45 protein-coding genes, 2 tRNA genes and 2 rRNA genes are annotated in these 49,331 nt (G+C 56.4%); 13 read left to right on the top strand and 36 right to left on the bottom strand.

The window, feature by feature from the left end; genetic code table 11:
• The 4 genes from ACLQMU_RS09485 to ACLQMU_RS09470 form a co-directional block, all read right to left on the bottom strand.
• Window positions 1-2,916: ribosomal RNA gene (locus ACLQMU_RS09485) — 23S ribosomal RNA — on the bottom strand; the annotation flags it as partial.
• A 229-nt stretch (window positions 2,917-3,145) separates the two neighbouring features.
• Window positions 3,146-4,613: ribosomal RNA gene (locus ACLQMU_RS09480) — 16S ribosomal RNA — on the bottom strand.
• A gap of 850 nt (window positions 4,614-5,463) precedes the next feature.
• On the bottom strand, window positions 5,464-5,796 hold the full coding sequence (locus tag ACLQMU_RS09475; RefSeq protein ID WP_424039385.1) for a hypothetical protein: 333 nt from the start codon (window positions 5,794-5,796) through the stop codon (window positions 5,464-5,466).
• Window positions 5,786-6,169 carry an alpha/beta fold hydrolase gene (locus tag ACLQMU_RS09470; protein WP_424039387.1) on the bottom strand — a complete coding sequence of 128 codons (384 nt, stop codon included), beginning with the start codon at window positions 6,167-6,169 and terminating at the stop codon, window positions 5,786-5,788. Before ACLQMU_RS09470 ends, ACLQMU_RS09475 begins: the two co-directional genes overlap by 11 nt.
• Window positions 6,170-6,593: 424 nt before the next feature.
• On the opposite strand from ACLQMU_RS09470, the gene ACLQMU_RS09465 reads away from it, so the two are divergent.
• The 3 genes from ACLQMU_RS09465 (at window position 6,594) to ACLQMU_RS09455 (ending at window position 12,286) form a co-directional block, all read left to right on the top strand.
• Window positions 6,594-7,130, top strand: coding sequence for a hypothetical protein (locus ACLQMU_RS09465; RefSeq protein ID WP_424039388.1), 537 nt, complete (start codon window positions 6,594-6,596; stop codon window positions 7,128-7,130).
• Between the two features lie 138 nt (window positions 7,131-7,268).
• Complete coding sequence (locus ACLQMU_RS09460) at window positions 7,269-8,654, top strand: glycosyl hydrolase family 18 protein (protein ID WP_424039390.1); 1,386 nt, start codon at window positions 7,269-7,271, stop codon at window positions 8,652-8,654.
• Between the two features lie 152 nt (window positions 8,655-8,806).
• Entirely contained in the window at window positions 8,807-12,286 is a 3,480-nt protein-coding gene (locus ACLQMU_RS09455; protein WP_424039391.1) for a PAS domain S-box protein, read from the top strand.
• 140 nt (window positions 12,287-12,426) lie between these two features.
• Here the strand turns inward: ACLQMU_RS09455 and ACLQMU_RS09450 are convergent, their stop codons facing one another.
• The 3 genes from ACLQMU_RS09450 to ACLQMU_RS09440 are packed head-to-tail and all read right to left on the bottom strand — an operon-like array spanning window position 12,427 to window position 17,335.
• Window positions 12,427-13,326 carry a segregation/condensation protein A gene (locus ACLQMU_RS09450; protein ID WP_424039380.1) on the bottom strand — a complete coding sequence of 300 codons (900 nt, stop codon included), beginning with the start codon at window positions 13,324-13,326 and terminating at the stop codon, window positions 12,427-12,429.
• Entirely contained in the window at window positions 13,319-16,759 is a 3,441-nt protein-coding gene (gene smc, locus ACLQMU_RS09445; RefSeq protein ID WP_443673674.1) for a chromosome segregation protein SMC, read from the bottom strand. Before smc ends, ACLQMU_RS09450 begins: the two co-directional genes overlap by 8 nt.
• 21 nt (window positions 16,760-16,780) lie before the next feature.
• Complete coding sequence (locus ACLQMU_RS09440) at window positions 16,781-17,335, bottom strand: DUF7518 family protein (RefSeq protein ID WP_422150509.1); 555 nt, start codon at window positions 17,333-17,335, stop codon at window positions 16,781-16,783.
• Between the two features lie 291 nt (window positions 17,336-17,626).
• On the opposite strand from ACLQMU_RS09440, the gene glyA reads away from it, so the two are divergent.
• From glyA to cofE, 4 genes are read left to right on the top strand one after another with little or no spacing between them, the layout of a single operon-like run.
• On the top strand, window positions 17,627-18,868 hold the full coding sequence (gene glyA, locus ACLQMU_RS09435) for a serine hydroxymethyltransferase (protein ID WP_422150508.1): 1,242 nt from the start codon (window positions 17,627-17,629) through the stop codon (window positions 18,866-18,868).
• A gap of 21 nt (window positions 18,869-18,889) precedes the next feature.
• Window positions 18,890-19,726 carry a bifunctional methylenetetrahydrofolate dehydrogenase/methenyltetrahydrofolate cyclohydrolase FolD gene (gene folD / locus ACLQMU_RS09430; protein WP_424040646.1) on the top strand — a complete coding sequence of 279 codons (837 nt, stop codon included), beginning with the start codon at window positions 18,890-18,892 and terminating at the stop codon, window positions 19,724-19,726.
• Window positions 19,723-20,535 carry a dihydropteroate synthase gene (gene folP / locus ACLQMU_RS09425; RefSeq protein WP_422150506.1) on the top strand — a complete coding sequence of 271 codons (813 nt, stop codon included), beginning with the start codon at window positions 19,723-19,725 and terminating at the stop codon, window positions 20,533-20,535. Before folD ends, folP begins: the two co-directional genes overlap by 4 nt.
• On the top strand, window positions 20,532-21,302 hold the full coding sequence (gene cofE, locus ACLQMU_RS09420; protein ID WP_422150505.1) for a coenzyme F420-0:L-glutamate ligase: 771 nt from the start codon (window positions 20,532-20,534) through the stop codon (window positions 21,300-21,302). Before folP ends, cofE begins: the two co-directional genes overlap by 4 nt.
• Window positions 21,303-21,350: 48 nt before the next feature.
• Here the strand turns inward: cofE and ACLQMU_RS09415 are convergent, their stop codons facing one another.
• Window positions 21,351-21,731: a hypothetical protein gene (locus tag ACLQMU_RS09415; protein WP_424040648.1), complete on the bottom strand. Its 381-nt coding sequence runs from the start codon at window positions 21,729-21,731 to the stop codon at window positions 21,351-21,353.
• A 437-nt stretch (window positions 21,732-22,168) separates the two neighbouring features.
• On the opposite strand from ACLQMU_RS09415, the gene ACLQMU_RS09410 reads away from it, so the two are divergent.
• Together ACLQMU_RS09410 and ACLQMU_RS09405 are read left to right on the top strand one after the other, a co-directional pair.
• Window positions 22,169-22,732 carry a GNAT family N-acetyltransferase gene (locus ACLQMU_RS09410; protein WP_424040650.1) on the top strand — a complete coding sequence of 188 codons (564 nt, stop codon included), beginning with the start codon at window positions 22,169-22,171 and terminating at the stop codon, window positions 22,730-22,732.
• A gap of 45 nt (window positions 22,733-22,777) precedes the next feature.
• The gene (locus ACLQMU_RS09405) at window positions 22,778-23,431 is read left to right on the top strand and encodes a DUF5591 domain-containing protein (protein WP_424040652.1); all 654 of its coding nucleotides are present in this window, start codon (window positions 22,778-22,780) and stop codon (window positions 23,429-23,431) included.
• A gap of 642 nt (window positions 23,432-24,073) precedes the next feature.
• On the opposite strand, the gene ACLQMU_RS09400 is transcribed toward ACLQMU_RS09405, so the two are convergent.
• The 5 genes from ACLQMU_RS09400 to ACLQMU_RS09380 form a co-directional block, all read right to left on the bottom strand.
• Window positions 24,074-24,334, bottom strand: coding sequence for a hypothetical protein (locus tag ACLQMU_RS09400; RefSeq protein ID WP_422150501.1), 261 nt, complete (start codon window positions 24,332-24,334; stop codon window positions 24,074-24,076).
• 164 nt (window positions 24,335-24,498) lie between these two features.
• On the bottom strand, window positions 24,499-24,930 hold the full coding sequence (locus tag ACLQMU_RS09395; RefSeq protein ID WP_422150500.1) for a universal stress protein: 432 nt from the start codon (window positions 24,928-24,930) through the stop codon (window positions 24,499-24,501).
• 38 nt (window positions 24,931-24,968) lie between these two features.
• Window positions 24,969-26,768, bottom strand: coding sequence for an MFS transporter (locus tag ACLQMU_RS09390; RefSeq protein ID WP_424039395.1), 1,800 nt, complete (start codon window positions 26,766-26,768; stop codon window positions 24,969-24,971).
• Between the two features lie 163 nt (window positions 26,769-26,931).
• Window positions 26,932-27,576 carry a 2-phospho-L-lactate guanylyltransferase gene (gene cofC / locus ACLQMU_RS09385; protein ID WP_422150498.1) on the bottom strand — a complete coding sequence of 215 codons (645 nt, stop codon included), beginning with the start codon at window positions 27,574-27,576 and terminating at the stop codon, window positions 26,932-26,934.
• A 99-nt stretch (window positions 27,577-27,675) separates the two neighbouring features.
• Window positions 27,676-28,728: a sensor histidine kinase gene (locus ACLQMU_RS09380; RefSeq protein ID WP_422150497.1), complete on the bottom strand. Its 1,053-nt coding sequence runs from the start codon at window positions 28,726-28,728 to the stop codon at window positions 27,676-27,678.
• 142 nt (window positions 28,729-28,870) lie between these two features.
• Here ACLQMU_RS09380 and cofG point away from each other — a divergent pair, with 142 nt between their 5' ends.
• From cofG to ACLQMU_RS09360, 4 genes are all read left to right on the top strand, one after another.
• Window positions 28,871-29,860 (top strand): 7,8-didemethyl-8-hydroxy-5-deazariboflavin synthase CofG, encoded by a 990-nt coding sequence (gene cofG, locus ACLQMU_RS09375; RefSeq protein WP_422150496.1) that lies wholly within the window; start codon window positions 28,871-28,873, stop codon window positions 29,858-29,860.
• Window positions 29,857-30,627, top strand: coding sequence for a phosphoribosylaminoimidazolesuccinocarboxamide synthase (gene purC, locus ACLQMU_RS09370; protein ID WP_422150495.1), 771 nt, complete (start codon window positions 29,857-29,859; stop codon window positions 30,625-30,627). Before cofG ends, purC begins: the two co-directional genes overlap by 4 nt.
• A gap of 93 nt (window positions 30,628-30,720) precedes the next feature.
• Window positions 30,721-31,005, top strand: coding sequence for a ferredoxin-thioredoxin reductase catalytic domain-containing protein (locus ACLQMU_RS09365; RefSeq protein WP_422150494.1), 285 nt, complete (start codon window positions 30,721-30,723; stop codon window positions 31,003-31,005).
• Window positions 31,006-31,037: 32 nt separating this feature from the next.
• The gene (locus ACLQMU_RS09360; protein WP_422150493.1) at window positions 31,038-31,547 is read left to right on the top strand and encodes a DNA-deoxyinosine glycosylase; all 510 of its coding nucleotides are present in this window, start codon (window positions 31,038-31,040) and stop codon (window positions 31,545-31,547) included.
• A gap of 22 nt (window positions 31,548-31,569) precedes the next feature.
• On the opposite strand, the gene ACLQMU_RS09355 is transcribed toward ACLQMU_RS09360, so the two are convergent.
• The 23 genes from ACLQMU_RS09355 to ACLQMU_RS09245 form a co-directional block, all read right to left on the bottom strand.
• Window positions 31,570-33,225 (bottom strand): ABC1 kinase family protein, encoded by a 1,656-nt coding sequence (locus ACLQMU_RS09355; protein WP_422150492.1) that lies wholly within the window; start codon window positions 33,223-33,225, stop codon window positions 31,570-31,572.
• 121 nt (window positions 33,226-33,346) lie between these two features.
• A complete protein-coding gene (locus tag ACLQMU_RS09350) occupies window positions 33,347-34,603 on the bottom strand; it encodes a DNA methyltransferase (protein WP_422150491.1) in 1,257 nt (418 codons plus the stop codon).
• A 433-nt stretch (window positions 34,604-35,036) separates the two neighbouring features.
• A complete protein-coding gene (locus ACLQMU_RS09345; RefSeq protein ID WP_422150490.1) occupies window positions 35,037-35,573 on the bottom strand; it encodes a GNAT family N-acetyltransferase in 537 nt (178 codons plus the stop codon).
• 177 nt (window positions 35,574-35,750) lie between these two features.
• Entirely contained in the window at window positions 35,751-37,442 is a 1,692-nt protein-coding gene (locus ACLQMU_RS09340) for a glutamate--tRNA ligase (RefSeq protein WP_424039989.1), read from the bottom strand.
• Between the two features lies 1 nt (window position 37,443).
• On the bottom strand, window positions 37,444-38,409 hold the full coding sequence (locus ACLQMU_RS09335; protein ID WP_424039987.1) for a polyprenyl synthetase family protein: 966 nt from the start codon (window positions 38,407-38,409) through the stop codon (window positions 37,444-37,446).
• A gap of 13 nt (window positions 38,410-38,422) precedes the next feature.
• Entirely contained in the window at window positions 38,423-39,760 is a 1,338-nt protein-coding gene (locus ACLQMU_RS09330; RefSeq protein WP_422150487.1) for an RNase J family beta-CASP ribonuclease, read from the bottom strand.
• Between the two features lie 93 nt (window positions 39,761-39,853).
• Window positions 39,854-40,933: a type 2 isopentenyl-diphosphate Delta-isomerase gene (gene fni / locus ACLQMU_RS09325; RefSeq protein WP_424040399.1), complete on the bottom strand. Its 1,080-nt coding sequence runs from the start codon at window positions 40,931-40,933 to the stop codon at window positions 39,854-39,856.
• Window positions 40,934-40,938: 5 nt separating this feature from the next.
• On the bottom strand, window positions 40,939-41,694 hold the full coding sequence (locus tag ACLQMU_RS09320; protein ID WP_422150485.1) for an isopentenyl phosphate kinase: 756 nt from the start codon (window positions 41,692-41,694) through the stop codon (window positions 40,939-40,941).
• Window positions 41,687-42,556 carry a mevalonate kinase gene (mvk, locus tag ACLQMU_RS09315; RefSeq protein WP_422150484.1) on the bottom strand — a complete coding sequence of 290 codons (870 nt, stop codon included), beginning with the start codon at window positions 42,554-42,556 and terminating at the stop codon, window positions 41,687-41,689. The genes ACLQMU_RS09320 and mvk overlap by 8 nt, the downstream gene beginning before the upstream one ends.
• Before the next feature lies 1 nt (window position 42,557).
• Window positions 42,558-43,346: an AmmeMemoRadiSam system protein B gene (gene amrB / locus ACLQMU_RS09310; RefSeq protein WP_422150483.1), complete on the bottom strand. Its 789-nt coding sequence runs from the start codon at window positions 43,344-43,346 to the stop codon at window positions 42,558-42,560.
• A gap of 68 nt (window positions 43,347-43,414) precedes the next feature.
• Window positions 43,415-44,026: a 30S ribosomal protein S2 gene (gene rpsB, locus ACLQMU_RS09305; RefSeq protein WP_422150482.1), complete on the bottom strand. Its 612-nt coding sequence runs from the start codon at window positions 44,024-44,026 to the stop codon at window positions 43,415-43,417.
• Complete coding sequence (gene eno, locus ACLQMU_RS09300) at window positions 44,023-45,210, bottom strand: phosphopyruvate hydratase (RefSeq protein WP_422150481.1); 1,188 nt, start codon at window positions 45,208-45,210, stop codon at window positions 44,023-44,025. The genes rpsB and eno overlap by 4 nt, the downstream gene beginning before the upstream one ends.
• Window positions 45,211-45,222: 12 nt before the next feature.
• Window positions 45,223-45,396 (bottom strand): DNA-directed RNA polymerase subunit K, encoded by a 174-nt coding sequence (locus ACLQMU_RS09295; protein WP_422150480.1) that lies wholly within the window; start codon window positions 45,394-45,396, stop codon window positions 45,223-45,225.
• 41 nt (window positions 45,397-45,437) lie between these two features.
• Window positions 45,438-45,512, bottom strand: a tRNA-Pro gene (locus ACLQMU_RS09290).
• A gap of 9 nt (window positions 45,513-45,521) precedes the next feature.
• Window positions 45,522-45,710 carry a DNA-directed RNA polymerase subunit N gene (locus ACLQMU_RS09285; protein ID WP_422150479.1) on the bottom strand — a complete coding sequence of 63 codons (189 nt, stop codon included), beginning with the start codon at window positions 45,708-45,710 and terminating at the stop codon, window positions 45,522-45,524.
• Between the two features lie 30 nt (window positions 45,711-45,740).
• Window positions 45,741-46,142 carry a 30S ribosomal protein S9 gene (locus tag ACLQMU_RS09280; protein ID WP_422150478.1) on the bottom strand — a complete coding sequence of 134 codons (402 nt, stop codon included), beginning with the start codon at window positions 46,140-46,142 and terminating at the stop codon, window positions 45,741-45,743.
• A gap of 10 nt (window positions 46,143-46,152) precedes the next feature.
• Window positions 46,153-46,581 carry a 50S ribosomal protein L13 gene (locus tag ACLQMU_RS09275; protein WP_422150477.1) on the bottom strand — a complete coding sequence of 143 codons (429 nt, stop codon included), beginning with the start codon at window positions 46,579-46,581 and terminating at the stop codon, window positions 46,153-46,155.
• A 7-nt stretch (window positions 46,582-46,588) separates the two neighbouring features.
• On the bottom strand, window positions 46,589-46,954 hold the full coding sequence (locus ACLQMU_RS09270; protein WP_443673673.1) for a 50S ribosomal protein L18e: 366 nt from the start codon (window positions 46,952-46,954) through the stop codon (window positions 46,589-46,591).
• Window positions 46,951-47,781, bottom strand: coding sequence for a DNA-directed RNA polymerase subunit D (locus tag ACLQMU_RS09265; protein ID WP_422149872.1), 831 nt, complete (start codon window positions 47,779-47,781; stop codon window positions 46,951-46,953). The genes ACLQMU_RS09270 and ACLQMU_RS09265 overlap by 4 nt, the downstream gene beginning before the upstream one ends.
• Complete coding sequence (locus ACLQMU_RS09260; RefSeq protein WP_422149871.1) at window positions 47,781-48,179, bottom strand: 30S ribosomal protein S11; 399 nt, start codon at window positions 48,177-48,179, stop codon at window positions 47,781-47,783. Before ACLQMU_RS09260 ends, ACLQMU_RS09265 begins: the two co-directional genes overlap by 1 nt.
• 1 nt (window position 48,180) lies before the next feature.
• On the bottom strand, window positions 48,181-48,744 hold the full coding sequence (locus ACLQMU_RS09255) for a 30S ribosomal protein S4 (protein ID WP_422149870.1): 564 nt from the start codon (window positions 48,742-48,744) through the stop codon (window positions 48,181-48,183).
• A 3-nt stretch (window positions 48,745-48,747) separates the two neighbouring features.
• Window positions 48,748-49,209 (bottom strand): 30S ribosomal protein S13, encoded by a 462-nt coding sequence (locus tag ACLQMU_RS09250; protein WP_422149869.1) that lies wholly within the window; start codon window positions 49,207-49,209, stop codon window positions 48,748-48,750.
• A 35-nt stretch (window positions 49,210-49,244) separates the two neighbouring features.
• A tRNA-Ser gene (locus tag ACLQMU_RS09245) sits at window positions 49,245-49,329 on the bottom strand.
• Between the last annotated feature and the right edge of the window lie 2 nt (window positions 49,330-49,331).

Raw genomic sequence — 49,331 nt, 5'->3', positions numbered from 1 at the left:
TTGGACGTTAGTACTTCCGGACTGAACACGTCGTTGCCTTCGTGCGTACATCCGAAGCCTATCAAACGGGTCTTTTACCCATGTCCTGTAACGAAGTCTCTTTTTAGGCCGGGTTTCAAGCTTAGATGCTTTCAGCTTTTATCCCTTGGCGCGTGGCTGCTCGGCACTGCCTTGTCAGACAACCGATCGACTAGAGGCGCCGAATGAAAGTTCCTCTCGTACTATTTCATTCTTACCTTCAGACTTCAAACACTCCTGATAGATAGTAACCGACCTGTCTCACGACGGTCTAAACCCAGCTCACGATCCCCTTTAATAGGCGAACAACCTCACCCTTGGCTGCTGCTGCACAGCCAGGATGGAAAGAACCGACATCGAGGTAGCAAGCCGCCGGGTCGATATGTGCTCTTGCCGGCGACGACTCTGTTATCCCCGGGGTAGCTTTTCTGTAGTCAATAAGCCTCACCAAAAGGCTATATTGGTTCGTTAGACCCGAGTTTCCTCTCGCGATTATTTGCTTTGCATAATCGCGTCAGGCCAACTTATGCTCTTGACACTCTTCTGTGAGTTTCTGACTCACATGAGTTGACCTTGGGGCACCCTTGATATTTTTTCGAGGGTGTGGCGCCCCACCCAAACTGCCCACCTACCGGTGTCCTCGTTAGAGTGAGAACTACAACAAAACTAGGATGGTGTCTCATCGTTGGCTCCCCAGCACCCGAAAGTACTGGATATAACGCCTCCCATCTACACTGCGCAAGAATTATCGTAATTCAACGACAGGCTGCAGTAAAGCTCCACGGGGTCTTCACTTCCCATCAGGAGTCCCTAGTCTCTGCACTAGGACAAAAGGTTCAACGGATTCGTGTTAGGGACAGTAGCGCACTCATTAATCCATTCATGCAAGTCGCCAATTAAGCGACAAGGTACTACGCTACCTTAAGAGGGTCATAGTTACCCCCGCCGTTTACGAGTCCTTCGTCCGGTTGAACCCGGTATTCAGATACTCGCACTGGGCAGGAATCAGTGACTATACTAGTCCTTTCGGAGTTGCAGTCACCTATGTTGTTATTAGACAGTTAGTGCGCCCCGGTCACTGCGACCTGCCTGATCTCCAGGCAGGCACCCCTTATCCCAAAGTTACGGGGCCAATTTGCCGAGTTCCCTTAACTACGATTAAATCCGACACGCCTACACCTCTTCAGCGAGGGGCACCTGTGTCGGTTCTCGGTACGGACATGTGATTCCCTTTTCATGGGCTCAGGGAATTTGCTAAGTTACCCCATCACACTTTCTTCTGATTCTCACCATTACGGTACTCCACAGAGTTATGTGCTTGGACGGGATGACAGTCCCGCTTAGCATACCCCCAAGCGTCAGGGTCTTACGACTAAAAACCACATGGTACAGGAATATTAACCTGTTTCCCATTCGGTACGTTCGAGTTACGACGCACCTTAGGACCGACTAACCCTCGGCTGACGAACGTTGCCGAGGAAACCTAGCCCCTGCGGCGGTTGGGATTCTCACCCAACTATGCTTCTACTACTGCCAGAATTCTCATCACTACGCGGTCCACTGGAACTTACGCCCCAGCTTCTACCCACGCAGAGCGCCTCCCTACCAGATCACCTTTCGGTGCTCCGTGGTCTCTGTAGTAGGCTTTAGCCCCGTCCATTTTCACCGCCCTAAATCTTGACTGGTAAGCTGTTACGCACTTTTTAAAGGATAGCTGCTTCTGAGCTCACCTTCCAGTTGTCTTTGACCTAGGACCAATTTCAGTGTTTACACTGAGCCTACATTGAGGGACATTAACCACGGTCTGGGTTGTTTCCCTTACGCATTACAAGCTTACCCCGTAATGCGGACTTCCAACCATCTAGGGTGTTGGGGAGTTTGGAGTTTGACAGGGGGGTGAGCAGTTTCCCGCCCAGCTCCCCCAATCAGTGCTCTACCTCACCAACGACCTCCGGTTAGGTCATGCTGCGACATGTTTAGGGAGGAACCAGCTGATGCCGGGTTCGATTAATCTTTCACTCCTATACGTAGGTCACACGAATGATTTGCATATCAATACCGCTTGCGGTCCTCCACGCAACTTTCGTCACGCTTCAACCTGCCAACGCATAGATCACCCGGCTTCGGGTCTTATCCTGCTGACTCCACGCACTTTTAATACGTCGTCCCACGCATTGCTGCTACGGACTTGTTGGTTTCCCTATGGCTTCCCTTTGAGGTTAACCTTCGCCAACAGAATAAACTCTCTGGCCCGTTCTTCAAAACGTACGTTGCGACACTGGCAACCTTACCCGTACTACCGCCTCGCGACGGGTTCCTTCATAAGGAAGATCCTTTCATGCCGCAACTCGCGATCACCTACCAATTTCAGGCACTTTTAACCACCTTTTCAGGGTTACTTTTCAGCTTTCGCTCACGCTACTATTTCGCTATCGGTTTCAAGTTGTATTTAGCTTTAGGGGTTGATGACCCCTGAATTCCCGCGAGAATTCCGACCCGCGGTACTCAAGACACCACCTGACGCCGTCTGCTTCTGCGTACGGGACTATCACCCTCTGTAGTGTGCCATTCCAGGCAACTTCCGCTTCACATCCGGCATCGTAACGGTGGGCTTATAACACCACATCTCCCTTGCGGGATTCGGTTTGAGCTCTGTCGTGTTCGATCGCCTCTACTAACGACATCTCGGTTGATTTCTCTTCCTGCCCCTACTGAGATGTTTCAATTCGGGGCGTTCCCTATCCTTACGGATAAACGCAGTTAAGCGTTAGGATGTCCTATTAGGGTATCTCCGGATCATAGATTCCTTGCGTCTACCCGGAGCTTATCGCAGCTTGGCACGCCCTTCTTCGGCACTTGAACCGAGCCATCCACTGGTAGGTTTAAACTAATGCTCCGCTAAACCCATTTAACGTCCTGAGTGCAAACCTTTACACGGCCTCGCAAAGTCATTGGTTTGACTTTCAGCCCTTCCCTCGTGATTCGCATCTCGAGGTGCATCTAAACAGCTCCCTGGGATTCGAACCCAGATTGTGTGCCCCCTTCCAGACACCTGAGCCTTCTCTTGTCGACACCGGCAATTTTACAGTTTGTCCAGTAACCGCTTTAACCCGAAATAAAATTCGTTAGGAGGTGATCCAGCCGCAGATTCCCCTACGGCTACCTTGTTACGACTTAACCCCCCTTGCAAAACCTAGATTCAACCGCCGCAGAAAACGACGGCTTCATCAAGACCTCACTCGGGTGGTTTGACGGGCGGTGTGTGCAAGGAGCAGGGACATATTCACCGTGCTATTTTGAAACACGATTACTACGGATTCCAGCTTCATGTGGGCGAGTTGCAGCCCACAATCCGAACTAAGGATGGGTTTAGGAGATTGCCTTCACCTTTCGGTGTCGATACCCATTGTCCCACCCATTGTAGCCCGCGTGTAGCCCGGACAATTCGGGGCATGCTGACCTACCGTTGCCCATTCCTTCCTCCTCTTTAGCAGAGGCGGTCCCAACAGTGTCCTCTCCATCCCGGAGGACGAGCTAGCAACTGTTGGCGTGGGTCTCGCTCGTTGCCTGACTTAACAGGATGCTTCACAGTACGAACTGACGACGGCCATGCACCTCCTCTCAGCTAGTCAAGTAGAGTCTTCAGCCCGACTATCATTCAGCTGTCTTGTCCGGTGAGTTTCCCGGCGTTGAGTCCGATTAAACCGCAGGCTCCACCCGTTGTGGTGCTCCCCCGCCAATTCCTTTAAGTTTCAGCCTTGCGACCGTACTTCCCAGGCGGCGCGTTTCACGATTTCTCTTCGGCACCTCGGTGACTCGTGGTCACCGATACACCTAACGCGCATCGTTTACAGCTGGGACTACCCGGGTATCTAATCCGGTTTGCTCCCCCAGCTTTCGTTCCTCACTGTCGGAGCCGTCCTGGTGAGACGCCTTCGCCACAGGTGGTCCCCCAAGGATTACAGGATTTCACTCCTACCCCTGGAGTACCTCTCACCTCTTCCGGTCCCTAGTCTGCCAGTATCCCTGAGACGCCTTCCGGTTAAGCCGGAAGATTTCCCCAGAGACTTAACAGACCAGCTACGAACGCTTTAAGCCCAGTAATAGTGGCCACCACTCGAGCCGCCGGTATTACCGCGGCGGCTGGCACCGGTCTTGCCCGGCCCTTTCTTCACCAGTTATTTACACTGGCGGACAGCCTGATTTTACAGGCACTCGGAGTTCCCTTATCACGATTGCTCGCATTGTAAAGTTTTCGCGCCTGCTGCGCCCCGTAGGGCCTGGATTCGTGTCTCAGAATCCATCTCCGGGCTCTTGCTCCCACAACCCGTACCGATTACAGGCTTGTTGGGCCGTTACCCCAACAACAACCTAATCGGCCGCAGACCCATCCTGAAGCGGCGGACCTTTCAACTACAAAGCATTCCAGCATCCATAGTCTATGGGGTATTATCCCCAGTTTCCCGGGGTTATCCCCCTCTTCAGGGTAGGTTGTCCACGTGTTACTGAGCAGTATGCCGAGGTCTTACACCTCTCGACTCGCATGGCTTAATCGAACTCCGATAGCAGTGGCCTCTGGCAGGATCAACCAGAATTCAAATTGTACATACGTACGCACACTAATATCTGAACCTTAATTTCGAGGAATTAGCGGTTACTAAACAAATTTCCGCATTGCCAGTATCAACGTCAGAACCAACTCCGGTCAAGCCGGGTCGCGTTGGATCTCCATCAAAGAATGCTTGTGTTCGTCGTGTTTGTTCACTTGAACACGGGCTCATAATGTAGGTCACAAGACTATTTATACCTTGTTACCTGCATTGCTGGTATTCGGAACCAACCTCCGGACACTCGCCGGCTCTGCTGGCTCTTCATCACACGTTTTTCGTCGTGTTTGTTCACTTGAACACGGGCTCATAATGTAGGTCACAGGATTATTTATACCTTGTTGCCTGCACCCTGCCCACTTCGGAACCGACACCGCCCGGGGGGCGATTTTCGTCGGGTCTTCATCAGAAATTGTGGATCACATTATTCCACAGACTAGGATTTAAGGATTCCTTCTATGACCTCCCGTTTTTTTCCTGGCCCGGCATATTGGGACTTATATGAGTCAGGCAAATAATTTTCCCGGTTCACGAAAACAGGATTCCCGGCCCGTATCTCACGGATTTTGGTACGGCGATCCGGATCGGCCGGATCACCAGGGCCGCGACTGCTTACCGGTTTTCCAGGATGCCTACAAAAAACGCTGGATTATGGAGGATTGTGCTAAAAACTCGTAGATTTTCGCAGGAATGAGATCCCCAAGAACCTCCGGCCGGGCATGGTCGCGCAGGAAACATCACGAACCTGGCCCCACCCTGCCGCATTTTGGGCATGAGCACCCGGGCCTCGCGCATGAATTGCAGGGAAGCATGGAATAATGGGATCGTATACCGCCTGCTACTTTTTCGCAGTTCCGAGGATGATCCGGTAAAACCGATCCGGCATCGTCGCCATAGGTACATGGGACGTTGGCAGTTCGAGATACGTCCACCCAATGTTATGAGCGGCAATCTTCTTTTGGGCAACACGGGTGACCCCGGCAAACTCGCTCTCCGTACAGAGGATATAGGTTTTCGGCAGCTGCTGTATCTCCCGCGGATCAAAATGCAGTTTTTCGACGTATGCGGACGCCGCTTCCATGTCGGGAAACGAGCGGGGATCGACACCGCCTTCGCCAAACAAATCGAAGAGAGACTGCCCCGGGTCAGGCAGTGCCGCGTCAAGGTACACGAGGTGCCTTATCCTCTCCCGCCATCCTGTCCGCAACCCCGGTGATGACCATCCCGCCATAGCTGTGCCCGACGAGAATCAGATCCCTGAGATCCTGCGTTTCTATCAGGGTGCAGACCTGTTCACTATGATCGGTCAGGTTGTGAGTATGCTCATCTGCAAGCGTTGGCGCAAAGGCACGATGACCGTGTTCTTTGAGAATGGCAATGGTCCCGTCCCAGTACTTTGCCCCGAGACGGCACCCGTCGGGATAATCGTGCCTTCCGGTCAGCCGGTTCCACGTATCCGTGGACATGTTGCCGCCATGGACGAGGATGTATGTGGCCATACCAACGATCCCTTTGTACCGCTCCGCTCTTTTAGCTGTTGACATCTTCACGGCTCTGCCCGCGACCGGAATATCTCATTATGAAACGGCAGGGGAAACCGTCCCGCCTACGCTCCTTTGTCGACAGGAAATATCCCCACTCCAAAAAAATTTCCCCCACTGACCCCCCTTTCACAAAATAACCGGAATTTATCCGGAGTTACGCATCATTTTCCATCGGAATAATGAGGTAGGACCAGCCGCAAAATAATGCCGGATTGCATTGCAGAAAGAGGGGGTAAGAGGGGGAAAAATAAAGGCTTTCCCTAGTGGGAAATGTATTCTGTTTTCCCCTCCTGACCCTCGCTCCGACCACCAAGGCTTTCTCTTTCCCGGGCATTCTTTCTGGTAAGAGCCGCGGGGAAATACCAGCCGTCGCTGAAGAAACCGCACGCCGGTTATGACAGGTGCGGGAGACCCGGGCGGCCAGATGCAGCTGCGGCAAGAGTCTGCAGGGTGCCAGATGAGATATTTCAAGCCCAAACCCGGAACAAAGAGTGCTGTCCGTATCCTGAATACGCCGTTTGCAGATATCGCGGCATTTACCATGGTCGTGCGGGCGCTTGTCCTGAATAATCCGATCGGCTGTACGTCTTACCGCAGTGTAAAAAAGTCCCATCCTCCCCTAGAGATCGTGCGGGAGATGTACACCGCAAAATTCCTGTACACAAATGATAAAGGGAAGCGGATCGGGACCGGGCAGGAAATGTATGATTCCGTTGACGGATACGAGTTCGGCATCGCTGCCATGATCACGAATATGGCCAACATCGCAGCACACCAGGGCAAGGTACGGCACATACCGGGTGCCGATCACTTCTCCGTCCTCTTGAAATGCCATGATCCCAATGGCGAACTGTATTTCCTCAGTATTGCCCGCGACCGGGTGACATTGTCATCGTATATTGATGAAGGAATCCGGAAACGGGTAGAGGCTTGGGCGGAAGGGGTACCTGCAATGGTATAAGCCAGGGTGATGCGGGGGGACCATACCGATCACCCCCCGTGGCCCATTTCCGGTAAAGTACCTCCGGCATGCGCCACACATTCTATCCTGCACAACCAGAGAAAGAAAGAGAAATATCCTCACAATGCAATGGAACGTATGCACCGACGACAAGCCTGCCCGACAGGCCATTTTCTCCTGATCATTCCGGTTCTCCTGATCGGATGCCTTCTGTTAACTGCCCTCCCTGCAGCAGCAGAAACGACCGGCACCATTCAGATTTATTCGGCTCCTGCCGGCAGCGGCGCATGTCTTGACAGTGCCGATAATTCCGGGAACTGCATCGCATTCGACAGCACCGGGTTTGCTGAATTCGACAATGTGCATGGGGACAGTTCCCATACGGTCTCTGTCTTCCTTGACGGTTACCAGACATACACAGCGACGGTCTATGTACCGGCTGACCAGACGGTTGTCGTGAATGCAGTGCTCCAACCTGCTGCTGTAATAACCACGGCCCCGGCGGCCCCGGTAACGCCCGGCTTCATGCAGGGCATTATCAGCGCAATCATGGGCCTGTTCTCCAGCAGTGGCTCCGCAAATTCCGGGAGTTCGCCACCGGGCGGTGGAACCGTTACTGCAACCATCGCCAGTGAAGGGAATGCAACCTCCGGCCACAGGATCATTGCCGCCTACTGGTATCTCTATCCTGATCCAAACGACGACACCTATAGTCTGGTCATGTCGGCACAGGACCAGATCCCATGGAAGAAGATTAACCGGCTCTACATCGGGTTTGCAACGGTAAAGGATGGGGTGCTCACCGATCTGCCTGTCGGAACTTCAGCGGATGACGCCGCACAGAGGGCCGAAATGCAGGGAAGGATCCGGGAGGTTGTTTCGCTCTGCCGGCAAAACAACCCGGATGCTGAGATCTTTATCACCTCTAACTTCGGAGGTGACCTTGACAACGAATACCTCGTGGCAGCGCAGGACCCGCAGAAGTTCGCGGACAGCGTCCTTGCCTACCTGAAGGCATACGATCTTGACGGGTATGACATGGATTGGGAAAGCGGGCAGATCGACGATTATGCCCCGCAGCTGACCTCGCTTCTCTCGACCTGCCATGCCACGTTTGCGGCAGCAGGAAACAGCCCGCAGGGCAGACCCTACCTGCTGACCCATACGGTCTGGCCCGGGGTCGAATCGGCACAGACGGTTGCCGGGTTAAAGGACAGCGTGGATCAGATCAACATAATGTCCTATGGGACCGGGGACAAGTACGATCTCGTATCGTACGCCGACGCTTATGCAACGGCCGGCTTTCCTTACGGGAAGATGATAGGAGGAGTCGAGAGCGAATCGGGCTATTCTGATAACGTGGGGCCGGATACACAGGCGTCAGTAGCGGCCAAATGTGCCTATGTAAAAGAGCACAACCTTGCCGGCCTCTTCGAGTGGCGCATGGACAACGATATGCGGCCAGATACCAGCCCGCCGACCTACCAGGTGACGGGCTGGATGTACGACTGCCTGTCGCAGTAATCCCCTGTAACGGAAAAAACAGGACGAGGAGAGACGGTCCATATGTGCATGACGGCAGCAGCGGATGACCGTTCCTCCAATCCAAAAGATATATCCCTCATCAATAAGAGAACCGGAATTTATCCGCATTCCCCGGGAATATGGTGCCAGCCATGTATTCTGTCATGTACGTTGATGATGAGCCGGATCTTCTCGAAATTGCAAAATTATTTCTTGAAAGTTCCAAAGAATTCTCTGTCGATACGAAAGATTCAGCGGAGATTGGCCTGAACGTCCTCAGACAGCACCATTACGATGCAATCATATCCGATTACCAGATGCCGGGGATGGACGGTATCGCCTTTCTTAAAGAGGTTCGCGCATCCCACGGGGATATCCCTTTTATCATCTTCACCGGGAGGGGGCGCGAAGAGATCGTTATCGAAGCCCTGAATAACGGCGCTGATTTCTACCTCCAGAAAGGGGGGAATCCCGAAGCACTCTACATGGAACTCATGCATGTGATTCGCAGGACCATCCAGATGCGGCAGGCACAGGTATCCCTTGCAGAGCAGGAGCAGCGCTACCATGATCTCCAGAATGCCACTGACCTGATCCAGAGCGTTGCTCCGGACGGGCATTTCCTGTTTGTCAACAAAAAATGGCAGGATACCCTCGGCTACCAGGACCAGGAACTCGCCAACCTGACACTCTTTGACATTATTCACGAGGAGAGCCTGGAACACTGCAGGGATTTGTTTCCCCGTGTCATGGCTGGCGAAAATGTGGGGATTATCGAGGTGGCATTCAAAACCCGTGACGGAAAAAAAGTGTACATGGAAGGTCTGTCAAGCTGCAGGATAACGAACGGGAATGCGCAGTATACCCGGGGGATCTTCAAGGATGTAACAGATCGCAAGCAGATGGAAGCGGCGCTTGCCGAGAACCGCGATTATCTCGACCAGATCTTTTCATCGGTCCAGGGAGGAATTGTCCTCATCGACGCCGGAACGCATGAGATCGTCGATCTCAATCCCGCAGCAGCGAGGATGATGGGTACGACAAAGGATCAGATCCTCCATAAGGTCTGCCACCAGTTCATCTGCCCGGCGGAACAGGGTAAATGCCCGATCACTGACCTGCACCAGGAGGTGGACAATACCGAACGCGTGCTCCTCACTGCAAACGGAAAAATTGTTAACATTATAAAGTATGTTATCCCGTTCAATTTTCACGGCAGGGCATGTCTGCTGGAGACCTTTCTCGACAACACGGAACGGAAAAAAGCAACGGACGAGCTCCATGCTGCCTATGAGAGGGTTACCGCTGCCGAAGAAGAGCTCCGGCAGCACTATGATCTGCTCAGCGCAAAAGAGCGGGCGCTCCAAGAGAGCGAAAATAAGTTCCGGACTATTTTCGAGAACAGCCCGTACCCGATTGCGCTCAACAGCATCCCGGACGGTAAATTTATCGAAGTCAACGCGGCCTTCCTCGCGAGCAGCGGGTATACAGAATCCGAAGTGCTGGGAAAAAGCCCCGTTGAGCTCGGCCTGCTCTCCCTCCTTGACTTTGGCAAGTTCACCTCGCGCATGATCCTCTCCGGCAGGCTTGAGAATGTGCCCCTTGCACTGAAAGGAAAATCAGGGATACCGATCCACGTTCTGTTTTCTGTTATTCCGGTCACTATCAACGATAGATCCGCCATCCTGACGGTGACCGCTGAAGTGACCAAACTCAAACGGATCGAGGAGGAACTGCTTGGGAAGAACGAAGATCTCCATGCTGCCTACGAAGAACTTACCGCCACAGAGGAAGAGCTTCGGCAGAATTACGACGAACTCGTCAAACAGGAACAGGCGCTCCGTGAGAGCGAGGAAAAATACCGCCTCCTGACCGAAGCGACGAGGGATGTCATTTATATGGTGGATACGCAGGGCGTAATCACCCATATCAGCCCCCAGATCTCCCGGTACGGCTTCATACCGGACGAAGTGATTTCCCGGCATTTTACCGAGTTTATTGCCGCAGAAGATCAGGCAACGGTTATGGAAGATTTCAAAAAGACCCTGTCGACACGGAAGTCTACGGTTACCCTGTTGCGGATATACGATAAAACCGGAAATGTTTTCTGGATGGAAGACAACGGGGCTCCAGTTCTTGATTCTTCAGGGTCCGTAATTGCCATATCCGGTATTCTGCGTGACGTTACCAGCCGCAAGAAGGCAGAGGAGGCACTCAGGGAGAGCGAGGAGAAGTTCCGGGCACTTGTCGAAAATTCGCTTGACGGCATCCTGATTGTCGATTTCACGGGAAAACTCATCTTTGCAAACCAGGCCGCGGGCCGCATGGTCGATGCTGCAGATTATGAATCTCTGATCGGGAAAAAGAACGTGCTGGAGTTTGTTGCCCCGGAATCCCGGGCACCCGTACTTCAGGACTTCAGCAAAGTCGCGCAGGGAACCGATGCCTATCTCGTCCACTATAAATTGATCACTGAGGCGGGCCGGGAGATCTGGGTCGAGTGCATCGGGAAGAAGATCGCGTTTGGCGGGTCCACGGCGATACTTATCTCCATGCGGGATATCACGGAGCGCAAGGCGGCGGAAACCGAACGGGCCAGCATTGAGCATACGCTTGAGGAAAGCGAGGAGAAATTCCGGACGCTCGTGGAGCATTCCTTGGACGGTATCCTGATCATCGACATGACCGGGACGATCCTGTTCAGCAACAGGGCAGTTGCAGAGATGGTCGAAGCAAAGGTTGATCCTGATCGGACCGAGGCGATAAACATACTGGATTTTGTTGCCCCGGAATCGAGAGCTGGTGTTCTCCATGACTTCAGTCAGGTTGCGCAGGGGATTGACTCCTACCCGGTTAATTACCAGGCCATCACGGCAAGCGGGCGGCGGATCTGGATTGAAGGTATCGGAAAGCGGATTCTCTTCCAGAATGCTCCAGCTATTCTTGTCTCCCTCCGGGACATCACCTCCCGGAAACGTATGGAGGAGGCGATCCTCCGGACAAACAAGCAGCTCAGCCTGCTCTCCAGCGTTACCCGGCACGATGTCCTCAACAAGATCGCAGTTATCCAGGGCCATCTTGCGCTCGCCCGAAAACATGGGGCTCAGCAGGATTATCCTGCACTCCTCGATAAGATCGAGTCCGTAACAAACATCATCAAATCGCAGGTCGAGTTCACCCGGGTCTACCAGAATCTCGGTACCAAGGAGCCGGAATGGCAAAAACCCGGGAAGATCCTCTCTTCTGTACCCCACACCGATGCCATCATCATCCGGAGCGAACTCGGAGATCTTGAGGTGTTTGCGGATCTGATGCTCGAAAAAGTATTCCAGAACCTGATTGACAACTCGCTCCGGCATGGCGGGAATGTATCGGAGATCCGGGTGCAATCCCGCACGGGCCCTGACGGCCTTACCATCATATTTGAAGATAACGGCATCGGTATTCCGGTTAAGGAGAAAGAGAAGATCTTCGGGAGGGGGTACGGGAAAAACACCGGCCTCGGGCTTTTCCTTGCCCGGGAGATCCTTGGCATCACCGGAATCACGATACGGGAGACCGGAGAGGCCGGGAAAGGGGCACGTTTCGAGATCCTCGTGCCGGAGAATGCGTTTCGGGTTGCCGGTGCGTAACCGGAAGAGCCAGTCGCAAGATGGAGGGGGTGCAGCAGATCCCCTTCATTCGTTCCCCGTATCTCGTAATTCACCTGATCAGCGGCATACGAGGAGCAAGGATTACCCGAGGGATATCAGGATCTTTAACATCAGCTCTCTCACGCACCGTCCACCTTCGCAACCTGCACGAACACGTCCCCGAAGAACTCTTCCTGCCTGATCGAGCACCGGCCGTCCAGCGCGAGAAAGAGCAGCGGGATATAGACATCGGGAAGTTCCCACCCGAGATCCCTGCAAAGTTCGGCGAGCGTGATCTCCGCGTCCGGATCGGCGTTTGCCAGGCACTCCTCGATGACCTGCCGGGACGAGTCCTGGTACCCTTCCTCGTGCGCAATGCCCACGACGTCGTCAGCCTCGATCAGGGAGTCCTCCAGCGGGGGGAGCCGACGGCGCCTCCGTTCCTCTTTTTCGAGGTTCTTGAGCTCGATGATCAACTCGAAGAGGGTAACGGGACTCTTCCGAAGGCTCTTCCGGTCGAGCCGGCGCTGGATCTCCCTCTCCAGCCGTTCGATGGGCCCGAACCGGCCCTCACCCTCGAAATCAAGATCGCCCGCAAGATCGAAGTCCTCCCCGGCATCGCCGTCGCCGTCAGCATCGTCTTCCCCGGATACGACATCCAGCTGTTCGGATTTCATGCGCAGGAGCGTGGCGGCGTAAAAGAGCGTGCGTCCCGAGATCTGGAGGTTGAGCTGCCGGCACCGCTCCAGTTCGGAGAGAAACCGGTCAGTCACCTCGATGATGTCGATGTTCCACGGGTCGATCTCGCCCCTTTCTGCAAGGCCGACGAGGATCTCGACCGGGTCCTCGACGATCTCAGGTTCCGTGACACTGGAGACCTCGCCTGCCGCAGGATGGGCTTCAGTGAGCCCGACCGGGCCGGGATTATCGGTTCCGGGTCGATCCCCATCAGGAGTTTCTGCCGGCACATGCTCTCCGTTCCCGCTCGTATTTGCGCCCGGATCCACCCTGCGTTTCCCTTTTTTCTCCGGTTCAGCCATGGACCTTGACTCCGGTAACAAGCGTGCTCTTGTCCGGCCGGCTCGTCACGCCCATGATCCGTTGCGCCGCCTCGATCATCGGTTTACGCAGCGAGACGATGACAAACTGCGACGAGGGGGCGAGGTCGGTTATCATCGCCGCGATCCGTTCCACGTTCGCGCCGTCAAGAGACATATCCACCTCGTCGAACGCGTAGAAGGGCGCCGGGATGTAGTGCTGGATGGAGAAGATGAACGCCAGTGTGGTCAGCGATTTCTCCCCGCCCGAAAGGGAGGAGAGGAGGTGGACTTTCTTGTCCCGGGGCTTGACCGCAAACGTGAGACCGCCCGTGAACGGGTCATCCTCATTCTCGAGCACCAGGTTCCCGCTCCCGCTCGTGAGCCGGGCAAAGATCTCCCGGAAATTGGTGTCGATGGCCTTAAAAGCGGTCATGAACGCCTCGAACTTCATTTTCTCGTACTGCCCGATACGCTCGATCAGGCTCGCCCGCTCCTTGGAAAGGGTGTCTTTTCTCTCAGTCCGCTCCCCGACCTGCCGCTCTATCTTCTCGTACTCCTCGATGGCAAGCATGTTCACGGCACCGATCTTGTGGAGCGCGAGTTCGGCGTCGGCAATCTTCCCTTCGATCTCGGTGAGCGTGAGGTCCGTCTTGACCTCGCCGACAATGGCCACGAGCGCCGCGACCTCGGCGGCGAGTGCCGCTGCCCGCTCCTCAAGGGCGGTCAGCTGGATCGTGAACCGTTCCTTATCGTTATCGAACTTCATCAGTTTTGTTTCCGAGGTGTGGATATTGTCCGATACCTCCGCCCGTTTCTTCCGCAGGCCTTCGAGTTCCCCGGAGAACTCCTTCTGCTTCTCTTCAAGTTCCCCAATCACGGTCTTATGGGCCGCGATCTGCTCGTTCGACATGGCGATCTCCACATCGATCTGCCGGTTGCGCTCGTCCAGCCGGGCGCGTTCCTCGGAGAGTTCCCCGGTCCGGGCCGTGAAGTGCTGGCGTTCGCGGGAGGCGTCGTTCATGTCCGCCTCCTTATTCCTGAGGCGCCGTTCCGCCTCCTCGATCTCCTTCTTCTTCTTCTCCATCTGGTCGGTGAGCGCCGGGATGTTGGTATCGTCAAGTTTTTTCTTTATTCCATCGATCTTTGCAGTGATCGTGTTGATCGCTTCGGTGACCTTGTCCAGTTCCCCTTCGAGTGCGGACAGTTCCGCCGCACTGTTGCCGGTCTCCTCTTTCTGACGGGCGACTGCTGCTTCGATCGTCTGCTTCTCGACCGTGATCGCTTCGAACCGGCGGGTATACTCTTCGGTGACCGCCCCGGCCCGGGCTACGTTCTGGTCAATCTCGTTACGGAGAGCCCGTCTGGCATCGACCTCTTCGGTCATGCGCTTGACGCCCCCTTCAAGTGTCGCGGCCTCGCCCGCAAGTTCGGCAAGATGCGACCGGATCCGGACGATCTCGTCGTCCACGGCAGCACCGAATCCCCGCACCGGCTTCTTTGCCGAACCGCCGGTCATTGCCCCGCTCTTCTCCAGCAGTTCGCCTTCGAGAGTTACCATCCGGTACTTCCCGATCAGTTTCCGTGCCCGTTCGAGCGCATCGACGACAACCGTCGCCCCGAGTGCCACGGCAAATGCCCGGTCGTACACGGGGTCATAGTCGAGAAGGTTGACCGCATAGTCGACGACGCCGGGCTCCTTGACGGGCGGGAGCGTGGGCGGCCTGAGTTTGTTGAGCGGGAGGAAGGTCACCCGTCCCAGCCGCTCATCCTTTAAGTACCGGATCGCATCGGCCGCGATCTGGTCGGTGTCGCAGATCACAAACTGGAGTTTGTTGCCCGCAGCGACATTGAGCGCCGTCGCGTACTCCGGGGGCGCCCGGCCCTGATCTGCAATCGTGCCGTGGACTCCTTCCATTGCCTTGACCGCCTCGATCGCTTTTCCCCCGGACTCCCCCCGGGCCTGCTGGGCGGCTTCGAGCCGGATCGCGTCCTGCTCGGCATCCTTCATCTCCCCACGCAGCCGTTCGAGAGATGACCGCTGGGCAAAGAGGCCGCTCTCCAGCTCCGAGAGATTGCGGTCGAGTTCCTTTTTCTGGCCGGCAAGCGCCGCGACCGTCTTTTCGTTCCCGGACAACTGCTCCTGCTTTTCCGCGTACTCCTCGTCGAGCTGCTTCTGGAGCGCGGTGAGGCGTTCGAGCTCGCTCGTCCGCATCCGGCTCTTTTCGATGAGCATGTCCTGCTGGTGGAGGATGGTGGAGCGCTCTCCCTTCTTTGTCTCCGCCTCCTCCATCAGTGCGAAGAGTTTCTGCCGGAACTCCTCCGTATCAGAGGAGTACTGCCGGATCTCGGTCTCGACCTTCTCCAACTGTGCCTTTGAGGTCGCCACTTCCATCGCGATATTGGTCCGGTCGATGGTGAGTGTGCGGATCTGGTCGGAAAGCTCTGCCACCCGCGCCTCGGCCCTTTTGGTATCGGCAAAGACCCGGTTGATCGCTTCGAGGTTTGATTCCTTATCCTTCCTGAGCCGGGCAATAGTCTGCTCCGCGAGTTTGATCCCGCTCTTTGCCTCTTCGAGGTCGGCAATCAGTTTCAGGTAGTCGGGCCCGCTCTTTTTGTTGATAAGCTCGTCAACATCCCTGAGGTCGGCCCTGAGATACGAGAGCTCATTCTCCTCGAGGCCCCGATCCGCTTCGATCCGGGAAATTTTGGTTTTCTGCTCTTCAGCGGAGGCAAGCAGCGTGGCCCGCTCCTTTTCCTTCCCGTGGAGCTGGGCGGCGGACCGGCACCCCTGGTAAAAGCCGAGCTCTTTCTGCCACCTCTGGTATTCGAGCGCATGTTCGCGCTCTTTTTTGAGCTCGTTTGCCCGTTTGGTGAGTTCTATGAGCAGGAGTTCCTCGCGCTCGATCCGCTCCCTTACCACGTCAAGCTCTGATAGCGACTGCTGCTTCTTGGTATCGAACTCGGAGACCCCGGCAATCTCGTCGATAATCTTCCGGCGCTCGTTGTCGCTCATCTCCATGATCCGGGTCACGTCACCCTGCATCACGACATTGTAGCCGTGCGGGATGATGCCGAACTTTGCAAGGTGGTCGACAATGTCGCTCTGCTTGCAGAGCCGGTCATTCAGGTAATTGTAGCTGTAATAGCCGTTTCCCGTCCGTTTGATCCGGCGGCGGATCCTGGTCCCGTCGGAAAATTCGATGGCGACTTCGGCGGTGTTCTTCCCGGAGTTGAGGTTGATGAGATCGGTGAGCTTCTCTGCACGCAGGTTGCGGGAGCTCGAAAGCGCCAGCACAAAAAGGACTGAATCGATGATATTGCTCTTCCCGGAGCCGTTCGGGCCCGATATTACGGTGAAACCCTCTAAAAAGGGAATTTTTGTCTTTTTTGAAAAAGACTTGAAATTATCTATCTCCAGCTCTGTGATGTGCAAAGATCCGGCTCCTCGTTATCCTTACTTCTTTGCTGCATCGGATTTGTCTTCTTCCACGGCGTAGATCAGATCGCTCTGCTTGGGCTTGGCCGAGGTTCCTTTCTTGTTCCTGCCATAGCCGGCTGAAGCAACGATATAGTCCTTTTCCCCGCGCCGGGGCTCAAGCTTCATCGTCCCATCGGTCTGCATGATCATATCCATCGCAGGCTCTGCCGGGGCCTGCGGCTCGGCTTCCACCCGGGCGCCCTTGCGAATCACGACCGTGCTGCCGCCCTGCTGAGGCGCGGCTGCACTACCGGACACCTGCGAACCCTGCACGATCGGCTGCATACGTTTGAGTTCCTGGCGGCTGCGTTCCTCTGTCTGCTTGGACATCTTCATTGCAATGGACTTGAGGTCAAGGAGCTCCTGGGTGAGCCCTTTTACGAGTGCTTCCATCTCGTTGACCTTTTTCTCGAGCGCTGCGACGCGATCCTCGCCGGCACCGCTTCCTGAACTTTCCATCATTCTAACCATTTTCTCCTTTTCTTCAAGTTCGAACTCAAGATACCTGATCTTTGCATCCGGTTGCACCATGCCATACCTGTACACTTGCGATATATACTGGTGCGGCGCACTCCTTATTAATAATAGTAGTGATCTGCGGATAAGAAAAAAAGGTTTGTGCTTCTTTTTCCCCAAAAGACGGGGTACAGTCCCCACGCGAACCTCCCGGCCCTGTCCCCACGCGCCTTCTCCGGCCGGGATAACCTGTGCTAAAACATACGCAAAAACCCGGTTTATAACGGCATTCCACCCTGGATCCACCATCCCTCGCGCTCATGTTTAAGAAAAGGTATTACCTGATCCAAACGAACGTGTAACCATATGTCGTATCTTTCCCAAACTGATCCAGAAATAGCAGATATCATTGAGAAGGAACGGCTCCGCCAGACAAACGGGCTCGAACTGATCGCGTCCGAGAATCTTGTCAGCCGTGCGGTGCTCGAGGCAATGGGGTCGATTATGACCAACAAGTACGCCGAAGGTTACCCGGGAAAGCGGTACTATGGCGGCTGCGAGTTCCATGATATGGCCGAGAACCTTGCCCGCAACCGGTTGAAAAAACTCTTTGGCGCCGGGCATGCAAATGTCCAGCCCCACTCGGGCACCCAGGCAAACATGGCGGTTTATTTTGCGTACATGAAACTGGGAGAAAAAATCCTCTCCATGAAGCTCAACCAGGGCGGCCACCTCTCACATGGATCGCCGGTCAGTTTCACCGGCAAGTTCTACCAGGTCGCCCAGTATGGCGTGGACCCGGAAACGGAGACCCTCGATTACGGCATCGTGGGAGAGATGGCAAAGAAGGAGAAACCTCAGATGATTGTCTGCGGTGCCTCAGCCTACCCCCGGACGATAGACTTTAAGGCATTCCAGCAGATCGCTGACGATGTCGGTGCCTACTGTATGGCAGATATCGCCCATATCGCAGGACTCGTCGCGGCAGGCATTCACCCGACATCGGTCGGTGTGACGAACTTTACCACCACCACTACCCACAAGACCCTCCGCGGCCCCCGCGGCGGTGCGATCATGTGCAACAGCGAATATGCGCAGGCGATCGACAAAGCGGTCTTCCCGGGCATGCAGGGCGGTCCCCTGATGCACACGATCACGGCAAAGGCGGTCTGTTTCGAGGAGGCGCTCAAGCCTTCGTTTACGGAATACAACAAGCAGATCGTGAAGAACGCAAAAGTCCTTGCCGAGACCTTAATGGACAACGGCATCCGGCTCGTCTCGGGCGGCACGGACAATCACCTGATGCTCATTGATCTCACCGGCCAGCACCTGACCGGCCTTGAGGCAGAAGTTGCGCTCGGTAAGGCGGGTATCACGGTGAACAAAAACACGATCCCGAATGAGACCAAGAGCCCGTTCGTCACGAGCGGTCTTCGGGTAGGTACCCCTGCCGTCACCTCACGGGGCATGAAAGAGGCAGAGATGCGCCAGATCGGCACCTGGATCTCTGCAGTCGTAAAGGACATCAAGAACGAGACGCTGATCCAGAAGATCAACCGGGAAGTCACCGCGATGGCAGGGAAGTTCCCGATTTACCCGGTGACCTAAAGCATTGGTGCGGGTGTGACGATGGCCACCATCCTTGACGGAAAAGCGGTTTCGGAAAAGCGACTCGAACTCCTCAAGGAAGCGATCGGCGAGTCAGGGCTGTACCCCCGGCTTGCCACCGTGATCGTTGGCAGTGACCCGGCCTCGCAGATGTACGTGCGCATGAAGCACCGGGCCTGTGAGCGGGTGGGGATTGGGTCGATCGGAATCGAAATCCCAGGGGACGCCACCACGCAGAAAGTGCTCGAGACCATTGCACGGTTGAACGAGGACCCGGAGATCAACGGCATCCTCGTCCAGCTTCCTCTCCCGAAGCAGATCGATACCGACCGGGTGATCTCCGCGGTCAGGGTAGAGAAAGACGTGGACGGGTTCCACCCGACGAGCCTTGGCCTTTTAATGAGCGGGAAACCCCGGTTTGCCCCCTGCACGCCCAAAGGGATCATGACCCTGCTCGCCGAATACACGATCCCTGTCACCGGTGCCCGGGCAGTTGTCGCCGGCCGGAGCATCGATGTCGGGCGCCCGATGGCGGCGCTCCTGACGAACGCCGACGCAACCGTGACCGTCTGCCACAGCAGAACACGGGATCTTCCCGCAGAACTCAAACGGGCAGATATCCTTGTCTCTGCAGTGGGAAAAGCCCATTTTATCACGCCGGAGATGGTAAAACCCGGCGCGGTCGTCGTCGATGTCGGCATCAACCAGCTGGACGGGAAACTGGTCGGGGACGTGGACTTTGCAGCGGTAAAGGATATTGCGTCGGCAATAACCCCGGTTCCCGGCGGCGTGGGCCCCATGACCATCGTAACGCTCATGGAAAATACCTTTGCTGCGGCAACGAGGAGGATGCTATGAAATCCTGCCGGGTCAATAAACTTGAGATTGGCGGGGATGCCCCTCCCCGGCTGATGGGGGTCATCAACTGCAGCGGCGAGTCGTTTTACCTGAATTCCTATATTCCCATTGAGAAGGTCCATGCGACTGCAGTAGCGATGGTCGAGCAGGGCGCCGATATGATCGATATCGGCGCACGGAGTACAGCGCCAAACACCCAGGCGATCAGCGGGAAAATGGAGGCAGAACGTATAGATGCCGCCCTCGGGGAGCTGGACGGGAGCGGCATTACGCTCTCGGTTGATACCATGCACCCGGGCGTGCTCGATGTCTGCCTGAAACATGATATCCATGCTGCAAACGACATCAGCGGTTTTGTCTCCCCGGCCTATGCAAAAAAGGTCGCGGACGCCGGGCTTCCGGCATTTGTGATGGCCGCAAACAAGGTACCGGGCGACCCGATCGGGGTTGATGCAACCCTTGCCTCGCTCGAAGGAGTCATCAATCGGTGCGAAACGGCCGGGGTGAACGAGTACGTCCTCGACCCCGGGGTCGGCATCTGGACACCGTTCCGTTCGATAGAAGAGGACTGGGAACTCTGCCGGCACTTCGATACGTTCATGCGCTTTGACCGCCCGGTGCTTGCTGCGATATCGAGGAAAACTTTTATCGGAATGCTCCTCAACCGAGAGCCGGAGGACCGGCTGCCGGGCACCCTCGCCGTGACCATGAAGCTTCTCGAAAAGGGCGCATCGGTCATCAGGACTCACGATGTGGCAGCCACCCGTGACATAATGAAGGTATACGAGCACATGGTGAAGGGCGTATGAATGCCTCCTTTACCGTTACCGGCCTCTCTACGGGCATTATCCGGCCACATGATCCGTTCACTGAAAGTATCATTGTTGCGGCAGATGCGGCATGCGGGGGATTTGCGGACGGCGACATCCTCGTCCTTGCCGAGACCGCGGTCGCGACAGCCGAGGGAAACGTGGTCAGGCTCGATACGGTCACCCCATCCCCACGTGCACAGGAGCTGGCAGAGCGCTACCACATGGACCCCCGCACCGTCGAAGTCGTCCTTGCCGAGAGCGACGAGGTAGTTGGCGGTATCCCGGGTTTCCTGCTCTGCATGAAGCAGGGCACCCTCCTCCCGAATGCGGGCGTGGACGCCTCCAATGCCCCACCGGGATGTATCGTACCCCTGCCGGCTGATCCTGATGCAAGCGCCATACGTATCCGGAATGAGATCGCCCGCCGGTGTCATACCCGGATCGGCGTAATTGTCGCTGACAGCCGCACCCACGCGATGCGGCTCGGATGTTCCGGGGTGGCCATCGGCTGCGCCGGTATTACCTCAGTCATCGATGACCGGGGACGGAGCGACCTGTTCGGCCGCAGACTGGAAGTAACAAAAAGGGCGGTCGCAGATAACATCGCATCCGCAGCCGAACTCGTGATGGGCGAGGCGGACGAATGCACACCTGCCGCCATCGTCCGGGGCCTCGGGATGCCGATCGGGGATCAGGTCGGCGTCGATACGATTGCGGCGGACGAGTGCCTGTTCATGGGCGTGTTCCGGAACAACCGGCAGTAATCGCCGGCACTCCCTCTTTTTGGCCTGTACCCGTTTCTTCCGGAGATCCTAGGGCTGGTCCGAGGTCACCGACGAGGTGAAGTTATAGGCGCAGTCCAGATCCGCAAACTCGGAGAAGGAGAACGTCTCTTTTTGTTTCTGGTGGGGGGTCATCGAAGAGATATCAAAGGTTGCCGACTGGGAATGGCAGTACGCCGTCGTCGGCATCAGGTTGACCTGGACCTCGATGTTCTCAAATGTCTTGTTGGTGGGGTTCTCGAGCTGGAAATCCGCGGTGTAGAAATCGACCGACCCAACATTGACCGGAGTAAACGAGTCCAGGTCATCGCTTAAGACGGTGATGGCGGTATTCTGGATCCGGGTTGACATGCAGCCGGCCCCGAGAACGCACGCAAACACCACCAGCACGATCCAGATGTACCATCGCATACTGTTCATCACCCGCTCTTTTCTGGGTTCTTATGTGCTGAAATATATTCCTGTATACCAAGAAAAACCAGACGGTTCCTGCGAATCCCGGCATTGGATCGAATGCATGGACACGAAAGCCCCGTTCTGCAAGCTGCAGTCACCCCCTTGCCGGTTCCACGGCCGGGTATTCCCTCCGGTACCGGGCATAATCACCGGCGTTTCCTGCAAGAAAACGGCTTTTCCCGCAGGCAGATGGCGGCATGAACGGGAGCGGGTCAAAGTGAACCTTAACGGGATTCCCGTGCGGCGTCCCCACCAATCAGGTTATGTCCTTTGAAAAAATGAAAATACCCGTGATGAATCCTCATCGGTAAATCCGATGTTCATCCCCGGGAACTTGATGAAAGGCAACATACATAACGCACCGGGCACCAAAAAAGGAACGGGAAAAAACCGTGAAAACCCTTTCACGTATCCGGACAGAACGGCTCGATCTTGTCCCGGCAACCGTGGAAGTGCTGGAAAGCGATCTTCACGACCACGCGAAGCTTGCCCGGCTGCTGGAGGCAAAGGTACCTTTTGCATGGCCACCCGGTGAAATGAATGACGAGGTACTTAATGAGTTCATCCGTATGGCGTCCGAAAAGACCGATCCGTTCTTTACCTGCTGGTACTGGGTTCTGGACACACCGGCCAAGAGAGGGCGTGTCCTTATCGGAACCGGCGGGATCGCATCGGCATTCAACGCACCGGATACTGTCCTGATTGGGTATGCCGTGCTGGACGAGTACCAGAACCGGGGGTACGCGACCGAGGCAGTCCACAACCTGATCCCCGAAATCTTCGAGGACCGGCGTATCGCCCGCATCATGGCGACAACCTGCCCGGAGCTCAGGGCATCCATCCGGGTGCTTGAAAAAAACGGGTTTGCCTGCACGGAACCGACCTTTCCCGGCGAGGGTCTGGGTGAGGGGACAATCGGGTACGTACTGGAGAGGGCCCGCACAGAACACCGGTGACCGGTTGTTTCATCTGGTGGGTGAACGATTTTATAAGGAGGACGCATGGGAGCACCTGACCCCGAACCGCAAAAGGACCCGGACAAGCCTTTTCTCACCGGTCCGCCGTTCTACCTTGAGGAGTTCGAGCGGTCCTACCGGTATATCATCGAGGAGTACGAAGTGCAGCCAAAGGACCTTGCGATATTCATTCCCTGCGCCGTGCGAAAACCCTACAGCACGAGCCCGAGCCACCAGCTGATCCGGATGATCATCTCGCAGGTGTTCGACGAATCCCGGTACCATATCGTCATCTTTGGCACATGTGGGATCGTTCCCGCCGAGCTTGAAACGATGTACCCGTTTGCCCATTACAAGTACATGCTCGGGAAGTGCAACGATGAGACGGTCAGGGCGGACTTCCTGAAGATCGAGACCGACCGGGTGGCCGGTTACCTGGAAAAGACCCGGCACCAGTATAGATACAGGATCGCGTACTGTATCGGCCTCTTCCGCGAAGCCCTGATCCGGGGCTCGGAGAAGGCCGGGGTGAAGATCGATCTCCTGCTTCCCACAAAGGACATGATCGACCGCGTGATCGAGGATGAAGAGTGCCGGTTCCAGGAGGGGAGCCTCTCAATGGACGAGTACCTGGGAGAGTTCTGCGACGGGCTCGTCAGGTTCCGGAATGCGCATCCTGAGCTTATAAAACAAGGTTAGTCGGATTTCAGGCCGGAGTGGCAACCGCGCCCCTTTTCTCCGGCCTGGCCATTTGCCTCTTAAAACCCTCCCTGCCCCGGAGCAGGAACGCGTATACATCATACTATACGTAAGGACGTCCTATTTATAATACACAAAAGGTTTTGGGCATACAAACGATCGCATATGTTCCTGATCGTCAGGTAAGGCGGTCTATCACCTCCCCGAAGAAACCATTTTTGCACGTACCGATCGATTAAAAACCGGAGACCATTATCCTGTGCTCCGGTAAACCAGCATATCAACGACTGAAACAATGGCTAAGCAATCCTTAAAATCAGTGATTATGGGAACACGCTCCGGGTATGTCATCCGGTGGACCTGTCCCGTCTGTTATACAGAAAATGTGATCGTTAACAGAACCCCGTCGGAATTTTTCAAGGCATCCCGGGATTCATCGTGCCGGCACTGCAGGAAACGTTCAACCATTTCGACACCCTCTTTCCACTCCTGACCGGCACACATTTTTCAGATGCTTTTTATGGATGCTGAAAACCAGGGCAAACCCTCACCGGCGCATTCTTCCGGCACATGTATCCCTTAATTACCAAAAAGACGGCATCATAACGAGGTCCCCGGCCGCACCCAAAGAAGCCTCCTCCCTCATGAAGGCAGCGATTTTATGAGCAGGTAGAAGGCAGAGAGCGCTGCGGCAAGGCCCGCGATAGACAAGACCAGTGCGGGTACGGGGGGGAGACTTATCCCGTTGTACGGCAGCACCTCTTTGGCGCCAAATAAAAAAAATGCCAGCGCAAGGAGCCAGCCATAGGTCTTCTTCTCAGTAACAGCAACACGAAGCCCGTAAATCACCACCAGCACGTCAATCCCGATAAGAACCGGGGTAAACCACCCAGGAAGGATCATCACGTACTGATGGGCGCCGCACGTTTAAAGGAATGCGCTGCACACCGTGTTTACCGGTCTAGAGCCGGACCAGAAGTACAGGGAAAAATAGTATTTTTCCTGCACGGGAACTTATACGGCAGCATCCCCGGGATGTTCCCGGCCAAGCCGCCATCGCGGTCCCGTTACTTTACTACCAGCACCTTACAGGGCGCAGAGCGGATGATCTCCTCTGCCACGCTCCCGAGCAGCAAGCGTTCCAGTCCCTTTTTTCCCTGGGTGCCGATCACGATCAGATCAATCCCCTTTGCCACGGAAAACTTCACAATTTCCGCCGCAGGACGACCTTCAAGGATCGAGGTCTCAACCTTCACATCGCCGGCCTGGGATCTTATCCGGGCAAATGCCTGCTCTGCCTCTGCCTGGAAGACACGGTAGGTATCCCCGAGAGGGATATCCCCGGACATCGTTGAGAATGTGCCCGTGTCGATGACATATGCCGCATGCACGGCAGCCCCGCACGCGCGGGCCACTTTTATTCCCTCCGCAAGGGCAGCCCTGTTCTTCTCCGAGCCATCCGTTGCGATCAGGATCCTGCTGAACAATCGTTCCGTCATGTTACTCTTTTCCCCTTATTTTAGTGTGCCGACAATTCCTACTTCACATTCTCTCCTGATACCTCTTGCGGATCGGTGCTGCTGTCGCCTTTCGGGCCGGTTCCGTCGATCCCGTCCACGTACCGGTCTCCCCGCATCGCACAGAGCAGTGCGGCGACAAAGGATATACCTGCCCCGATATAGAACGAGAGGGCAAGGGATGGCATGAACGCCTGAGCAAGCGTCGTAGGAAACCAGATCACGCCGGTGAGGGTTGCAAGGGTTGCAGGTGCGACGGTGGCGAGCAGGGACGGGGAGAGCCCGGCAAGGATCATATGGACCGGGTTATAACCAAGGAATGCCGCAAACAATGCCCCGGTCGGGGGAATTGCACTCATCGCAGGTAGAATCTGCGTTGCGTTGGCAGCCGTCAGTGCAGCAGAGAGCATGGAAGGAAATGCACCCGTCAGTCCAACGACAATGATCGTAAAAAACATCCCCATGGAGAGGACAAAGCCGGAATTTACCAGGGTCGACATCATGCCGGAGGTGACACCCCGCTGCTCGGGGGGCACCGAGTTCATGATAGCCGCGGCGTTCGGCGAAGAGAACATCCCGTTACCGAGTCCCATAATCAAAAGTGCCAGCGCGAAGGGCAGGTAATCAAAATTGTAAGGAAGCATGGCGAGGATCAGAAACGATATCCCGACAAGCACCATGCCAAGCGTGCTGATCCACCGGGCGCCGTATTTGTCGGAGATGATGCCGGATAGCGGGCCCATTATCACAAACCCGATGGTGAGCGGCAGCATGTAGACCCCGGCCCAGAAGGGCGTTGATTCGAAACTGTAGCCATGAAGGGGCAGCCATATTCCCTGGAGCAGGATGATTAAAACGATCATCACCCCGCCACGGGCAAGAGCGGAAATGAAACCGGCCGCATTCCCGAAGGCAAAGTTGCGGATCCTGAAGAGATCCGTGCGGAACATCGGATCCTCCATCCGTGTCTCTATAATAGGGAATGCAACGAGGAGCAGGAGACCGCAAAAGAGTGCGGCGATGACCCAAGGGTCTTCCCAGCCCATGGATGCGCTGCCGTACGGGAGCAGGGCATAGGTAATACCTACGAGGAAGAGGGTCAGGCCGCCGATAAAGGAGAGGTTTCCCCATATGTCGATCTTCTGGGACCGCTTCTGGTAGGCCGGCTCTCTGAGTTTCAGGAACGCCCATATGGTCCCAACAACGCCAAACGGCACGCTGATCAAAAACACGTACCGCCAGTTGAAGACCGCAAGGATCCCGCCGATCAGGAGACCGACAAACTGGCCCGAGAGCGCCGCCACCTGGTTGAGGCCCAGCGCCTTCCCCCGCTCGTCAGGGGGAAATGCATCGGTGAGGATAGCGGCGCTGTTGGAGAAGATGAACGCCGCGCCGACTGCCTGTATAATCCGGAAGAGGATGAGTTCGATTGCGCCGGCGTCACCGGTATCGGGAGTTAAGAAAAGGAGAATCGAACCGGCTGTGAAGATGGCAAAACCGATGTTGTAGAGCCGTACACGGCCGTATATATCCGAGAGCCGCCCGAAACTGAGGAGGAGCGTGGCGGTCACGATCCCGTATCCCATCAGGATCCAGAGCAGGTACTGGAACGAGGTGAGCGGGTCGAGGCTGATGCCGTTGAAGATGGCGGGCAGGGAGATTAAAATGATGCTCCCGTTTACCGCCGCCATGAACATGGCGATCGTTGTGTTCGATAGGGCGACCCATTTGTAATGAGGGTCCCGGTCAGGAGTTGCTATTTTACCGTTAAGTGTGGCAGGAGCTGCTACCGGTTGTGGGTTTGTGTCCAAGGAATTCACCGGATCTGTGGGGTATTCCGGATTATTTCATCCGGCACTCCATTTATAGAGCACACTATGCATTTTACCCTATTGTATCACCGGGAACAGTAATGCACGATAAAAGGGGGATCGTACTGTGCGAGGTATAAAAACTGCCGGGCGCACCCTCAATACAAAAGAATCACATCTGCGGAGATGATACGTTCTTCCGTTCCACCCCGACCCGCCCGTTCTCTGCCGAGAGCGCAAACCCGAGTCCTTCGAGATACCTCCTGCTTTTGCCCGTCCCGTGGGTCAGGAGTTCCACCAGGTCGTCTTTCTCATCAATGTCTGTATGGAGCACGAACGAGTCGATCACTTCACAGGAGAGCCCGGCTTCCTGCGCGATCCGCAGGTGCTTTGAAAAACTCATCCCGTAATAATCGACATGGAATTTTGCCGGTTCCTTCATGAAGATCGCGTTCGTCCCCCCGCCCCTGCCGGGCACGATTGCCATGTCGCTTGCAGTTGAGATGACCCGCTTTATTGCAGGGCCGGTGGCCAACGGGAGGTCGGCCATGAGGATCAGAATAGACCCGATCGACTGGGGGAGCAGCTCGTTTAAGGTACCACTCAGATCCTTGTCAGCGACGGTGATCTGGACGTCCTCGCTGTCAAAGAGCTCGGTCGCGACGATCACCGGGCTGCAGTTTGCATCCCTCGCAGCCGCTATCACATCCTCGAGCATCGCACGGGCAAACGCCTCCCGTTCCTCCGGTGAAAGTATCCCGGCGAGCCGGCTCTTGGGGGCCGCAGGCTTAAAAGGAATCAGTGCATGGGGACACATATGATACGCTCATACGCAGGACAATTTTAAAAAAGATACTGATATCTCCTTCATGAGGGGACATATCCGGTTCCTGATGCATGCACCGGGACCGGAGGGTCAGTGATCTGCGCCCTTCCCAGAACCCTCTTTCCTGAATCCCTCGCCGGGGATGTGGATCTCGAACCGTGCACCCCTGCCCGGCTCCCCGGTTTCGGCAATCGTCATACCAGTGAGAAGAAGGATCTCCCGTGTTAGAAAGAGACCCCAGCCGGTATATTTGCCAAACCCCCGCTCGAAGATCCGTTCCTTGTCTGCAGCAGGGATGCCGGTGCCATTGTCTTCGACAACAAGCACCGCACCGTTCTCTCCCTCATGAACGGATATGCGGATTGTGGTGGTATGGTGACCGTGACGGACTGCGTTGTCCAGCATCTGGGCCACGGCCTTTTCAAGGATGGGATCTGCAAACACGGCAGCGTTCCCACAGGAATCGGCAATCGTGACGCCTTTTAAGGAAACAAGGTCTTCGGCACGCCGGATCACGGAAGCCACCGACTGCCAGCGGGGAGGTTCGGTGCCGAGATTCTGGTAGTCTTTGGCAAACTGGAACTGCCGGCGGATTTTATCCAGGGCAAACTGTATCTTTTCGATATACGATTTCATCTGTGGATCTTTGGCAACCATCCCCAGCAGCTCGGTATAACCGCTGACTGCCGTAAGCTGGTTGAGCACATCGTGGCGGGTGACACTCCCTACGAGATTGAGTTTCCTGTCGAGGAACGCCACCTCATCCTGTGCCCGCCGCATTGCAGAAACCTTCTCAATCAGCTGATCAAGTACCGGGTACCATGCATCTGCAGGTCCTGCCATGACCAGATATTCTGCGCGGTTTGCCACCGCCATGCCAAACACCTCTGGATCGAATGCCGCTGCAAGGATAATCACCGGAAGATCGATCTTTTTTTCCCGCAGGTTCTTCAAAAACAGAAGGCCGTCCTGCCCCTCTTCGTGAACGGCGATCACTGCACCGGGTGCTGCATTCAGGTTCCGGCTGAAGGTTACCTCTGGTGATGCGGAGGTAATCACACGGTAGGCTCCGGCACCGGTAAGATAGTTCCCGAGCGCGGCGCGGCGGTCTGTTTTAGCATCGATAACAATGAGCGGGATCATACCGTATCACTGGAGATTTTTTGTCTCCACCTACCATTCTATGTCCTCCGGATCCTATAAATGCCATTCAGTGGTACTGCACGCTCGCTGCCTGCACTATCCGCCGCCAGAGTTTAACATGTACAAAAAGGAACCGTACGTTATGCAGCCACGGGTGATAACCTTCTCGAAAAACGTCTTTTTGCCGCTCACCAGCGTCTGCCGGAACCGGTGCGGGTACTGTTCTTTCCGCACCCCGGTGCAGGACGGGTGTATTATGCTGCCTGACGAAGTGGAGGCCCTCCTTGTGCGCGGGAAAGAGTCCGGGTGCACCGAGGCGCTCTTTACCTTTGGGGAACACCCGGAGGAGGAGCCCGGGTTCTCTGCATATCTTGAAAAAACCGGTTATGATGCCATTCTCGACTACTGCGAGGCGATGTGCAGGCTCGCCATACGGTACGGCATCCTCCCGCATACGAATGCCGGCATCCTCACATATGACGAGATGAATCGGCTCCGCACCGTAAATGCGAGCATGGGGCTGATGCTCGAAACCACCGCTCGGATACCGGCACACAACGGATCGAAAGGAAAGTCACCCGAGGTGCGCCTTGCGATGATGGATGATGCAGGAAAACTCAAAATCCCGTTCACCACCGGCCTACTCCTCGGCATCGGTGAGACGGTGGCCGACCGGGAGGAGTCGCTGGTGGCGATCCGGGATATCCACCGGAAGTACGGGCATATCCAGGAGATTATTCTCCAGAACTTCTGCCCCAAGGACAACACCCCCATGGCCGCTTTCCGGGTACCCCAAACCCGGGAGATCTGCGAGACGATCCGCATGGCACGCCGTATCCTGCCGGCAGAGATCGCTATCCAGGTAGCTCCCAACCTCATCGACGCATCGCAGCTCATCGGGTGCGGGGTCGACGATCTGGGAGGTATTTCCCCGGTCACCGTCGATTATGTGAACCCGGAACATCCTTGGCCGGCACTTGAAGACCTCAAAAAGATCGTGGGTGGCGCGACGCTCAGCGAACGCCTCTGCATCTACCCCAGGTTCATCCGCATGGGCTGGTACGACCCCGGCCTGCAACCCCTAATAAACCGGCTCGATCAACGTATTAGAACAGGGAGCACGCAACCGTGAAGCAGAAGAAACTCCTGTATACCGGCAAGGCCAAATCGGTCTACCACACCGATGTGAAGGGAACACTGATCGTCGAATTCCGTGATGATATCACCGCGTTTGACGGCGGCAAAAAAGACACGCTCATGAACAAGGGCGGTTACAATGCCGGCGTTTCCGCATTTTTCTTTTCCTGCCTGGAAGAAAACGGCGTAAAAACGCATTTTCTGGAGATGCTCGACGAGAAGAGGATGGTCGTCCGCGAACTTTCCATGATCCCGCTTGAAGTGATTGTAAGAAACTTCGCGGCAGGCTCGATCGTCCGGAACTATCCGTTTAAAGAGGGGAGCCCCTTAAAACCCCCGGTGATCGTGATCGATTACAAGGATGATTCCCGTCACGACCCGATGCTCAACGATGATCTTATCATTGCGCTCAGGCTTGTGACACCTCCGGAACTGAAGAGAATAAAAACAATCGCGCTCAGGGTTAATGCACTTCTCTCAGGCCTGCTCGCAAAAGAGGGGATCACGCTCGTGGACTTCAAACTGGAGTTTGGCAGGCAGGGAAAAACGATCTATCTCGGCGACGAGATCAGCATGGATTCGATGCGCCTCTGGGATAAAAAGACCGGTGAATCCCTCGACAAGGATGTGTACCGGTTCAACAAAGGCGATGTGATGGCCACCTACCAAGTGGTAGCGGCACGGATCACAAAAAAGCAAAAGTCCGGCGCTGCAAAAAAAGCGGTGGCAGCCCCGAAGAATAGCAAAAAGAGGGCTCGGTAACGGCCAGCCGGGCATACCGGTTTTTCATCACCGGACACAAAACATAAGGTGTCAGAGAAAAATACTCGTAACACCGAGGTTTGGCGGATTTTTATGACACAGGACTCCCGGCAGGATGAAGCTGATATGCTCAAATGGGCGCAGGGGATCGCCCGCAAGAACGGATGGGTGCTAAATCCCGATGAAGACCACCTGCGTACCGTGATCCGCGGGCTTGTCCGGAACAAGGAAAAGTTCGGGAGACCCTACTGCCCGTGCCGGCTGCGGAGCGGTGACGAGGAGCGCGACCGGGCCATCGAATGCCCGTGCATCTACCACAAGGATGAGATCGCGCATGACGGGCACTGCCACTGCCTGCTCTATTATAAAAAGCCGTAACGGAAAATACCCTTTTGCCCATCACATCCTGTATGACCGCGCCGGCACGCAATCGTGGGGAAAAACTACCCGGTCTTGCGCCGGTTGCCGGCAGGGACCCGGAGATCCTCATTCTCGGCAGCTACCCAAGCCGCCAGTCGCTTGCAAAGAGCGAATATTACGGTAATCCGCAGAACCAATTCTGGAGGATTGTGGAGATACTGATGGGGATAGACCGCTCCCTGCCATATACCGTCCGTAGTTCCCTGCTCATGGAGCACCGGATCGCCCTCTGGGACGTTCTTTTTTCCTGCGCCCGGAATGGGAGCGCAGACACCGCGATCAGGAACCCGATCCATAACGATATCAGGGGGTTTCTTGTCGGGCACCCGACCATCCGGTGCATTGTGCTCAACGGAAACACCGCCGGCCGCTACTATGCCCGGATGAACATCAGCCTTCCCAGTACAGTCCTGCCATCGACAAGCCCTGCGTATGCCCGCATGACCATCGCGGAAAAAGTGCAACGGTGGACATGCATTCGCACACGGCGCATCTGCTAAAAGTGATTTTTTTCGCCGGGCCTTACCGTTCAAGCCGCAGTTTCAGGAAGATAACGTGATAAATCGCATAGAACCCGCAGAGCACCGCAGCGGTGTACCCGAGCACGGCCACCCACATGACCTCCTTTGGCATGCTGATGGGCGATGCCTGCAGCACCAGCGACGAGCCGACCACGAGCGCGGCAACCACGAGGCCGATCATGATCTTGTCGCTTGCCCGGTCAAGGGCCATCTGGAGTTTCTTTAGATCGGTGTCGACCACTTCAAGCCTGACCGTCCCGGTCGAGAGGCGTTTGAGCATCAGGTTTACGTTGCGCGGCAGGTCAAATGCCGCATCGACTGCCTCAAGGAGCGAATTCGATGCCCGCTTCATATAGCCGGCCGAAAGCACGTTGGAATCGGCTAGCTTGCGCAGGTAGGGAGTGATTTCTCCCCCGAAACTGAACTTCGGGTCAAGCCTCACAGCTACGTCAAAGACCATCACGAGCGTCTTTAACAGAAGCATCAGGCTCATGGGCACTTTGAGGTTGTACCGCCTCATCACCTCCGTGAGCTCGTTTATCATGAGGCCGAAATTGAACTGAACGATCTGGTCGCCTCCGCCGAAATCATGCAGCATGATATAGAGGTCGTCCCTGAGCGCCTCGCGATTCTCCTCAGCGACAAAGATACCAAAACCTTCAAGCGCCTTGATGATCATGTCGACATCGTCGGTAGTCATCGCAAAGAGCAGGTTGACAAAGAGCTGCTTCTTCTCTGGCCGCAATACTCCTACAATACCGAAGTCTAGGAAGACCAGTTCCCCCATCTCCGAAATAAGAAGGTTACCGGGATGAGGGTCGCCGTGGTAAAATCCGTCTTCAAAGATCATTTTCAGGTACGCATTGAATCCCCGGACCGCAATCTCGTGTGTGTCAGATCCCTGCGCAGTGATCGCCTCGACATTGTCAATCCTTACCCCCCTGACATATTCCATGACAAGCAGCCGGGAGGAGGAATAGTCCCAGTAAATCTTCGGGAAATGGATACCGGGAACGTCCCGGAAGTTGCGAGCCATCCTCTCCGCGTTCCGTCCGTCGCGGGTGAAATCCAGTTCTTTTCGGATCTGGGTTGCGAAATCCTGCACGAGGCCGGTCGGATTGTACATCCGGCTCTCCGGGAATACACCCTCTATCCTCTCTGCCATGGATTGGAGGATGGCAAGATCGTTCTCAATGAGTTCCGGGATCCCGGGGCGCTGGACTTTGAGGGCAACAACGGTTCCGTCTTTGAGCACAGCGCGGTGAACCTGTCCGATCGATGCTGATGCAACCGGGGATTCGTCGATCTCACAGAACCAGTCCTTTAGTTCCGGGCAGGTCTGCCGGATCACGCCAATAACTTCGGAGAACGGCAGCGGTTTTGCGTGATCCTGGAGTTTTTTCAGCTCCGTAATCAGCTCCGGGGGGAAGATCTCCGTTCTCGTGCTCATAATCTGCCCGAACTTCACAAACGTAGGCCCAAGTTCTTCGAGCGCAAGCCGCATCCGCTCGTACACAGTGGACTTTTCCGGCGCATGTTCTGTTCCCGGAAGACGGAACCGGGTCCTGCCCGGAAAGGCTTTCTCGAGAGCAATGCCAAAACCGTACTTCCATAAAATATCGATGATCTGCGCATACCGCCGGATACGGGTGACCATGGATACAGTTTGGCACTTGGGATACTTAACACTGGCTTTTTTTGCTCAAAGTCTGACGGCTGTACAGGAAACCGTAGCGTCAAACCAAGGAATACGGCGGAAAAATACGAAAATCGGGAGCTTATGATCCTCTGGCCTTGGAAAAGACCACGATCCTGTTCGTGTTGGTACCGCGCTCGTTGTTCCCTATCCCCCAGATATTGGAAGTTTTCGAAAATGCCTGCTGGTTGATGAGAATCCCCTCACAGGTAAAACCGGCAGCAAGGCCGGGGGGCAGAACGTGTTCTTCAAGCCGGACGGTCTTTTTCCGTACCTCGCCCACTTCGAAGGCTACATAGCCTCCGGGGGCAGTAACCCGGAACAGTTCACGGAAGACTTCCCTCATCACCGCCTCCCAGTCGCCGACTGTCCGTGCCATCGTGATAGTATTGCCGATGGCGTCCTCGTCAAGGCCGCAGAACCAGCACCGGAGCCAGTTGTCCTCCCGGTACTGGACGATATCGAGAAACGGCGGTGACGTGACGGTGAGCCGTACCGTACCTGATCCAATCCCTGGTGTCGCCCGGGCATCGCAGGTAAAAAAGCGGGCACCCGCACCGGCACGGTTCAGGTTCTTCAGGTCAGCAGGTGTCAGGCCGGCAATCAGGCTTTTTGTTTTGCGCATGATGAGCCTGTGGATATCCCGGTATTCCGGAACCTGACCGCGTTTGCGGTTGATCCGTTCCTGGCTTTTCTGCGATACCGCCTGGTTCGGGGGGAGGGTGTATACCGAGAAAAATCCGCTTGAATGTCCGGTCAGCCGGTTAGTCGCCACCATCCCGATCCAGAGATCAACGGCATCGGCAATACCGTCACCTCTCCGTTCCAGGAGATATTGCCGCAGGGCAACGATCTCGCGCTCGGTTTCGGGATGATAGAACATGGAGAGATCGCGATCTGCCCGGTCGCCTTCGCGGGGGATGACTGCAAGCCGGGCAGCCACCTCTTCTGACGAGGGGGGGAATAACCGTGGTTCCGTGAGGAAACGGGAAAGCGGGTTTGCATCGTTTGCAATCACCTGGCGGCTGCAAAGCCCGGCCTCGATCGCGGTGGTTCCCCGTCCGCCAAACGGGTCATACACGATATCACCTTCCTGCGTCAGCAGGTCAATAAAAAACCGGGGCAGCTGCGGCTTGAAGCATGCGCGGTAGGAGATCTCATGGAGCGATGAGGCCTGGCGCTGGCGGGACGTCCAGAACTCCCCGGTGTAATGCCGGACAGGATGCGGGCCGGACGTTTCTTCCACCCGTGCTGACAGTCCAGACGGGCCGCGAAATCCTGTAAGGTAGTCGTGGAATAGAGAACTTTTTTTCCGGGACAACCCTGTCGTTTCGATCACTTCCGCAGAATATCAGTATGCAGGATAATCGTATATCTCCTGTGTTCCGGCGGGGAGACAAAAACGGGAAAATGAAAACCTTTCTCGTCCTGCCCTTCGCAAGACCAGAGATCGTCATCAAAATAATGCTCGGGAACACCCCTGGCCGGCAGCCTGCGGATGTAATCACCGGTTCCGGCGATAATCTCTGCAAGATGGTAGGCATCCGGTGGTCCACAGCCCATTTTTCGATCTCGGTTATACCGGGAAATTCATGAGGGTGTTTCCAAACGGGAAAATATTGGGTATTGAAGAAGAACTCTGTCAGATACACGAAACAACAGCCTGAAAAGTACATATTCAAGGACGGGTGAAAACTGCCCTGATGCAGTCACGGAATATTCCGGATAAACAAGTTGTCCCTTTCGGTAGAGCATGCAGGTAAAAAGAAAATTCAGCCGGCGTGTGCCCCTTCCGCGTCAAACGCCGGGGGATACCGGACTGTGCCATGGACGCCATCGAACGCCCCGGGAACAAGGGGGCATGCCATGAACACCTCATTCTGGCAGGGAAACGGCGCTTTGATCCCCAGTGCCGGGGCAGTGGTGAACCCGAACCTGGGGTAATAAGACGGGTGCCCGACCACAATTACAATCCGGTGCCCAAGATCCCGGCATGCCCGGAGCCCTTCTTCAATAAGGCCGGATCCAACACCCTGGCACTGGTATTCGAAGGATACGGAAAGCGGTGCCAGGGCAACGGCAGGGACGCGGGCATGATCCGATTCAATCGATACCGGGACAAAAAGAATATGCCCGATAATTTTGTCTTCATGCACCGCAACAAGCGAAAGTCCGGGGATGTAATCCCCATCATTCCGGAGTGCGCGAACCAGCCGGGCTTCACCGTCCTGGCCGAATGCCTGGACATTGACGTTAAATATTGCAGGGATATCAGCAGGAAGTTCAGGCCGGATAAAAAAAGAGTCCATCCTGTATTATAGGACGCCCCAGTAAAAGAAGAAGAGGATTGGGAACCTGGCCAGAATTTCTTCAAGGGAGAATGCCTGCACTTTCTCAGGAATTACCGGGTTTTTACTCCTGCAGGGTTCTGGTGACTATCCCGAACCAAGGTGCCGTTCTTTCCCGTATTTCCCTAAAAAAACAAGTTATGTGTGCGTGAAATACGCACGAACGCCGGCTTCGGTGACAGTATCGATCCGGACAAACCCGATCCGCTCGAACTGCACGACATTTCCCAGCTCTTTTGTGACAGCAGGCTCGCACACCCCCTTCATCTCGCCCTCCATCGTAAGGAGCGTGCAGGGCACGGTCTGCTGTGCAGGCAGCCACTGGATGATGTGCGCTTTTGTGGCACGGGCGTCAGAAAGCGAGTCCCCGCCGTAAGAGAACGACACCTTCTCGCCGTCCCTGACGATATTCACGTTGAAGAGGTCCTTGAGCCGGACCATTGCTGCACCCGGCACGAGCTCTGATGCGGGCAGCACAACCGTTCCTTCGAACGGGAGCACCCGGTTTCCCTTCGATGAGTCACCGGGATGGAGCATCGCATGCGCTATCCGGTGCGGGGCTCCTTCCACCGGAGCGGTAACCGGATCAGGCACAAAGAAATAACGGTTCGCTGCCGGGTCGACAATCTTCTTGTTCTCCGCGTAGAGGTTGTCCCATGAGAATGAGATGTCGGTCTCACCGATACCAATCGCAAGCATCGCGTTTTTGACGGCCTCGGGACTGATCCCCCTGCGGGCAAGTGCCCGGAGCGTCCCGAGCCGGATGTCATCCCAGCCGGAATACTTCCCCTCGTTTATCCCCATGCGCATCTGGGAAGTGGAGAGCACCACGCCTTCAATACCCATCCGGCCGTAGTGACGGTACACCGGCACCGTCCATCTGAAGTGGTCGTAGATATAGCGCTGGCGCCGGGTGTTGGCGATATGGTCCTTGCCCCGGATCACGTGCGTCACCCCGAGCAGATGATCGTCGGCCACCACCGAGAAGTTCATGAGGGGGTAGACCCTCGCATCGATTCTCGGGTGGGCCGGTTTATCGAGGATCCGGAAGATAGGAAAGTCCCGCATCGCGGGATCCGGGTGCAGGAGATCGGTCTTGACCCGTACCGAGGCCTCACCCTCCTTAAACCCGCCGTCAAGCATTTTTTCCCAGAGAAAAATCGCAGTCTCCACCGGCTGGTCGCGGCAGGGGCAGGCCTTCTTCGCATCCTTGAGCGCCTTGAAGTGCTCGTTCTCGCACGTGCAGACATAGGCCCCGCCGCGCCCGATAAGCTGCCCGCAGAGATCGTAGTAGATCGGGAGGCGGTCGCTCTGGGTGATGGTTTCGGTGATCCCAAGGCCCAGCCATTCAATATCCTCTTTTACCATCTCATAGGCTTCCGGGTCGACCCGCTTTGGATCCGTGTCCTCGATCCGGAGGATGTACCGTCCGCCATACTGCTTCACGTAGGCATCGTTGAGCGCCGCTGCCCGCGCATGCCCGATGTGAAGAGGACCGGATGGGTTGGGTGCAAACCGCATGACCACGCCGTGCTCCGCCCCTTCAAGATCGGGCAGCACTTTTTTGTGCTCGTGCTTCTCGTGGAGCGCCGCAAACATCTCAGGGGAAAGGGACTGGAGCTTTGCCACCCTCTCATCGGGAGAAAGCGCAGCCACATCGGCAATCGCGTCCTTTGCAAGGCCGGACACCTCCTTTGCCTGCTTGCGCAGCTCGGGGTGTGCCCCCATCACCATCCCGATAACCGCACCGCTCTGTGGCACGCCCCCGTGCTTTACCGCATTCTGGAGTGCGCATAAAAAGAGGGCGGACCTGATGTCGTCCCCTGCCATCCTAGAAGCTCCGTGTCACAAAAAATTCGCCGACATCCATGAGGAGCTGGTGCTCCTTTGTGGCCGGGAGCACGGCAAGCAGCCGGTTGCTGTCTGCCACAAACCCAAGAGCCTTGTTCTTCACCTCATCGATAACGCCCGCATCGGTGAGTTCCGTAATTGCCGCCCTGATGTCAGCAGGAGAAAGCTCGCGCCGGTACTTCAGGAGATCGACACCCTTTTTTCGCGCGAGGATCATAATCAGGGTCTGTTTTCCTTCCCGGAGATCCGAACCCTGATCCTTGCCGCTCTTCTCGGCCGGTGTCAGAAGATCGATGAGATCGTCTTGGATCTGGAACGCAATGCCGGTATTGAGCCCGAACTGGTAGAGAGCCTTCACCTGCTGCTCGTTCCCGCCTGCAAGGGTACCGCCGATTGCTGCCGCTGCCGCGTAGAGCACGCCGGTTTTTTTCTCGACCATCTTCATGTATTCGTCTTCGGTCACATCGGTCCGGTGCTCAAAGGACATGTCCATGTGCTGGCCTTCGCAGATGTCGGCGCAGGCCCGGGCAAGCAGGGCCACTGCGCGAACCTTGGCACCTTCGCCGGCCTTTGCCTGGCTGATAAACTCAAATGCCCGGGCGTACAGGACATCCCCGGCAAGGATGCCGGTTGGCATGTCCCATTTTGTATGGACTGTCGGAACCCCCCGGCGCAGCGAATCCCCGTCCATGATATCATCATGGATAAGAGTGAACGTGTGGGTCAGTTCGAGCGCGAGTGCGGCCGGCATAATATCAGCGGAACTCCCGTGCTTTATCGCGTCTGCAGAGAGCATGACGACTGCAGGGCGGAGCCGTTTCCCGCCTGCATTGAGCAGATGAGCGGACGCCTTGTTAAGTTCCCCGGGGGCATGGGTGAAATACCGCTCAATCATGCCGTCGATCTGCTGTGCAACCGATTTCAGGTACGGTGAAAGTTCCGACATCGTAATTCCCCGTTTAGTTCAGTTTGAGCCGCTGGCCGTTCCGCATGACATGAACATCATTGCCCAGCGTGTACCCGAGATCGCTACTAAACTCCGCGTAGGAAGCGGTCATTTTGACATTCCCGTGAGCCGGGATGATATGCTGCGGGTTTAAGAGGCTGACGAACTCGTAGTGATCCTCGCGGTACGCGTGCCCGCTCACATGGAGATCCTGGAAGAGCCGGGCGCCCGCCATTTTCAGGTGCGCCTCGACCATGTACCGCTGCCCGAAGTTCATCGGATTGGGGATCACGTTCGCGGAGAAGAGTACCTTATCGCCCTTTACAATCTGGTAAGGAGTGTCGCCAAGGGCAATCCGGGTCAGGATGGAACCCGGTTCACCCTGGTGACCGGTGATGATGGGGAGGAACTTCTCTTTTCCCGCCTTCATCATCCGGCGCAGGGTCCGGTCGACTGTCCGCCGGTTCCCGAAGACACTGGTGTCCTGCGGGAACGAGACCATTTTCATCTGCTCGGCGGTAACCGAGTACTTCTCCATCGAGCGGCCCAGAAGGACCGGCTTTCTCCCGATCTCGTGCGCACACTCCGCGATGGTCTTGACCCGGGCGATATGGGAGGAGAAGGTCGAGACCATAATGGAGCTCTTGTCATCCTCGTAACTGGTGATGGTGTCCCGGACAAGGTCCCGGGCGATCCGCTCACTCGGGCACCGGCCGGGCCGGTCAATATAAGTGCTCTCTACAATAAGCGCGAGAACACCTTCCTTTCCGATCTGGCGGAACCGGGCGAAATCCGGGGGTTCGCCAATGACCGGGGTCCGGTCGAGCTTGAAGTCGCAGGCGTAGACAATCGCACCGTGCGGGGTATGGAGCACCGGTGTCACGGTATCGATGATCGAATGCTGGGTCCGGACAAACTCGAGCACGAGATGCTGCGAGATCGTGTACCGCTGCCCGGGCCGGAGCGCGAAGAGCTTGTTGTTGACCCCGAATTTCTGTTCGCCCGAGATCTGCTGCCGGATCAGTTCCGTTGCGTAGGGAGCGGCAATGATCGGTGCGTTGTACCGGTGCGCCAGCTTCGGGATCGCTCCGATGTGATCGAGGTGCCCGTGGGAGCAGACAATCGCTTTTACGGTCCCTTCGACCGAGTTCATCATAGTGTCGTCTGGTATCGCCCCGATCTTGATCAGATCCAGGGAGTGCATATTCTCGAGCTCCGCATCCTCGTGGATCATGACCTGATCAAGACGGAGCCCCATGTCAAAAATGACAATCTCTTTTCCGCAGCGGACGGCGGTCATATTCCGCCCGACCTCGTCGTAACCGCCCACTGCAATAATTTCTATATCCATGTTTTTTCTCCTTTTTGTGGTGTCGTGCAGGTATTTTTTTTCAAAAACCTGCCGCTTTTTTGCATTTTTTAGTCTGTCAGGGTGTGTCCTGCATCACGCAGGATTCCCGTCATCCATAATCCGGCGGGTCTTCCCCGTAATATAGAGCCGGGCCCTGCGCATATCGCGCACCCGTGCTGCGCCGCAGAGGAACATCGACCCCACCAGTTCGCGGTGAACCATCTCGATCCTGCTGGCGAGGGCTTCATCGCTCTCCAGTGCCGGCTTCAACAGGGGAAGTGCCATGCCACAGAGATCTGCCCCGAGGGCAAGGCACTTTGCGAGATCAATGCCGTTCCTGATACCCCCTGATGCGATCACCGGGCTTCCGGTACCTGCCACCTCGGCAAGGCTCACGACCGTGGGGATCCCCCAGCCGGCAAAATCCTCGCCAAGGGATTTCAGACGCTTATCCCGTGCGTTCCCGCTCTCTCCAGCCCGGACGCTCTCGACCGCTGCCCACGAGGTGCCGCCCCAGCCTCCGATATCGATGGCCCCGGCGCCTGCACCCCAGCACTGGCGGGCAACCTCCCTTGAGATCCCGCACCCGGTTTCTTTTACGATCACCGGGGTTTTTATCTCCGCACAGAGCGCAGCGATTGCAGCAAGACAGCCGGTCGCGTTGTGATCGCCCTCCGGCTGGATGGCCTCCTGCAGGAAATTGAGGTGGATCGCGATCGCGTCCGCCCCGATCATCTCCACGGCCTGTTCGGCCCATGCCGTCCCATGTTCGCGGAGCTGGACGGCACCGAGGTTTGCGACCAGAAATGCATGGGGTGCCTCGTCACGGACAACAGAAAACGTATCCGCAAGCACCGGGTTTTCGAGGGCTGCCCTCTGTGAACCCACCCCCATGCCAAGACCGAAGCGCTCGGCGATCCGGGCAAGGCGGGCATTGGCCACCTTTGTCCCCGGGTGACCACCAGTCATTGCCGAGATAAAGAGAGGGGATGAGAGCGTATGGCCGAGAAACCGGGTGGACAGATCGATCATGCGCATATCGCATTCCGGCAGTGCACGGTGGACCAGCCTGACATCCCCTAACCCCGTGTCGCCGGATTCGACATCCTTCTCTGCGCAGATACGCAGGTGGTCGAGCTTGCGCGACGACGTGAACCGTTTCTTATCGGCCATTTCCCTTACTCTCCCTTCACTTTTGTCCCGCCATGGTCGTTTCCGGCAAGGAAATCGCCAAGCCGCGAGACATGAAAGATATCTGCCCCGGTGCCTGCCATGGCAAGCCCGAGCAGTTCGTCAATTTTCCCATTCATTCCACCGGTAACATCGGTGTGTGACGAGTTGCCGATCTGGAGGGTATGCGCTGTCTCCGGATTGATCTCCGGTACGACGCGTCCCCCATCCAGCACTCCCGGTACATCGGTGGCGAGTCCCACGCGGGTGCATTTCAGTGCAACCGCAAGATACCGTACGAGCTGGTCGCCCGATACGATGCAGGCTCCGCGTGAAAGATCCATCACCACGTCCCCGTGGATCACAGGAACCATCCCGAGCGCGAGCATCTGTTCGAGATGCCTGCTTTCGAATGCGACCAGCCTTCCATTTGCCGCGACCCCTTCGTGGAGCGGGTGGATACCCAGTGCCGGCACACCGGCTTCCCGCAGGGTGCTGACGACAGCCTCGTTTAAGGCACTGACAGCACGGTGGGTAACGTAGATCCCGTCCGTCTGCCCGGCTGCCGCACCTTTGTCGAGGTGGTACCGTCGTGCTTCAGGATGCCCGCAGGAACCGGCGCCATGGACAACGACGATCTGAGCCGCATGTGCACCGGCAATCGCCGCCGCAATGCCGGCGAGCGCAGCGCGGCTAACGGTGCAGTCAGCGCCCTTTTCCGTGATCACGCTGCCTCCCAGCTTGAGAATAATGCGGTCAGACATTCTTCTCCTTCCGTACTCCCTCGGTATCGATACCGGTCACAATCGCCCGTGCGTCGCAGGACTGGATCGCCTGAGCGACCCGGTGCCGGAGCGGCTTTGTGCAGAGAGCCACCATGCAGCCCCCGCCACCGGCCCCGGTAATCTTGGCGCCGAACGCCCCGGCCGAACGGGCAGCTAGCACAAGACGTGAGAGCTGCGGGTGCCCGACACCAAGCGCATCCAGCAGTGCATGGTTTATGTTCATGTACCTGCCCAGTTCCCTGGGATTGCTCAGGTGATGGATTGCCGCAAGGCTTACCCCTTCGATCGCATCCAGGATCGGATCAACGATCTCCGGGTTCTGTTTTTTAAGATCCGCCACCTGCTCGACCATCCTCGATGTGCTGTGCGAAACAAGCGAGTCGCCTATCACCAGATACATATTCTGGGGTGCCAGGCGCCTGCGTGATCCCCCGGAGATAAGCACGATTCCCCCGTACGTGGACACGGTAGTGTCCGTGGGGCTCGCCCGCCCTTTCTGCACCGTTTTTTCGATCTCAAATGCCATGTTTGCGATATCTTCCCGGCTTTTGCCGACACTAAATTCGTCGTTTATCGCCGACAGCGTCGCGACCGTTACCGCTGCAGACGACCCGAGGCCCGAGGAACTGGGGATCTGCGAGTTGATATACACGCTCCCGATTACACCCATTGCGTCAAAACACCCGTCAATATAGGGGGATTTTGCCCGCTGGGGGCGCCGTGACTTTCTCACGGTCACAAAGACCCGGGGCTTGATTGCCATGGCAATGCCGGGCTTTCCGTATACCACTGCATGCTCGCCGAACAGAAATACCTTGCCCGGCGCACTCCACGTTGCCAACCTACATCACCGCAATGGCTGCGTACCCCACGACTTCGTCCCGGTCTCCGGTCACATCGCCGCTTGTCCCGTACCGGATCAGCTTTCCTGCCCGGGCACCCATGCACAGGCATGCGGATACCATGACACTGATCGGGCCGTACCCGCATGCCGTCACGCGCTTCTCCCGGATCCGCCGGTAGAATTCCTTCACGTCGAGCCTTGTGAGCGCTTCGATCGCGTAGAGATCGCCGTCCTTTGCCTGTGCCTCGGGCACATAGTGCGAGAAATCGCTGGACGCAACGATCCGGATATCCCGTTTCGTCAATCGCTGCGCAGCAACAATCTTTTCTACAACAGCTGCAGCATGAGCGGGATCCTGCTCCCCCATCATGACAGGAACTACCTGCGAACGCGGGAACCGGTACTTGATAAACGGCATCTGCACCTCGATCGAATGCTCTTCCTCATGGGATGGTTCATCGATTCCGATATCCAGCGCCCCGATAAACTCCGTGTCGGTATCGACGATCCCAAGGGGGGTCTCCCAGGGAATCGAGGAAGCGCTGGTTAGATACCCGTGATGGGAGGGGCCGATCACAACAAACGTGCCGGAAAAGTCGGGAGGAATGGTGGAAAACGCATGGGCGGCAATCTGCCCGGAGTAGATGTACCCGGCATGCGGGCTGACGATCCCAAGGGAGTTCCCACCCGGGCCGGTTCTGGAAAAAAAGCCTTCCAGAAGCTGCCCGAGATGGGAGGGATCCTTCGGATAGAACATGCCTGCAACTGCGCATGAACGCGTCTTCATCGGATCAACCCTCTGGTCGTTCTGTTATATGTAACGATCGATCCCAAAAGGGATCGAAGGAGATCGCATCAGATCTCGGTTTCGAAATCTTCCTGGGAAAGAGCCGTCGAGATCCCACGCAGGCGCAGCATCTCGCGGGTGAGGAGGAAGTAGATCATCGAGAGCGCTTTCCTGCCCTTGTTATTCGTAGGGATCACGAGATCGACGAACTTGGTCATGTTGTTGGTATCGCAGAGCGCGACCACCGGGATACCGCACTGGACGGCCTCGTTGATGACCTGTGCGTCGCCGATCGGGTCGGTCACGACGATGACCTTGGGCTCGATATAGCCGTCAAGTACGGGGTTTGTTAAGAGGCCCGGGATGAACCGGCCGGTCGCGGACATCGCGCCGATGGTGTCGGCGAACTTCTTTGCCGGGTACTGGCCGTACTGCCTGGAGGTGACGACGAGGATATCGGGTGCCTCGTACTGGTTTAAGAATTTCGCCACGGTCTTGATCCGGGCATCGGTCTCGCGGATATCGAGGATATACAGTCCATCGCCGCGGACGCGGTAGATGAACTTTTTCATGTCCTCGCTTTTCTGCTGGGTACCGATGTGGACACCGGCTGCCAGGTACTCCTCGACGGGGATGAGCGGTTCCTTTAATTCTATTTCCATCTCGTTTACTGGGGTCATAGTTGTTCCTCTATGCGAATGAGTTCGTTTAATTTGGCGATGCGTTCGCCGCCCACCACTCCACATTTTAAGAATACGCAGGAGAATGCGGTGGCGAGGTGTGCAATGGTGGTATCCGTGGTCTCGCCGGACCGGTGACTCATCACCGTGTCCAGCCCATGGGTATGAGCGAGGCGGACTGCCTCGAAGGTGTCGGTCAGTGTCCCGACCTGGTTTGGCTTGATGAGGACGCAGTTCGCCGAGCCTCTTTCAATGCCTTTCTCGATGCGGTCGACCTGGGTAACAAAGATGTCGTCCCCGCAGAGCAGGCACCGGTCGCCGATCTGGCGGTTGAGCTCGGCAAAACCGTCAAAGTCGTCTTCGTGGAGAGGATCCTCGACATAGACAAGGTTGTATTTGTCGACAAGCCCGGCGATATACGCGATCTGGTCCTCGGTCGAGCGGACGCGGTCGCGGTACTTGTACCCCTCGCCTGTCCACATCTGGCTCGACGCAACGTCGATACCCATATCGACCGGGACATTCATCTCGTCGTTTACCCGGGAGGTTGCCTCGGCAATGAGCTCAAATGCGAGGGCATCGTCAATCTGCGGTGCCCATGCACCCTCATCACCCTTGCCGGCGGCAATTCCCCGTTTCTTTAAGAGATCCTTGACGTTCCTGTGGACGGCGGCATTGGCAAAAACCGCCTCTTCTGCATCCGCCGCACCGCCCGGGATCACCAGGAATTCCTGGATCTCGGTCGCGTTTGCCGCGTGCGCACCGCCGCCGATCACGTTACCGAGCGGGAGCGGCATCTCGTTGACAAATGCTCCGCCAAGGTAACGGAAAAGCGGAAGACCCAGCGCCGTGGCCGCGGCCTTTGCATTTGCAAGGGAGAGGGCGACGGCCACATTTGCACCAATACCGGAGAAGTTTTCCGTTCCGTCGATATCGCGGAGCTGCGCGTCAAAACACTCCTGGTCGGATGCGTCCATCCCGACCAGCGCCGGGATCAGGTTCTGGACGGCGTTGTCAATTGCCTCCCTGGGGAGCAGGACTTTTGCTTCTGCAGCACCGGTGCTTGCACCGCTCGGGGCTGCAGCCCGGCCAAAACCGCCGGTCGTAAAGATCTCGGCCTCGACCGTCGGGTTTCCCCGGCTGTCAAGGATCATCCGCAGCTCGATTGCCTCAATGATCGTCATGCACCGTTCCTCTCATCGTCTCTTTACAGTAATGGGGATAACGTTCTCGTTGAATTCCTCGATGGCGATCTCCAAAGGATCGATCCGCGAAGTAGTGACTAGTAACGGAGCACCCATTGATATCTGCAGAGCCCTTGCTCCTATAATCCTCGCCCGTTCATACCGGGTGTAAACCTGCGTCTGCATTCCTGTCCTCGAAAATTGTTCCATTGTTTACTGTTTGGAAATGGGGTCGCTGAGATTTGAACTCAGGTCACTGCGTCCCGAACGCAATAGGATAGACCAGGCTACCCTACGACCCCTCGGTCATATCACTGGTACGGGTTGAGCTCATCAATGATCTCTTTGTGGGTCAAAAGCATACGCCGGCAGCAGTATCGGGTGATACCGAGATCGTCGAGGATCTTTTTGGGATCCTCGCCTTTCTCCCGCCGCGCCTTAAATTCTTCCCACGCGGTGGAAATGGTTTTTCCACAGGTGAAACATCGTACGGGTATCAAGATTTTCGACCTCTCATATATCTTTACAGTTTAACGATAAGACTTTTGGAACTTCTTGCGTGCGCCACGGCCGTGCGGTTTCTTGGTCTCTTTCTGCCGTGAGTCGTTTACAAGGAGTGTTCTGTCGTAGGCAAGGTAGACATCCTTGATAGCGGGATCGTTGGTCCACTCAAGGATACCCCGGGCGAGTGCTGTGCGCACCGCCTCGGCCTGTCCCATGACCCCGCCGCCTGATACGTCGATGGTCACGTCAATTTCGCTGGTCGCACTGGGAACGAGGAGGAGCGGCTCGGCGATCTTCATCCGGGTGGTCTCGGTGCCGTACTTCTCAAGGGGCACGGAGTTGACCCGGATCATGCCTTTCCCGGCCTTTATAGTCGCCCGGGCGATTGCTGTCTTGCGTTTTCCGCTGGTGTTTATGATCTTTGCCATGGTGACCACCTTAGAACTTGGCTCCGAGGGCCGTGCAGACCGCTGCGAGCGTGACAAACTGCGGGTTGTTGAGCCGGTCCATGTGGACTTCCTCAGGGACTTCCATCGTTGCACCTGCAAACTGCACCGGGACGCCGACGTAGCACCGGATACGCTTCATTGCGTCGACGCCACGGGGGCGCTTGTAGGGAAGCATGCCACGGATTGTCCGCTTCATGAGATGGTCCGGCCGGCGTGGGACGAACGGTCCCCAGCGGTCACCGGAGGCACCGCGGGCGCGCTTGTGGAAGTAGTTGCCAAGAACACGTGCACGGCTGCCGGAGATGATGGTCTGCTCGACATTCACGATTGCGATCTCTTCACCGGCGAGTGCGCGTTGGGCGGTAATGCTTGCAAGCCTGCCAAGGATGAGTCCGTCCCCGTTGATTACAGTAACCATGTTTTGTTCACCTCAGGATCCGGACACCGCTTCCCTTGGGGTTGTCCTTTAACAGCTGCTCAATCGTCATGCACTGCCCGTTCGCGTCCCTGATCTTGCTCGTTGCTGATTCCGAAAAATTCAGCGCTGCAACCTTCACGGACTGCTCCAGCACGCCGCTGCCCAGCACCTTTCCGGGCACGAGAATGATCTCGCCATTATGGGCGTAGCGGTTGATCTTGGACAGGTTAACCTCGGCGTAATTCCGGTTGGGGGTCTCCAGCCTGCCTGCAATTTCGCGCCAGATCTTTGCCTCATTTTCCCGTGACGTGTTCTTCAAGAGCAAAATGAGGTTGGTAAGACGGGGGTTCGTCTTCTCCACTTGTCGTGTCATTTCTTTTCCTCCCCTGAAATTTCGCTTGTCTGTCTCTCCAGCTCGTTTGCCTGCTCCTTTATGTAGGAAAGCGCCTGGACCATGATCTCTTTTGTCGGTAGCGACCCGTCTCCCTCGACCACAAAAATATACCGGTCGGGTGCGGCGGAAATTTTGATCGCGGGTTCTTCCCCGATACCGCTTGCCATGCAGGCCCGTTCACAGAGCTTGCACATGGAACAGTCGGGGAGCTTACCCTCGATAACCTCGATTTTCTTCCCTTTGGCGGCGAGGATTGTGCGGGGGCATTCGTCCACGCACATCCCGCACGCGTCACAGGTCGGGCTGATCGTGATGATCGGGTGGTTCTTGTACCCGCACACGAGAGTCGGCTGCCACTTTGCGTGCGCTTTGCCCTTGTTGAGGACTGCACGCGCTTCGATGACCAGTTTTTGTCCCTTCGTGAGCTTTACGATAGGTACATTGTCGTCGACAGGCGCAGCCTTGGGGTCCTGCGGGATGAGGTCACTTGAGGTGACCAGCCGGGGACCCTCAACGCTGAGCGTATAGGTGACGGTGCAGGAAGGGCAACCTGCCCCTCCGCACGCACAGGATTCCTGAGTCGAATAACTGGAAAGATCGGTCCTGATAGGTATAAGCCCGAGGCGGTGCGCCAGCATTTCGTCGAAGAGTGCGCTCGTGTTATCGTAGATGCGCACGTCGTCAATGGCAAGAGTCGGCACCTCGCCGATCATTGCCCGCCTGAATGCGTTTGCAAAGCCGGGCTTCGCTCCTGAGAGCGTGAATCGTGCAAGGTTGTCGTCCAGACTCGCGAATTCGATCTCCATCACACTCTCCTTCCCCGTCTGCCACCCTTGGGACGGCATGAGTCGTGCGGGACAGGCGTGACATCTTCGATTCGCCCGATGCGCATGCCTGCCCGGGCGAGCGCACGGATTGCTGCCTGCGCACCAGGCCCGGGGCTGCGCTGTTTACCTTGGCCGGGTGCACGTACCTTCACATGGACGCCGACAATGCCTTTCTCGCGGGCGATGGCGGCAACGTTCGATGCCATCTGCATGGCCGCGTACGGGGAGCTCTCGTTCCTGTCCTGCTTGACGACCATGCCGCCGCTGCTCTTGGTGACGGTCTCAGCACCGGAGAGATCGGTGACGGTGATGATCGTGTTGTTAAAGGAGGCAAAGATGTGCGCGATACCCCATTTTTCCTTGTCATTTGCCGCCATCTTAATTCGCTCCTGAGCCTGCACCGGCAGGCTTGGTGATCCGGGTCCGTTCTGCGTGAGCGGCGTCCACGAACGGGGACTTGCCGTAGTAAGAGATACCGGTCTCTTCCGCACGGGTTACGAGGTATCCCGGGATGGTGACGCGCCGGCCGGCGATTGCGACATGGCCGTGGGTGACGAGCTGGCGTGCCTGCTTAGGCGAGCGGGCGAGCCCCCTCCGGTAGACAATGGTCTGGAGCCGGCGCTCGAGGTGGGCCGGGGTCTTGAGTGCGAGCACGTTGTCGATGTCCGCATCAGGTCCGAGGAGCCCTGCGCGCTGCATGTGACTGATGAGCTCGGTCTTCTTCGCTTCGAAGACTGCCTGATCTTTGCTGCCGGACATGAGTGCAAGCAGGTCACGGGCGGCCTTGCGGTATTTTCTCAGGTGGCTTTGCGCTTTCCAGACCTCGCGCTTGTTGCGCAACCCGTATTCGATGACAAGCCGTGTCTCTTCCTCAATCCGGGTCTTCTCAAAAGGCCTTTTCGGGGTCTGGTAGGACTTGTGGTTTTTCCCTGGGTATCCCATGGCTTACTGGCCTCCTTCCTTGGTCTTCTTCACGCCGACAGTCATGCCGGTCCTGCCGGTCGACTTGGTGCGCTGCCCGCGGACTTTCTGGCCGGTCTCATGCCGGATGCCCTTGTAGCAGCGGATCTTCCGCATCATGTTGATGTCTTCATCGCGAGCAAGCGCGACGTCGCCACCAATGAGGTGCTTGGTCTCGCCGGTGTAGAGGTCCTTGGGCCGGTTTGCCATCCACTGCGGGATACTCCCGGCATATTTCTCAACAGCAGCGCGAATCCGGTTCACCGACTCCTCGTCCATGAGGCCGAGCTTTGCGTACTCGTCAACCCCGGCCATACGGGAGATGACCGTGGAGGTATGCCTGCCGACACCCTTGATGCCGGTCAGTGCTACCCGCACCGATTTCGTGCCATCCAGATCGGTCGTGCCGATCCGTACAAAGTATCTTATTTCTTCTTCCTGAGCCATCCAATCCCCTCGATTTTGAGATTGTCTCTTTGAAGCGCTGAGGGAGGGATTTGAACCCTCGAGTCCCAAGGGGACACAGGTTTAGCAAACCTGCGCCATACCAGGCTTGGCTACCTCAACAG

It is taken from the genome of Methanoregula sp. (assembly GCF_052325125.1).
Taxonomy (GTDB): domain Archaea; phylum Halobacteriota; class Methanomicrobia; order Methanomicrobiales; family Methanospirillaceae; genus Methanoregula.
The sequence above is the reverse complement of the archived record's forward strand: the minus strand, read 5'-3'. Positions and strand labels throughout refer to the sequence as shown.

Bases quoted from the DNA above. Each gene is read 5' to 3' on its own strand.
- eno (WP_422150481.1), bottom strand. From the start codon at position 45,210: ATGACGATCATTGAGGCAATCGAGCTGCGGATGATCCTTGACAGCCGG.
- ACLQMU_RS09320 (WP_422150485.1), bottom strand. From the start codon at position 41,694: ATGTCTGACCGCATTATTCTCAAGCTGGGAGGCAGCGTGATCACGGAA.
- ACLQMU_RS09440 (WP_422150509.1), bottom strand. From the start codon at position 17,335: ATGGTGCAACCGGATGCAAAGATCAGGTATCTTGAGTTCGAACTTGAA.
- ACLQMU_RS09295 (WP_422150480.1), bottom strand. From the start codon at position 45,396: ATGCAGACGCAGGTTTACACCCGGTATGAACGGGCGAGGATTATAGGA.
- ACLQMU_RS09465 (WP_424039388.1), top strand. From the start codon at position 6,594: ATGCAGCTGCGGCAAGAGTCTGCAGGGTGCCAGATGAGATATTTCAAG.
- cofE (WP_422150505.1), top strand. From the start codon at position 20,532: ATGAATGCCTCCTTTACCGTTACCGGCCTCTCTACGGGCATTATCCGG.
- ACLQMU_RS09470 (WP_424039387.1), bottom strand. From the start codon at position 6,169: ATGTCAACAGCTAAAAGAGCGGAGCGGTACAAAGGGATCGTTGGTATG.
- ACLQMU_RS09345 (WP_422150490.1), bottom strand. From the start codon at position 35,573: ATGGACTCTTTTTTTATCCGGCCTGAACTTCCTGCTGATATCCCTGCA.
- ACLQMU_RS09280 (WP_422150478.1), bottom strand. From the start codon at position 46,142: ATGGCAAAGATCATAAACACCAGCGGAAAACGCAAGACAGCAATCGCC.
- ACLQMU_RS09330 (WP_422150487.1), bottom strand. From the start codon at position 39,760: ATGGATATAGAAATTATTGCAGTGGGCGGTTACGACGAGGTCGGGCGG.
- folD (WP_424040646.1), top strand. From the start codon at position 18,890: ATGGCCACCATCCTTGACGGAAAAGCGGTTTCGGAAAAGCGACTCGAA.
- amrB (WP_422150483.1), bottom strand. From the start codon at position 43,346: ATGAAGACGCGTTCATGCGCAGTTGCAGGCATGTTCTATCCGAAGGAT.
- ACLQMU_RS09455 (WP_424039391.1), top strand. From the start codon at position 8,807: ATGTATTCTGTCATGTACGTTGATGATGAGCCGGATCTTCTCGAAATT.
- ACLQMU_RS09255 (WP_422149870.1), bottom strand. From the start codon at position 48,744: ATGGGATACCCAGGGAAAAACCACAAGTCCTACCAGACCCCGAAAAGG.
- ACLQMU_RS09340 (WP_424039989.1), bottom strand. From the start codon at position 37,442: ATGGCAGGGGACGACATCAGGTCCGCCCTCTTTTTATGCGCACTCCAG.
- rpsB (WP_422150482.1), bottom strand. From the start codon at position 44,026: ATGACCCCAGTAAACGAGATGGAAATAGAATTAAAGGAACCGCTCATC.
- ACLQMU_RS09365 (WP_422150494.1), top strand. From the start codon at position 30,721: ATGACACAGGACTCCCGGCAGGATGAAGCTGATATGCTCAAATGGGCG.
- fni (WP_424040399.1), bottom strand. From the start codon at position 40,933: ATGGCCGATAAGAAACGGTTCACGTCGTCGCGCAAGCTCGACCACCTG.
- ACLQMU_RS09355 (WP_422150492.1), bottom strand. From the start codon at position 33,225: ATGGTCACCCGTATCCGGCGGTATGCGCAGATCATCGATATTTTATGG.
- ACLQMU_RS09250 (WP_422149869.1), bottom strand. From the start codon at position 49,209: ATGGCTCAGGAAGAAGAAATAAGATACTTTGTACGGATCGGCACGACC.
- folP (WP_422150506.1), top strand. From the start codon at position 19,723: ATGAAATCCTGCCGGGTCAATAAACTTGAGATTGGCGGGGATGCCCCT.
- ACLQMU_RS09260 (WP_422149871.1), bottom strand. From the start codon at position 48,179: ATGGCGGCAAATGACAAGGAAAAATGGGGTATCGCGCACATCTTTGCC.
- ACLQMU_RS09415 (WP_424040648.1), bottom strand. From the start codon at position 21,731: ATGCGATGGTACATCTGGATCGTGCTGGTGGTGTTTGCGTGCGTTCTC.
- ACLQMU_RS09335 (WP_424039987.1), bottom strand. From the start codon at position 38,409: ATGTCGGAACTTTCACCGTACCTGAAATCGGTTGCACAGCAGATCGAC.
- cofG (WP_422150496.1), top strand. From the start codon at position 28,871: ATGCAGCCACGGGTGATAACCTTCTCGAAAAACGTCTTTTTGCCGCTC.
- ACLQMU_RS09450 (WP_424039380.1), bottom strand. From the start codon at position 13,326: ATGGCTGAACCGGAGAAAAAAGGGAAACGCAGGGTGGATCCGGGCGCA.
- ACLQMU_RS09265 (WP_422149872.1), bottom strand. From the start codon at position 47,781: ATGGAGATCGAATTCGCGAGTCTGGACGACAACCTTGCACGATTCACG.
- cofC (WP_422150498.1), bottom strand. From the start codon at position 27,576: ATGTGTCCCCATGCACTGATTCCTTTTAAGCCTGCGGCCCCCAAGAGC.
- glyA (WP_422150508.1), top strand. From the start codon at position 17,627: ATGTCGTATCTTTCCCAAACTGATCCAGAAATAGCAGATATCATTGAG.
- ACLQMU_RS09405 (WP_424040652.1), top strand. From the start codon at position 22,778: ATGGGAGCACCTGACCCCGAACCGCAAAAGGACCCGGACAAGCCTTTT.
- ACLQMU_RS09275 (WP_422150477.1), bottom strand. From the start codon at position 46,581: ATGGTTACTGTAATCAACGGGGACGGACTCATCCTTGGCAGGCTTGCA.
- ACLQMU_RS09400 (WP_422150501.1), bottom strand. From the start codon at position 24,334: ATGATCCTTCCTGGGTGGTTTACCCCGGTTCTTATCGGGATTGACGTG.
- ACLQMU_RS09395 (WP_422150500.1), bottom strand. From the start codon at position 24,930: ATGACGGAACGATTGTTCAGCAGGATCCTGATCGCAACGGATGGCTCG.
- ACLQMU_RS09460 (WP_424039390.1), top strand. From the start codon at position 7,269: ATGCACCGACGACAAGCCTGCCCGACAGGCCATTTTCTCCTGATCATT.
- ACLQMU_RS09380 (WP_422150497.1), bottom strand. From the start codon at position 28,728: ATGATCCCGCTCATTGTTATCGATGCTAAAACAGACCGCCGCGCCGCG.
- ACLQMU_RS09360 (WP_422150493.1), top strand. From the start codon at position 31,038: ATGACCGCGCCGGCACGCAATCGTGGGGAAAAACTACCCGGTCTTGCG.
- ACLQMU_RS09270 (WP_443673673.1), bottom strand. From the start codon at position 46,954: ATGACACGACAAGTGGAGAAGACGAACCCCCGTCTTACCAACCTCATT.